We start from the raw sequence: 57,172 nt of genomic DNA on the forward strand, positions 1-57,172 counted from the left end.
CGCCAGACGGCGGGCGCCAACAAGGGCCTGCAGGTGTCGAACGGCAGCTGCTCACCCACGACGCCCCCCCCCCCCCCCCCCGGGGCCCCCCCCCCCCCCCCCCCCCCCCCCCCCCCCCCCCCCGGGGCCCCCCCCCCCCCCCCCGGCGGGCGCGTCGACGGATGCCAGGTGCGCAGCAGGTAGGCGGCGTCACCCACGCCGAAGGCGCTGAACCTCGACCGCATCAGTGCCTCGGCCGTGGTCGCGGACGCCGCCCCGCCGTGCAGCCTCCCGCAGCAGTCCGCGTACGGGACGGGCAGCCCGCACGGGCACGAGGCGGCGGGCGCGGAACGGTCTCGGGGCCGCGGATCACGTCGGGACACGTCCCCAGTATGCCGCCACCGGCACCGCGCCCTCCCCGGGGCGGCCTCGCGGGCCGTCCCGGGGAGGCGCCGCCGGTGGATCAGGACGGGACGACCTCACGGGCGCCCGGGGGAACCGCGGCGACGGACCGGAACGGGACCGTGAACGTGTGCGTCCCCGAGTCGGCCTCCGCCGGGGCCAGGCCGGGCAGGTCCACCTCGGCGACCGTGTTGGGCGGGACGACGGCCGTCACCGTGAGGGTGCCCCCGGCCAGCCGCCAGGAGACCGCGGCGCGGCCGTAGGGGGTGTCGAGCTCGGCCGAGGCCGACGTCAGGCCCCCGCCGGGGCGCGGCGCGATCCGCATCCGCCGGTAGCCGGGCTCGGCCGGCCTACCTCAATGAAATCCAGTTTGCGCTGGAACTCCAACTAGTAGCCAGGCCCTCCCATGCCACTCTCCCCTCAACGAGGGGCACAAGAACCTGTTCCACAAGGCCAGGGGCATACCAGTGACTCTACGGAAATCAGGGCAAATATCTTCATTAAGTCCGGAGCACTTGATTCCGAGCGAGGCGGTATCTTCACTAAACCCCATCCACTCTACGCCCTGTCGACGATATCGCCTCCTTGCGGCCCGCTGAGATCGTCAAAGACCGCGACTTCTTCAAGTCTCGTGTCCGTCGCAGACGCGAACTTAAGACCCTGGACAGTCCCTTCCGCTTTCGTAACTGCCTTGAAGAAATCTATGGAGTCGGCTCTTCCAGTTCTCTTGTAATAGATGGCCAGCGTACGAGCCGCATTGACAAGTTGAAGACCATGCGGCCGGAGTTCCGCAGCTTCAGCGACCTTTCCGGTAGCCCTTCCCTTCCAGTAGGTCGCCGCGTCACTCCAGTATCTTTCCCCTTCCGGATCGCTTTCCCCCATGCCGGCAGCCTCGCACATCAGCAGTACGGCCAGCTCATAGGCGGCCCAAGGATCACCGTCTTGAGCACGCTTGAGCCTCTGCCCCCCCAGATGCCCCCAACTTTCCGGTACGGGAAACACTGTCGGTGCGATTCTTTGTGTGGGCCTCTCCTCCGCAAGTGGAGCGAGGATGTCGCCCGAGACCTCTTTCTCAGCGACTTGCTTCCCAGCTTCCGAGGGAAACCCTGCCTCATGCGAGTGTGCCGTCGACAACGGAACGCCTTCGCTTTCTTTTGCAGAGCGCCAAAGTTGGTTGAACTCCGCAAACAGGTCATCCAGCGGGGCTGGATTAAGACTGGACTTAACAGCGATACGGTGACACACGATCACAAGAGTGCGAACCAGCAGCCAATCAGGTACTTTTTTGGACTTTCCACTCACAAGATCGTTGGCGGTAGTACGCGGAAGCGGCCTCAACCACTCACGCTCCTCGCCAGCTTCGGCAATAACGCTGTCCGCCACCCTTGCAAGCGTGGGATAGGGCGGCTGGCCAGCCTCAATGGAGTACAGCTTCCTCATGCGCGCTACAAGCGACGTAAGGGGGTCACCGCTTGGACCGGCTTCACTCATGATCCAACCTGCCTGGGATCGCAAATGCTCCATAAAAGGACAAATAGGGCACTGGCAGACAGGGGAGCGACCCACCCTGCTGCCTGGCCCTCAAAGGTCACCATGGTCCCACAGGTCAAGGTGGTGGAAGTTCGTCGCACCGAATACGACTTGTCTCGCTTAGCCCACCTGCCCGGCCACGTCCGGTGGTGTCCGATAACGTCCGGAGACATCCGGGAGAATAACCATCTCATCCGAAGCCGGTTGACGGAGAGTGCTCAAGGTTTACCCCCTGCTACTCCTAGTGCCATGAATCTTTGTCAATCAGCCGGTCGGAGCAAGCGCGTGGTGACCCCCGAAGGTGAGATCAGCGCGTGAGCAAGACGAATCTCGTTTGGTGGGCTATCACCGGCGTTCTTTTCTCGATCTTGGTCGGTGTCGCCGGCGCGCTCCTCTCCCTTGGAGACGGCAGTTCGGTCACCGGAGCCATCATGGTCGGCGCAGGAGCCGCAGGAGGATCCGCAGGGCTGTGGATCGCCAGTACAGCGGCAGTGCACACGGCACTCAAGCGAGACCGTGGTGACAACCCAGACCTATGACACCGCTGTAGCGGTGCTGCCCCCGAGGATTGGACTCACGCGATCCTTCCTGTCGGCAGCCGCTCAGAGCAGCCCAGACAGGCGAAGAACAGAAGCGCGTTCCGTCCCTGCAATGCATCTCATGGAGCAGGGACGGAACAGAGCCGCCCAAGAGGACCGACAGACGATCTGGTGATAACAGAACTTCCGCTGGTCAGGGGCTACTTCAGGAGCTGGCGGGCCATGACCATGCGCTGGATCTGGTTGGTGCCCTCGTAGATCTGGGTGATCTTGGCGTCGCGCATCATGCGCTCGACCGGGTAGTCGCTGGTGTAGCCGTACCCGCCCAGGAGCTGGACGGCGTCGGTGGTGATCTCCATGGCGGCGTCGGAGGCGGCGCACTTGGCGGCGCTGGAGATGAAGGTGAGGTCCTTCTGCGGCTCGCCGTGCATGGCCCGTTCGGACCTGGCCGCGGCGGCGTAGGTGAGCTGCCGGGCGGCCTCCAGCTTCATGGCCATGTCGGCGATCATGAACTGGACGCCCTGGAACTCCGCGACGGCCTTGCCGAACTGCTTGCGCTCCTTGACGTAGCCCACCGCGTAGTCGAGGGCGCCCTGGGCGATGCCGAGCGCCTGGGCGGCGATGGTGATGCGGGTGTGGTCCAGGGTGGCCAGCGCGGTCTTGAAGCCGGTACCGGGCTCGCCGATCATGCGGGAGACGGGGATCCGCACGTTCTCCAGGATGACCTGGCGGGTCGGGGAGCCCTTGATGCCCAGCTTGCGCTCCTTGGCGCCGAAGCTGACGCCCTCGTCGCTCTTCTCCACGACGAAGGCGGAGATGCCCCTGGCCCCGGCGCCCGGCTCGGTGACGGCCATCACCGTGTAGAACTCCGACACCCCGGCGTTGGTGATCCACATCTTGGCGCCGTCGAGCACGTAGTGATCGCCGTCCAGGACCGCGCGGGTCTTCATCGCGGCCGCGTCGCTGCCCGCCTCCGCCTCCGACAGGGCGTACGAGAACATGGCCTCGCCCCGCGCGACCGGCGCCAGGTAGCGCTGCTTGAGCTCTTCGGAGGCCGACAGCAGCAGGGGAACGGTGCCGAGCTTGTTGACGGCGGGGATCAGCGAGGACGAGGCGCAGGCCCGCGCCACCTCCTCGATGACGATGACGGTCGCGAGGGCGTCCGCACCGGCACCGCCGTACTCCTCGGGGACGTGCACGGCGTGCAGGTCCGCCGCGACGAGCGCCTTGTAGACGTCCCAGGGGAACTCCCCGGTCTCGTCGGCCTCGGCGGCGCGGGGGGCGATCTTCTCGTCGGCGAGGGCGCGGACCGTCTCGCGGAGCATCTGGTGCTCTTCGGGCAACGCGTAGAGAGGGTAGCTCATGGGCAAATAGTAGGACGTCCAACAAAGTATGGAGCGATCCACCCCCTGAGATCTCTGTCTCCGCGTTTGCGCAGGTGGCAAAGTGACCGTGTCGGATGCCGATACCCTGACGGCAAAGAATTGGGCAGAACCGAAAGGAGCACCAGTGGCCTACCGCCTGACGATGGTGGGAACCGGATACCTCGGTGCGACGACGTCCGCGTGCATGGCCGAGCTGGGCTTCGACGTGCTCAGCCTCGACGTGGACGCGGAGAAGATCGGCCGCCTGCAGGCCGGGGATCTGCCCATCTACGAACCCGGCCTCCAGGACGTGCTGCGGCGCAACCTGGCCAACGGCCGGCTGCGCTTCACCACCTCCTACGAGGAGGCCGCCGCCTTCGGGGACGTGCACTTCCTGTGCCTGGGCACCCCGCAGAAGCCGGGTGAGTACGCCGCCGACGTGTCCTACCTGGACGCCGCGATCGAGTCGCTCGCCCCCCACCTGGACCGCGAGTGCCTGGTCGTCGGCAAGTCCACCGTCCCGGTGGGCACCGCGCAGCGGCTGGCCGACAAGCTGGCCCGGCTGGCGCCCATCGGCGCGGGCGCCGAGCTGGCGTGGAACCCCGAGTTCCTCCGCGAGGGGTTCGCGGTGAAGGACACCCTGCACCCCGACCGGATCGTGCTCGGCGTCTCCTCGGACCGCGCCGAGAAGATCATGCGGGAGGTGTACGCCTCCATGCTGGAGGCGGGCACCCCGATGGTGATCACCGACTACCCGACGGCCGAGCTGGTGAAGGTCGCCGCGAACGCCTTCCTCGCCACGAAGATCTCCTTCATCAACGCCATGGCCGAGGTCTGCGAGGCGGCGCACGCCGACGTCAAGCAGCTCTCGCTGGCCCTGTCCTTCGACGACCGCATCGGCGGCAAGTTCCTCAACCCGGGGCTCGGTTTCGGTGGCGGCTGCCTGCCCAAGGACATCCGGGCGTTCATGGCCCGCGCCGGGGAGCTCGGCGCCGACCAGGCGCTGACCTTCCTGCGCGAGGTGGACGCGATCAACATGCGCCGCCGCGCCCGCATGGTCGACCTGGCCCGCGAGCTGACCGGGGGGTCCTTCCACGGCTGTACGGTCGCGGTGCTCGGCGCCGCCTTCAAGCCCAACTCCGACGACATCCGCGACTCCCCCGCCCTCGACGTCGCGGTGAAGATCAGCGAGCAGGGCGGCCGGGTGACCGTCTACGACCCCGTCGCCCAGGAGAACGCCCGCCGCGCCCACCCGGAGCTGTCCTACGGGCAGTCCGCGCTGGAGGCGGCCAGGGACGCGCACGTCGTGCTGCTGCTGACCGAGTGGGAGGAGTTCATCACCCTCGACCCCGAGGAACTGGGCACGGTGGTGGCCTCCCGGAAGATCGTCGACGGTCGCAACGCCCTCGACGCCGAGACCTGGCGGGCGGCGGGCTGGCACTACCGCGCCCTCGGCCGCCCCTGACCTCGCCCGCCGGGCCGGGGAACGGGCGTCTCGTCCGCGCTCGCCTCACCCGGAGGTCCGGTACATGCCCGCCTCATACGAGGGTCCGGTACGCACCCGCCTCGCACGGGGACGGCCGCACTGGCCGGCTCATGCGGCGGTCACCTCACCCGGGGGCCGTTTCACGCGAATGTCGTTCTCCCATGAAAGCCGTCCCACCCGGAGAACGCTTCACATAAAAATCGTTTTCCTCCGAGGCCGCCCCGGGGAAAGGGGCTTTCCGCGAGGCCTTCTCACACCGGCGACGGCGGGCTCCCGGTATCGGCCGGGAGCCCGCCGTCGTCGGAGCCGGCGCCCGGGGAGTCTTGTCGCTCCCCGATTCGCCGTGCTCGGTCTACCAGTAGTAGTAGTACCAGTTGTCCCTGTACCAGCGACGGCGACGCCGGTAGCGACGTCTCCTGGGGCCGGGACCGTGCTCGAGCCGGGAAGTCCCGGAAAAGATCGCATTGAAGTTCATGGCCACCTCTCTTCATGCCGATCTCTCGAATCTTTCAACATCCACCATATGCGCCATAAAAGACGAGTACACAAAATCGCCTTCAATTTGGCTTCACGATACTTTTAGTGGATACCACCGAGAAAAACGGATGAAGAACCGTTGACCTTGGTCATGGAAAGCCCTCGGTGCCCGGGGTCGCGGGCCCCGGCGCGATCAGTTGTCGAACTCCCCCAGCTTCACCCCGCCGACGAAGGCGTCCCACTCCGCCCGGGTGAAGAACAGCTTCGGCCCGTCGGGGTTCCTGGAGTCGCGCAGCACGTAGAGGGGGCCGGCCCCGGCCTTGTGGCCCTCGCCGACGTCGTCGACCACGGCCACCTCGACACAACTACCGTCGCCGTCGTCCTCGGGAGCCGCCCGGCGCCAGACGGCCTTGCTGAGGTCCGCGTCCATGTCGTCCATCACCTTCGCCACTCGATGCCCGTCGGGGGGCGGGGCCCCGCGCGGAGCTCTCTTCGGAACGGGTACGAATCGCGCCACGTCGCGGGACGGCCGGTGACGCGCCCCTCGATGTCGCGGTCCACGTACACGATAGACCGGGCCGTCCCCGGCGACGGTCGTTATGGGAACGACAGGTGCGGCAGGGGGGAACGAGAGGTGCGGAGGGGCGGCGGGAGTACGAGCCGGGAGGGGAGCGCGCCGCCGCTCACGGGAAACGCGTCCGTGGACCGCCGGCCGACGTCCTCGTGCCCGTCGATCGCCGTGCACGTCGATCACCATGGCCGGGGGCGACGCTCCCGGCGAGCGGGCGACGTGCCCGCACGGAACCCACGCCGGATCGACGCACCGGCACGGGGATCACACCGGATCAGTGTGCCGAGACGGAGCTCGCGTCGGCGGGGGCCGGCTGCCCGCTCTCACCGGCCCCCAGGCTGCCGAACACCGCCAGGACCGCCACGGTGAGTCCGAGGACGGCGCGGATAGCGTTCCTCATGATCCCAACCTCCCGAGTCTGTGGGATCTTTCCCCTTCCCTCCGGATTCGCGTCTATCCGCAACTCACCAAAATGATGGATAAAACGGGAATAATCAGGCGCCGAGCTGGGCGGCTTCGGCGCGGAGCCGCTCCCCCTTGGCGTGGGCCTGATCCTTGAGAGCGCGCTGGAACGCCTCCATCTTCGCCCTCAGCCCCTCGTCGGAGGCGGCGAGGATCCGTACGGCCAGCAGGCCCGCGTTGCGGGCGCCCCCGACGGCGACGGTCGCGACCGGGACCCCGGCGGGCATCTGGACGATCGACAACAGGGAGTCCAGCCCGTCCAGGTACTTCAGCGGAACGGGCACGCCGATCACCGGCAGAGTTGTCACCGAGGCGAGCATGCCCGGCAGGTGGGCGGCTCCCCCGGCACCCGCGACGATCACCTTCAGCCCGCGGCCGGCCGCCCCGGCGCCGTACGCGATCATCTCCTCGGGCATGCGGTGCGCGGAGACCACGTCGGCCTCGAAGGCCACCCCGAACTCGGCGAGCGCCTCGGCGGCGAGTCTCATCACCGGCCAGTCGGAGTCGCTGCCCATGACGATGCCGACGGTGGTCATGCTCTCTCCCTGCCTGCCGCGGGCCGCGAGGGCCGCGTTCTCGACGTTCTCGACGTTCTCGACGTTCTCGACGTTCTCGACGTTCTCGACGTTCTCGACGATGTCGTGCTCGGGTGTGACCGCGCCACGGCGCGGCCCGCCCTCAGGTGTATCTTCCCTCGGTGAGGTAGACCGCGGCGTGACGGGCGCGCGCGCGGACCTCCTCCAGGTCGGTGCCGAGCGCGGTGACGTGGCCGATCTTGCGCCCGGGCCGCACCTCCTTGCCGTAGAAGTGGACCTTGATCCCGGGGTCGTGGGCCATCACGTGCTCGTACCGGGCGAAGACGTCCGGATCGTCGCCGCCCAGCAGGTTGGCCATCACCACCACGGGCGCGGTCGGCGCGGGAGACCCGAGCGGCAGGTCGAGAACGGCGCGCAGGTGCTGCTCGTACTGGGAGGTGCGGGCACCCTCGATCGTCCAGTGCCCGCTGTTGTGCGGGCGCATGGCGAGCTCGTTCACGATCAGCCCCGAGGGGACGGCGAACATCTCCACGGCCAGCAGCCCGGTCACGCCCAGTTCCTTGGCGATGTTCAGGGCGATCCGCTGGGCCGCCGCGGCCTGTTCCGGGTCGAGGCCCGGCGCGGGGGCGAGCACCTCGACGCAGATGCCGTCGCGCTGGACGGTCTCCACCACCGGGTAGCTGACCCCCTGCCCGTGCGGCGACCTGGCGACCAGCACGGCCAGCTCCCGTTCGAACGTCACGAACCCCTCGGCCAGCAGCGGCACGCCGGAGGCCAGCACCTCGGCCGCGTCGTCGGCGGAGCGGCAGACCCACACGCCCCGCCCGTCGTATCCGCCGCGGACCGCCTTGAGCACGACGGGCCAGCCGTGCTCCGCGGCGAACCCCTCGACGTCGGCTGCCGTCCCGACCCGCCGCCAGGGCGGGCACGGAGCGCCGATCTCGGTCAGCCGCTCGCGCATCACGGCCTTGTCCTGGGCGTGTACGAGCGCGTCGGCGCCGGGGTGCACGGCGACGCCGTCCTCGCTCAGGGCGCGGACGTGCTCGGTGGGCACGTGCTCGTGGTCGAAGGTGACCGCGTCGCACCCCTTGGCGAGATCACGCAGGTCCTCCAGGGACCGGTGGTCGCCCAGACGCACGTCGGCGATCACGCGGGCCGCGCTCTCGTCGGGCGAGCCCGCCAGGACCCGCAGTTCGACGCCGAGGGCGATGGCCGCCTGCTGGGTCATCCGGGCCAGCTGACCGGCTCCGATCATGCCGACGACGGGTCCGGAGGGATGGGCCGGAGAATGGCTGCTCACGGCGGTCGAGTGTACCGTCCCCCGGTACGGGGCCGGTCGGCCGGTCGGGGCCTGCGGGCCGGAACGAGAGACGGGCAGCCGTTCAGGGACCTGCGGGCCGGAGCGGGGGAACGGGCGGCCGGTCGGGGGCTGCGGGCCGAGGCCGGGCGGCCGTTCCGGGTGGCCTCGCGGGCCACGACCGCCCGGCGTCCTCTCCGCCCGGGTGGCGGCCCTCTCCACCCCGGAGGGATCAGGAGGATTTCCAACGACCCACCGGGTCAGCGTAGCGTCGCGGCACCCTCACAAACCGCTATATACGACATTTCTAGAAAAGCTCCCGATGGGGGTTATGAGAAAATCGCGGTGATGTCACGCGGCCTCGCACACCGCACCGGTACCCTGATCCGAGAGTGCTCGGGGTCCTCCGGCGTGGTGGATCACCGGTCGACCCTGAAAGGACCGTGCACGGACGTGGAGTTTCTCCGGAACGCCTACGGGCGGCTCGCCGAGCTGGCACGGGAACTGGCGAAGTTCGGCGCGATCGGCGCGGTCGCCTTCGTGATCGACGCCGGCGGCACCAACCTGCTCCGGTTCGGGTTCGGCTGGGGACCGCTCACCTCCAAGGTCATCGCCACCGTCGTCGCGGCCACCTTCGCCTACCTCGGCAACCGCCACTGGACGTTCAGGCACCGCGAGCAGAGCGGCCTGGCCCGCGAGTACTTCCTCTTCTTCGTGCTCAACGGCGTCGGCCTGCTGATCTCCCTGCTGGTGATCGGTTTCGTGACCTACACGCTCGGCCTGCAGGACGCGCTGAGCTACAACATCGCGCTGCTCATCGGGACCGGGCTCGGCACCCTGTTCAGGTTCTGGTCCTACAAGAAGTGGGTCTTCCTGGCTCCGGTGGCCCCCGTGGCCCCCGTGGCTGTTGTGGAGAAGCCCGCCGCCCCGGCTCCGGCCAGCCCGGTGAACGGGCACGTGTACCTGCTGAACAAGACGCCCGAGGAGAACGTGCCACCGCCCCGGCAGCACTGAACCCGGGAAACCCCGCCGGACCACCCGATCCCCGAGAAATCAGGCGGGGCCGCGGACGACGCGCTTCCTGCCCGTGTCGCCCACCTGGCGCAGGAAGAACGCGAACGCCGCGGGGCGGGGACGTACCAGCTCGAGGCGTCCGCCGTCGGCGGCGGCCAGCGCCCTGGCCAGGGGAAGCCCCAGACCCGTGCTGCCGCCCCCGCTGACGTTCCGCTCGAAGACCCGGGGGCCCAGCTCGTCGGGGATGCCCCTGCCCTGGTCCGCCACCTCGATCACGACGGACCTGTCCTTGACGCTGGTCGTCACGGTCACCGTGCCGTCCCCGTGCTCCAGCGAGTTCTCCAGCAGGGTGGAGACGACCTGGCTGATGCCGCCGCCGGTGCCCAGGGCCTGGAGCTCACGCGTGCCGGCCAGCTTCAGCCTCCGCCCGGCCCGCCGGAACGCCGGCCCCCACTCGATGAACTGCTGGTCGAGCAGCGTGTCGAGTTCCACGATCTCGGACTGGGCCTGACGCTGCCTCCTGGCGGTGGCCAGCAGCTCGTCGATCACGGCGGTGAGCCGCTCGGCCTGCACGATCGCGGCCTCGCCCTCCTCCTTGACGATGCCGGGCTCGTCGGCCGCGGCGACGATCTCCTCAAGTCTCATGGTCAGGCCGGTGAGCGGGGTGCGGAGCTGGTGGGAGGCGTCGGTGGCGAACTCCCGCTCCCTGGCCAGCAGGTCCGAGATGCGGGTGGCGCTGCGGTCCAGCACCTCGGCCACCCGGTCGAGCTCCTGGATGCCGTAGCGATGCTTGCTCGGCCTGGCGTCGCCGGAACCGAGACGCTCAGCGATCATCGCCAGGTCGCTGAGCGGGAGCGTCAGGCGCCGCGACTGCACGATGGCGAGCCCGACCGCGACCGCCAGGGCAGCCGCGGCGAGTCCCAGGATGAGGAAGAGCCACGCGCGGACCTCGCGCTCCACCTCCGTCTTGTCCCGGCTGACCGCGACGTACACGCCGTTCTCCGACTGGGCGTCCTCGGTCATCTTCTGGCTCTCGGGGGGCTCGGTGCCCACCGTTATCACCTGGGGAGGCGTCCCCTTGGCGTAGATCTGGATGTAGAGGTCGGAGTACTTGCGTTCCAGTTGCTGCTCGTCGACGGGCTGGTCCTGGATCCGGGCGTACTCCACCTCCCCCAGCAGGCTCTTGGCGTACGAGGAGAGCGCCTGGGTCGCCTCCTCCTCGATGAGCCGGTTGACCGCCACACCGAGGGGGATGCCGAGCAGCAGCACCCCGATGACCGCGACGAGGAGGGTTGAGGAGAGCAGGCGGCGGCGCATCTCCTACTCGCGCTCGAACCTGAAGCCGACCCCTCGAACCGTCGTGATGTACCGGGGCTTGGCGGCGTCGTCCCCGAGTTTCCGGCGTAGCCACGAGATGTGCATGTCCAGGGTCTTGGTCGAGCCCCACCAGTTGGTGTCCCACACCTCGCGCATGATCTGCTCGCGGGTGACCACCTTCCCGGCGTCCCGGACCAGCACCCTCAGCAGGTCGAACTCCTTGGTGGTCAGATGCAGTTCCTTGTCGCCCATCCACGCGCGGCGGGAGTCGGCGTCGATGCGCACGCCCTGCACCACCGGCGTCTCGGACGTGCCGCGCCGCAGCAGGGCACGGACGCGCGCCAGCAACTCGGCGAGACGGAAAGGCTTGGTCACGTAGTCGTCGGCCCCGGCGTCGAGGCCCACCACGGTGTCCACCTCGTCGACGCGGGCGGTGAGTATCAGCACGGGAGTCCCGTGGCCCTCGGCGCGGATGCGCCGGGCCACCTCCAGGCCGTCCATCTCGGGCAGGCCCAGGTCGAGAACGATCAAGTCGATGCCGCCCGACAGCGCTCTTTCCAGAGCCTGCGGGCCGTCAGGGCTCACCTCTACTTGATAACCCTCGCGGCGCAGCGCGCGCGCCAATGGTTCGGAAATCGAGGTGTCATCCTCGGCGAGTAGTACACAGGTCATGTTGCGATCGTAGGACCTTAGGGGATCGTTTCCCGGGTACAGCGCGCGGTTTGACTCGTCGTTGACCTATCCATTGACCTGGGCAAACACTGATAAATCCCGGATAGTCATCCCGCAACGACCTGAGGCCGCGCGGTAGGTCTCCCGCCTTGTTAGCCCCTCGAAAGCACAGGGGCCCAAAAGGATTGACCGGCAAAGCAGAACACGCCCTACCAGAAAGGATCTGGCGGGCGTGTTCCACTCGATTCAGCTTATTCAGCCGACGGCGGCTCCGCGTAGCGAGCGAGGTAGAGCTGCTCACCGAGACTGCCGATCAGACCGAGTTCGGTCTCCAGGTAGTCGATGTGGCGCTCCTCGTCCTCCAGGATCTCCTCGAAGAGGCGGGCCGAGGTGGCGTCACCCTTCTCGCGCATCAGGACGATGGCGGGACGGAGGCGGGTGACCACCTCCAGCTCGACGTTCAGGTCCGCGCGGAGCTGCTCCGCCACGGTCTGGCCGATGTGCAGGGTGCCCAGCTTCTGGTAGTTGGGCAGCCCCTCCAGGAAGAGGATGCGGTCGGTGAGCTTCTCCGCGTGGCGCATCTCGTCGATGGACTCTTCGCGGGTGTACTTGGCCAACCGGGTGTAGCCCCAGTTCTCCTGCATCTTGGCGTGGAGGAAGTACTGGTTGATCGCGGTCAGCTCAGCGGTCAACTGCTCGTTGAGCAGCTCGATGATCTTCTTGTCGCCCTGCATGATCGGGCTCCTCGTGCTATGCGGTCGGCATCAAATCTTCAGACCGCTTCAGGATCGCACAGATTTTGCGCACGCAAACAGCGCAGTCGCCGCCGGCACCCGTGGCGTCGCGGATCTGACGCGCGCTCTTCGCACCTGCCGAGATGCAGTCGTGCACCTCGTTCTCGGTGACCGCCCGGCAGACGCATACGTACACGAGGATGTGACCTCTCATGAGGGTACCATAGGTAAGGCACACCTAAGGTACCTCATTTGGTTAGCCTTGCCTATGTGAAGCAGGACACATAGGGCTGACTCACACTCATCCCTCGAAAGCGGAGAGGACCCCGCACTCCATCCGTTCGGCTCCGTTCACGCGCACGGCGTCCGAGGTTCGGAGCCCGCCGAGCCCCACGAGACCGCAGACCCCCCGCACACGACAAAGGACCCTCGAAGAAGTCCGAAAGGCCCCACAGATGCCTTTCAGGACCTTCTCGGGCCCTCTGTGCCGTTCGGACCGCCGACGTCCCGCCCGGTCTCCCGGGTCGGCGACCCGTCCCCGATCAGTGCCCCCTGGCCAGCCATTCGTCCAGGTGGGAGGCCTCCTCGCCGATGACGGTCGAGGCACCGTGGCCGGTGTGCACGACCGTTCCCGGCGGCAGCGTCAGCAGCCGCCCCTTGATCGACTCGATGATGGTGCCGAACGAGGAGAAGGACCGCCCCGTCGCCCCGGGGCCGCCCTGGAACAGGGTGTCGCCGCTGAAGACCGTGCAGATGTCCGCGCCGTACAGGCAGACCGCGCCCGGGGAGTGGCCCGGCGTGTGCAGCACGGTCAGCTCGACCCCTCCGGCCGAGAGCACCTGGCCGTCCTCCAGCGGGGTGTACGGCAGGTCGGCGTAGACCATCTCCCAGAGCACCTGGTCGGCCGGGTGGAGCAGGACCGGCGCGCCCGTCTTCGCGGCGAGCTCGGCGGCGGCGTCGATGTGGTCGTCGTGCGCGTGGGTGCACACGATGGCCCTGACCTCCCGGTCGCCCACCCGCCGGGCGATCGCGGCGGCGTCGTGCGCGGCGTCGACGACGATGACCTCGCTCGCCGAGCCGACGATCCAGACGTTGTTGTCGACGTCCCAGGTCCCGCCGTCCAGCGAGAAGGTGCCCGAGGTGACGATCTTGTCGATCACAGGATCACCACCGAGCGCAGGACCTCGCCCCGGTGCATCTTGGCGAAGGCGTCCTCGACGTCGCCCAGGCCGATCGTCTCGGAGACGAAGCGGTCCAGGTCCAGCCGTCCCTGCAGGTAGAGGTCGATCAGCATGGGGAAGTCGCGGCTGGGCAGGCAGTCGCCGTACCAGGAGGACCTCAGCGCGCCGCCGCGGCCGAAGACGTCGATCAGCGGCAGCTCCAGCGTCATCTCCGGGGTGGGCACCCCCACCAGGACCACGGTCCCGGCCAGGTCGCGGGCGTAGAAGGCCTGCTTGTAGGTCTCGGGACGGCCGACCGCCTCGATCACCACGTCCGCGCCGTTGCCCCCGGTGAGCTCCTTGACCGTCTCGACCACGTCCTGGGTACGGGAGTTGACCGTGTGGGTGGCGCCGAAGTCGACCGCCCAGCCGAGCTTGCGGTCGTCCACGTCCACCGCGATGATCTTCGAGGCTCCCGCCAGCCGCGCTCCCAGGATGGCCGCGTCACCGACGCCGCCGCACCCGATGACCGCCACGCTGTCGCCGCGCCCCACCCCGCCGGTGTTGATCGCGGCCCCCAGGCCGGCCATCACGCCGCACCCCAGCAGCCCGGCCACCTTCGCCGGCGCCGACGGGTCGACCTTGGTGCACTGCCCGGCCGCCACCAGCGTCTTCTCGATGAACGCGCCGATGCCCAGCGCCGGGCTCAGCGGCGTGCCGTCCTCCAGGGTCATCTTCTGGGAGGCGTTGTGGGTGTCGAAGCAGTACCAGGGGCGGCCCCGCAGGCACGCCCGGCAGTTCCCGCACACCGCACGCCAGTTCAGGATCACGAAGTCGCCCTGGGCGACCTCGGTGACGCCCTCACCGACCGCCTCGACCACGCCTGCCGCCTCGTGGCCGAGCAGGAACGGGAACTCGTCGTTGATGCCCCCCTCGCGGTAGTGCAGGTCGGTGTGGCAGACGCCACAGGCCTGGACCGTCACCACGACCTCCCCCGGTCCGGGATCGGGCACGATGACGGTCTCCAGCGAGACCGGCTCGCCCTTGCCACGCGCGACCACGCCTTGCACGGTGTACGGCATTCCTGCACCTCATCTGTTCTGGAACTCTCCGAGCCCCGCGAGCCCGCTTCCCGGGGGGACGGTCCCCGGTGCCCGCTCGGATCTCGGTGGTCGGTCAATGCTTACCAGGACTGCGGCGCAGAACATAAGGCTGCACCACCCCGAGTCCCCGGGCGGGCCGCCGCCGGATGCGGGCCGTCTCGACGCCGGGGGCGTCCTCCAGCGCGTCGGCCAGCCCGGCGTCGACGACGATCGTGCCGGGACGGGCGATCGCCGTGAGCCGCGCCGCCAGGTTGACCGTGGTGCCGAAGACGTCCCCCATGATCGGCACCACCGGGCCGTACGCCAGGCCGATCCGCACGTCCGACCCGTAGCGGCGGATCACCTCGACCAGGTCCAGGGCGATCACCGCCGCCCTGCGCGGATCGGAGGCCGAGAAGAGCACCTCGTCGCCGAGGGTCTTGACCAGCCGTCCGCCGTGCTCGGCGACGACGTCGGAGGCCCGCGCCTCGAAGCCCTCGACCAGCTCGGCCAGGCCGCGCTCGTCCAGCTCGCGGGCGACCCTGGTGAAGGAGACCAGGTCGGCGAAGCCCACCGCCAGGGTGAGCCTGGCCGGCACGGCGGCAGCGGTGCCGTCGGCGCCGTCGGTGCCGTCGGCGTTACCGGCGTCACCGGTGCCGTCGGCGATGTCGGCGACGGTCAGCAGGCGGGTCCCGGCGGCGGCGAGCTGGGCGCGCCACACGTGCACCAGCACCTTCTCGAAGTCGGGCAGCAACCGGCGCGAGGTCTCCATGACCGCGGCCAGCTCCTCGTCGGAGGGCCGGCCGCCGGGGTCGAGCATGGCCCCGATCATGATCTCGGCCTGCCACTGGGCGAGCCTGGCCGTGGTCTGCCCGAGCGCCCTGGACATCCGGATGACGGTCGTGTCGTCCATCAGGCCGTTCTCCAGCATCGTCCGCACCCGCAGCAGCACGGCGACGTCGGCGTCGGTGAAGGCCACGGCGTCGTCGGGCAGCGTGGCGAACCCCAGGGCCCGCCAGATCCGCTCGGTGAGCCGCTGCGGCACCCCGGCGAGCGCCGCCACCTCGATCCGGGTGTAGCGGGGAGGCGTGCCCACGAAGAGGTGTTCGATCTGCTCCGCCGTCGGGCGTCCCGCGGTCGCCTCACCCACCGGGCCGCTCTCCCCGCTCTCCCCGGGCTCCCCGCTCTCCCCCGGATCACCGCCGAGGTCCTCACCCGGGCCCTCCCTCGGGCCCTCGTCCCCGCCCGGGAGATCACGCCGCATCGGTCACCGCCCGCCGGGTTCGGAGGGCTCCCCGTCGGCCGCCTCGTCGATCGCGCGGAACAGCTCGGTCCGTACCTGGTGGATCCGCGGGATGTCCCGGAGCGTGATCCGGCCGTGGTCGCCCGCCGACTCCACGACGAGCGTGCCGCAGCCGAAGATCCTCTCCACGAGGCTCTGGTCCGCGCTGACCGCGACGACCTTGGTCATCGGGATGTCGTCGACGGACGTGCTCAGCACGCCCGTGCCGATGGTGAACCGGTGCGAGGTGAGCACGTACGAGGTGTTCCTCCAGCGCAGGTACGGCACGAACGACCAGACCGTCAGCAGGCCGACGCTGACCACGGCCACCGCGACGAGCGCGTAGAAGTAGTACTCGAAGTCCGGCATGAAGAAGACGGCGGCTCCGGACGCCAGGATGATCAGGATCAGCGCGAGGAACGGCACGATGAGGCGTTTCCAGTGAGGGCGGAACGACCTGATCCGTCGCTCCCCCTCCGTCATCTGATGATCGGGTAGACCCATGGGGCAAATCGTGGCACGTTCGCGTGCCCCGCGTCTTGACCCGCGCGAGCGAACACGCGCGACGTCGTCCGGACCCGCGCGGCCGGACACGTACGACGTCGTCCCGACCCGCGCGAGCGGACACGCGCGACGTCACCGGGCGGTACGGCGTACGGACGGCGGCGGGCGCGAGGTCAGGCGCCCTGCGGGCGGACGTGCACGACGTCCCCCACGCTGAGCGTGTGCTCCTCGCCCTTGGCGTCGACGAGCAGGTGGCCCGCGTGGTCGACGCCGGTGGCCGTGCCGGTGAGCACCCGCTCCCCCGGCAGCTCCACCCGGACCCGCCGCCCGACCGTGGCACTGGCCGCCAGGTAGGCGGCCCGCAGCCCGCACGCCTCGGGGTCGCCGTCGGCCTCCGACCACTCCCGGTAGTGGCTCTCGATCTCCCGCAGCACCGCGCGCAGGAGCGTGTCCCGGTCGGCGCAGGCGGCCTTCTCCAGGGCCAGCGAGGTGGCGGTCTCCACCGGCAGCTCCTCGGCGCGCACGCTCACGTTCAACCCGACGCCCACGATCACCGCGCTGTCGATCCGCTCGGCGAGCACCCCGGCGAGCTTGCGCTCGCCGACCAGCAGGTCGTTGGGCCACTTGAGCCTGACGTCGACCTCGGCGACCTTGCGCACCGCGGACGCGACCGCCAGGCCGACGAGCAGGGGGAGCCAGCCCTGCCTGGCCGGGGGCGGGTCGGGACGCAGGAGCATCGAGAACGTCAGGCCCGAGCGCGGTGGAGCGCTCCAGGTCCTGCCGAGCCTGCCCCGTCCGGCGAACTGGGTCTCGGCGACGACGACGGCCCCCTGCCGGACACCGTCGCGGGCGGCCTGCGCGAGGTCCGCGTTGGTCGATCCGGTCCTGGCGACCACGGTGATGTCGGACCAGAGGCCGCCGGGGCGGACCAGGGCACGAGTGAGCGCCGCCTGGGAGAGCGGCGGGCGGTCGAGATCGGTGAACGGCGAGTCGAGCACCTCACCATCCTGCCTTCCCGGGGAAGCGGCCGGTACCGAATCCCCGTATGTCGTCGCAGGGCCCCGCGCCCCGGCCCGGTGGCGGCGGCGTGAGGGCGGCGGCGTGAGGTCGTCGGCGTGGGGGCGATGTGGGGGCGTAGGGTGGCCTGGCCGCCACCGTCGCCGGACACGCCGCCGGGGACGCGCGACGCGCCCGGCCCACCCGGCCCTGAGCGCCGTGCACGCCGCGTGCGACGGGCACCGGCCCGGGGCGGTCCCGAGGTCCCACGCTGGAGGATGCGCATGAGCGGACGTCCCGACCCGCGTGCGGACGCCACGCGCAGGCCCGGGCCCACCACGCGGGCACGGGTCGGGCAGATGCGCTCGGGCACGCTCCACGAGCGCCGCGACGACCTGGCCACCGAGGAGCCGCTGGAGATCCGGATCCGGTCGGGCGCGGAACACCGCACGGTCGCGATCACCATGCGCACCCCCGGGCACGACTTCGAGCTCGCCGCCGGGTTCCTGCACGGCGAGGGCGTCGCGGCCCCGGCCGACGTGGTGTCCATCGCCTACTGCACCGACGAGGACGTGTCCCCGCAGGCGCGCTACAACACCGTCACCGTGCGGCTCCGCGGCCCGCTGCCCGTCCTGCCCTCGCTGGACCGGCACTTCATGACGTCGAGCGCGTGCGGCGTCTGCGGCACCGCGAGCCTGGACGCCCTGCGCGACCGGTGCAGGCCGCTGCCCGCCGACCGGGAGCTGCGCGTCTCCCCGGAGATCCTGTACGAGCTGCCCGACCGCCTCAGGCGGGCCCAGGGGATCTTCGGCAAGACCGGGGGGCTGCACGCCGCCGGGCTGTTCACCCCCGGCGGGGAGCCGCTCGCGGTCCGCGAGGACGTGGGACGGCACAACGCGCTGGACAAGCTCGTCGGCTGGGCCATGATGACCGGCAGGCTGCCGCTGGACGGGCACCTGCTCATGGTCAGCGGGCGGACCAGCTACGAGATCATGCAGAAGGCCCTCGCCGCGGGCCTGCCGGTCGTCTGCGCGGTCTCCGCGCCCTCCTCCCTGGCCGTCGAGCTGGCCAGGGAGTTCGGCATGACGCTGGTCGGCTTCCTGCGCGAGGAGCGCTTCAACGTGTACGCCGGGGCACACCGCCTGACGCCCTGAGCACCCCGTCCCCCGCCGTCCCCCGCCGTCCCCCGCCGCCCCGGGACGGTCGTCCCGGGGCGGCGCGGCGGGTCAGCCGGTGTTCTGCAGGCCCGCGGCGACGCCGTTGACCGACAGCAGCAGCAGCGTCGACAGGCTCTCCCGCTCGCTCTCCGGGAGCCCCTCGTCCGCCCGGAGCGTGGACAGCGCGCGCAGCTGCAGGTGGGACAGGGCGTCCACGTACGGGTCGCGGAGCTGCACCGCGCGGGAGAGGACCTTGCGGTCCTCCAGCAGGCGGGTGTGGCCGGTGGTCTCCAGGACCAGGCGGCGGGTCAGGTCATACTCGGCCAGCACCTGCTCGACGAAGTCGTCCCTGGCGCCGAGCGCCAGGTAGCGGGAGGCGATGGCGCGGTCGGTCTTGGCCAGCGACATCTCCACGTTGTCCAGCAGCGACGCGAAGAGCGGCCACTCCCGGTAGGCGGCGCGCAGCTCGTCCAGCCCCGCCTCGGAGACCACCGCCTCCAGGCCGCTGCCCAGGCCGTACCAGCCGGGCAGGTTGACGCGGGTCTGGGCCCAGGCGAACACCCACGGGATGGCCCGCAGGTCGTCCAGGGAGCGGGGGGCGCCGAGGCCGCGGCGGGCCGGGCGCGACCCCAGCCGCAGCGAGCCGATCTCCTCCAGCGGGCTGACCAGGGAGAACCACTCGGGGAAGCCCGGCGCCTCGGTGAGCCGCCGGTAGGCCTTCTCCGAGGCGGAGGCGACCCGCTCGGCCACGCCGCGGAACCGGCCGGCGGCCTCGGCGGTGCGCGCCTCGATGGACGGGGTGGAGGCCAGCAGCACCGCGGAGGTGACCTGCTCCATGTGCCTGCGGGCGATGGCGTCGTGCCCGTAGCGGGCGAAGATGACCTCACCCTGCTCGGTGACCTTGAACCTGCCGCCCACCGAGCCGGGGGCCTGCGCGAGCACGGCCCGGTTGGCCGGCCCGCCGCCCCGGCCCAGGGCGCCGCCCCGGCCGTGGAAGAGCGTCAGCGGGACGTCGTGCTCGGCCGACCAGGCGGCGAGCGCCTCCTGGGCCTCGTACAGCTTGAGGGTGGCGGCGGCCGGGCCGAGCTCCTTGGCGGAGTCGGAGTAGCCGAGCATCACCTCCAGGCGCCGCTCCTCGGCCAGCCCCGCCTGCACGGCCGGGATCCTCAGCATCCCCGACAGCACGGCCGGGGCGGCGGCCAGGTCGGCGCCCGACTCGAAGAGCGGGACCACGTCCAGGCGCGGGGCGCGCTCGCCCAGGGCGTGCGCGGCCAGCTCGTGGACGGCGGCGATGTCGTCGGCCGAGCGGGTGAAGGAGACGACGTAGCGGCGGCAGGCGGTCAGCCCGAACCGCTCCTGGATCCAGGCGATGGTGCGGATCGTGGCCAGCACCTCCTCGGTCCGCTCGGAGGTGCGCCCGGCGGCGATCTCCTCCAGCGCGGCGGCGTGGACCTGGGAGTGCTGGCGCACCTCCAGCTCCGCCAGGTGGAACCCGAACGTCTCCACCTGCCAGACGAGGTGCTGCAGCTCGCCGTAGGCCTGCCGCTTCGCCCCGGCCGCGACCAGCGACTCCTGGGCGACGCGCAGGTCGGCCAGGAGCTGCTCGGGCGAGCGGTAGGCGAGGTCGAGGCCGCGCTGGCGGGTGGCGGCGATGCGGGCCGCGACGAACATCAGCCACTGCCGGTGCGGCTCGCCAGGGGAGCGGGTGGCCATCTCCGAGACCACCTCGGGGTGGTCGTTCTCGGCGGCGGCGAGCGCGGCGCGCAGCTCGGGCGAGGCCGGGGTGTGGTCCGAACCGAGGGTCAGCGAGCGGCCGATGCGCGAGGTGGCGTTCTCCAGGGCGATGAGCACGTGCTCGGCCTGGATGAGCACGGCGTCGCGGGTGACCTTGGCGGTGACGTTGGGGTTGCCGTCACGGTCGCCGCCGATCCAGCTCCCGTACCGGATGAAGGCGCGGGCCCGGGGGCGCTCGGTGCCGTTGCCGGTGCCGTCACCGGTGCCGAGCGCGGCGTCCAGCGCGCGGTAGACCTGCGGGACCACCCGGAAGAGGGTCTCGTCGAAGGCCGCCATGGCGGTGCGGACCTCGTCCAGCGGGTCCAGCTTGGTGGACCTGAGCTGGGCGGTGCGCCAGAGCAGGTCGATCTCCTCCAGCAGCCGCCGCCGCGTCTCGGCCCGCTCCGCGGCCCCCCGGTCGGAGCTGTTGTACGCGGCGAGCTGGTGGCTGATGCGCTGGATGGCGGTGACCACCGCGCGCCTGCGGGCCTCGGTGGGGTGCGCGGTCAGCACCGGGTGCAGGCGCAATCCCTCGACCAGGTCGGCGACCTTGCCCCCGCCGAGCTCCTGCACGGCCTGGGCCAGCGACTCCGGCAGCGGTTCCTCGCCGGTGTCGCGGACCCTGAGGGTACGGATCCGGAAGTGCTCCTCGGCCAGGTTGGCCAGGTGGAAATAGCAGGTGAAGGCACGGGCGATCTGCACGGCGCGGTCGACGGGCCACTCGGCCACCATCGCGGTGATCTCGTCGACCGAGACCTGGCGGCGGCGCGCCCCGATGACGGCCTTGCGCAGTCGTTCGACATCGGCGAGCAGGTCGTCGCCGCCATGTTCGGCGACGACCTGCCCAAGAAGTTCGCCGAGCAGCCGCACGTCCGCGCGCAGCTCGTCGGGCATCTCGGTGACAGCGGAGGAACGCTCTGCCTGCTGGGACACGGTGGTGGCCATGCTCGTCAGCGTACCGACCGGGTTTCCTCCGGCGGAGACCGGTCTCACCCATTGGACTAGACCATTCAGGTGGCCGCGGAGGTCGCCTCCAGCAGGGCCGGATACCGGGCGAAGGCCAGCTTCCCGGCGACCCTGCGGGCACCCCAGGAGAGCAGCACCCCGTAGGGGATCGCCAGCGCGCAGACCCAGATGTGGCCCAGTCCCATCGGCACGAGGATCGGCAGCGAGAGCAGGCCGGTGCCGATCAGCGCGCCGAACGAGGCCAGGAAGGCGATGCCGCCCTGGCCGGGAGCCGCGCCGGTGAAGGCGTTCAGCCGCTCGGGCACGGTGTAGGGCAGCAGCACGCTGGTCAGGGCGCCCACGCCGAGCCCGACGCCCAGGACGCCCCAGGCGGTGATCACCGACGGGATCGCCCAGAGGACGTCCCCGGCCAGCAGCGCGGCGACCACGGAGAGCAGGACCAGCAGCGGGACGGCGATCACGGTCACGGCCAGGTGCCGCCCGGCGATGTCGGTGCGCCAGTCGCGGTCGCTGCCGTACACGACGGTGTTCATCCACAGGGAGCGGCCGTCGATGCCGAAGGCGTTGCACCCCTGGACGGCGATCATCGCCGCGCCGAGGCAGGCGGGCGCCAGCGCCATGCCGATGCCTCCGGCGCCGTCGCCGTTGTTGTTGATCGAGAAGGCCATGATCCCGGCGACCGCGACGGCGGCGAACCAGCCGACCCTGCCGCGGGGGTCGCGGCGGGCGTACTTGAGCTCCTTGCCCACGACCGCCGCGAGCGGGCCGTAGGGCAGGAACCTGGCCGACAGACCGCCGGAGTCGCGCACCGCCGCGCCCTCGGTGGAGCCGTCCGGCGTGACCAGGGCGCGGCGCAGAGCCACGATCCACAGCCACCCGGCCACCGCGACGAGGGCGGCGAGCACGACGATCCCGGTGACCGCGACGAGGCCGCCGCCGGCGACGGCGTGCGCCGCCAGGCCGGACGGGGTCCAGCGCAGCGTCGAGGCCATGGCGCCCAGCAGGGCCACGGGGTCGGCGGACACGCCGCCGTTGAGCAGCAGGTTGGGGACCTGGGCCGCCAGCACCACGAAGATCGCGGAGATGGCCAGCACGTCGCGTCCCCTGCGGCTGCGCAGCACGCCCGACAGGGCCGTGGTCGCCAGCCGGGACAGGACGACGCAGAGCGCGAAGTGGAGCAGCACCGCGACCGCGCCGAGCAGCACCTCGCCGATCCCGTCGGCCAGCCCGGCCACGGCCCCGCTCGTGATGATCAGCGTGGCGGCCGGCCAGACCCCGGTGACCGAGGCGGCGAACATGCCGGTGGCGAGCCGCCCCGTGCGCAGCGGGAACAGCGACAGCCGCGACGGGTCGAGGGTGTCGTCCAGCCCGAATGCCATCAGCGGCACGACCACCCAGCCCACCAGCAGGAAGGTGAACAGCACGACCGTCGCGTCCAGGGCGGTCTCGGGGGGGACGAACCGCAGCCCGGCCATCGTCATGAAGCCGAAGGCGGCCACCACGATCGCGGCGAGCACCGTGAAGACGAACCCCAGCCTGCGCTGGGTGCTGCCGCGCAGGTTGCCCGCGACGAGCCGCAGCTTGAGCCGTACGAAGACCATGGTCCCCACCCGCGCGGCGGCCGGGGCGGGGGTGGCCGGGGAGTCCGGGGCGGGGCCCGGGACGACCGGGGTGATCCGGGAGTCCGGGGTGACCGGGGTGGGACGAGGAGCGGGGGTCACCTCGGGGTCGCGCCCAGCCATGACAGGCCCTCCTGTCCGCTCGTGCCCTCACCGTCACGGGCGCCGACCAGGGCGAGGAACGCCTCGTTGAGGCCGCGGCCCGCCCGGACCTCGTCCAGCGGCCCCTGGGCGACGATCCGCCCGCGGTTCATCACCGAGACCCAGTCGCACAGGCGCTCCACCAGCTCCATGACGTGGCTGGAGAAGACGACGGTCGAACCGGAGGCGGTGTAGCGCCGGAGCACCTCCACGAGCGTGTTGGCGCTGACCGGGTCCACCCCCTCGAACGGCTCGTCGAGGAAGAGCACCGCGGGGTTGTGCAGCAGCGCGGCGGCCAGGCCGATCTTCTTGCGCATGCCGGTGGAGTAGTCCACGACGAGCTTGTCGGCCGCCTCGGTCAGGCCCATGACCTCCAGCAGCTCGCCCGAGCGGCGCCGCACCTCCTGCTGGGGGATGCCGCGGAGCTGGCCGTTGTAGGAGAGCAGCTCCCGCCCCGACAGCCGCTCGAACAGGCGCAGTCCCTCGGGGAGCACGCCGATGCGGCTCTTGACCGCGACCTGGTCGCGCCAGACGTCGATCCCGTCGATGTGGATCGTGCCCTGGTCGGGGCGGAGCAGGCCGGTGACCATGCCGAGCGTGGTCGTCTTCCCCGCGCCGTTGGGCCCGACCAGCCCGGCGAAGCCGCCGCGCGGCACCACCAGGTCGACGTCCCCGACCGCCACCTGTTGCCCGAATCTCTTGACCAGCCCGCTGGTCCGTACCGCTTCCGTGATGTCCGGCATCGTGCCCCCTTCCGGGATCGGTCGATCCTGCAGGGGGAACGAACGATCCGTCGCGATAGTTCGCGACCGCCCACCATGGCCCCGGCGGCTTGGTTCTCGCCGCGGAACAGGCGAAACTGGACCGGCACCGCGCGGTACCGTGCCGTGTCCCTCCCCGGGCAGAGCCCGGGGGCGTGCGCACTGGAGGTTTTCGATGAGCGCCGAACCGGTGGATCCCGGACCCGACATCCACACGACCGCCGGGAAGCTGGCCGACCTGGAGCGCCGGCTGCACGAGGCCGCCAACGCGGGTTCGGCGCGCGCCGTCGAGAGACACCACGCCAAGGGCAAGATGACCGCCCGCGAGCGGGTCCTGGCCTTTCTCGACGAGGGCAGCTTCGTGGAGTTCGACGAGCTCGCCAGGCACCGGTCCACCAGTTTCGGCATGGAACGCGAGCGGCCCTACGGCGACGGGGTGGTGACCGGGCACGGCACGGTCGACGACCGGCCGGTGGCGATCTTCGCCCAGGACTTCACGGTCTTCGGCGGCTCCCTGGGCGAGGTCTTCGGAGAGAAGATCGTCAAGGTGATGGACCACGCGCTGAAGACCGGCTGCCCGGTGATCGGCATCAACGACTCCGGCGGCGCGCGCATCCAGGAGGGCGTGGTCTCGCTCGGCCTGTACGCCGAGATCTTCAAGCGGAACGTGCACGCCTCCGGGGTGATCCCGCAGATCTCGCTGATCATGGGCCCGTGCGCGGGCGGCGCCGTCTACTCCCCGGCCCTCACCGACTTCGTGCTGATGGTCGCGGAGAAGTCGCACATGTTCATCACCGGTCCCGACGTGATCAGGACCGTCACCGGCGAGGAGGTGACGTTCGAGGAGCTCGGCGGGGCACGCACGCACAACTCCCGCTCGGGCGTCGCGCACTACGAGGCCGCCGACGAGGCCGACTGCCTGGAGTACGCGCGGGCGCTGCTGTCCTACCTGCCCTCCAACAACATGGACGAGGCGCCGGCCTTCGCCGCCGACCCCGTCATGGAGACCACCGACGCCGACCGCGAGCTCGACACGCTGATCCCCGACTCGGCGAACCAGCCCTACGACATGCACGCGGTCGTCGGGCACGTCCTGGACGAGGGCGAGTTCCTGGAGGTCCACGCCGGGTTCGCGCCCAACATCGTGGTGGGCTTCGGCCGGGTCGAGGGACGCTCGGTGGGGGTCGTCGCCAACCAGCCGATGAGCTCCGCCGGGACGCTGGACATCGCCGCCTCGGAGAAGGCCGCCCGGTTCGTCCGTACCTGCGACGCCTTCAACATCCCGGTGCTGACCTTCGTGGACGTCCCGGGGTTCCTGCCCGGCACCGACCAGGAGTGGAACGGGATCATCCGCCGGGGCGCCAAGCTGCTCTACGCCTACGCGGAGGCGACCGTGCCGCTGGTCACGGTGATCACGCGCAAGGCCTACGGCGGCGCGTACGACGTCATGGGGTCCAAGCACCTGGGCGCGGACGTCAACCTGGCCTGGCCGACGGCGCAGATCGCGGTGATGGGCGCGCAGGGCGCGGTCAACATCCTCTACCGGCGCGAGCTCCTCGCGGCCGAGGACCCGGACGCCCACCGGGCCCGGCTGGTCACCGAGTACGAGGACACGCTGGCCAACCCGTACCTCGCGGCCGAACGCGGGTATGTGGACGCGGTGATCCGTCCCTCCGACACCCGCGTCCGGATCGTCAGGGCATTGCGGGCACTGCGCAACAAGCGCGCCACCCTGCCGCCCAAGAAGCATGGGAACATCCCGCTGTGAAGCATTTGAAGATCATTAAAGGGGACGCCACGCCGGAGGAGATCGCCGCGGTGACGGTCGCCCTCGCGGCGCAGGCCGGACGGTCGATGTCGACGTCAGAAAGCGCGCAGGCGCCGAAATCCTGGAGCAATCCCGCTCATCGCATGCGAAAACAACTCCCTGGTGGACAAGGCGCATGGAGATCGAGCGCGCTGCCGAGATAGATCCCGGGAACGGGGTGTCAACTTGCACGAGAGTTGGGACCATCTAAGAAATGGGCGCATATAGTCAGCCGATCAGCTAGTTCCGAGGCCTGGAGGACGCCATGACCATCCTGGACCTCACATCACGCCCTATTCCCGGCAAGTACGCCGTCCTGGTCGACGTCGGCTACCTCTATGCCGCCGCCGGGGAGGTGCTGCTGGCCGCCAAGGAGCGCAAGGAGTACCGGGTGGCGGCCGACGAGCTGATCCAGGCGCTGCAGAAGCACGCGGAGGAGCGCATCCATGGCGAGCTCCTCCGGATCTACTGGTACGACGCCGCCCGCGACCGGGTGCCGACCGTCGACCAGCGGGTCATCGCCCAGCTCCCCTGGGTCAAGGTGCGCCTGGGCAACCTCAACGCGCGCGGGCAGCAGAAGGGCGTGGACGCGCAGATCAGGAGCGACCTGGAGGCACTGGCCCGGCACCACGCGGTGAGCGACACGATACTGCTGGCCGGGGACGAGGACATGGTGCCCGCCGTCGAGGCCGCCCAGACCTACGGGGTGCGGATCCACCTGTGGGGCGTCGAGCCCCCCTACGGCACCAACCAGGCCGAGCGCCTGGTCTGGGAGTCCGACACCGTCGAGATCATCAGCGCCGACTTCCTGCGCTCCTACTTCAGCCGCGCCCCCGCGCCGGTCCCGGTCCCGGTCGCTCCCGTCGCCCCCTCCCCCGCCCAGGTCTTCGCCGGGCGTACGGCCGCGAAACCCAAGATCCCGGTGGCCCAGGTCACCAAGCTGGGCCCCAGCAGGCCGCGCGTCGAGGAGGTGGGCGAGCACGTCGCCCAGAAGTGGATCCTCACCCGTGGCCGCGACAACATCCGCGACCTGCTGCCCGGCCCGATCCTGCCCACGGTGATCGACACCGAGCTGCTCATCGAGGCCGAGAAGGAGCTCGGGCACTCGCTGCGCCCGTACCCCGAGGCCCGTGTCTGGCTGCGCGACGGGTTCTGGGCCCGCGTCTACCGCGAGTTCGAGATCGGGGTCGGCGTCTCCTCCAAGTGAGGGACGGTCTCCTTCACGTGGGGCCGGAGAGGCTCGCCGTCATGTCCGATTCCCGCCAGTCACGTCGGGTCCGCCGAGGGTAGCGTCGTTGTCGTGTCCGTCAAGGAGCTCGACTTCGACGCCTGTTACCGCGCGGTCGCCGCGAGGGACGCCCGGTTCGACGGGCGTTTCTACACGGCGGTCACCTCCACCCGCATCTACTGCCGGCCGATCTGCCCGGCCCGCACCCCCGCCACCCGCAACGTGCGCTTCTACCGGTACGCGGCCACGGCCGAGGCGGCCGGGTTCCGGCCCTGCAAGCGGTGCCGGCCCGAGCTGAGCCCCGGCGATCCCGGCTGGGACCACCGGGGCGACCTGGTCGGCCGGGCGCTCCGGCTGATCGACGAGGGCGTGGCCGACGACGGCGGGGTGACCCGGCTCGCCGGGCGGCTGCACATCACCGGCCGGCACCTGCACCGGCTGTTCACCGAGGAGATCGGCGTGGGGCCGCTGGCCGTGGCCAGGACCAAGCGCCTGCTGCTGGCCAAGCAGCTGCTGACCGAGACCGCGCTGCCGATCGTCGACGTGGCGTTCGCCGCGGGCTTCGGCAGCGTCCGGCAGTTCAACGCGGCCATGAAGGGCACCTACGGCTTCACCCCCGGCGAGCTGCGCGCGACCACGGGCAGGGCGGCGGGTGGGACCGGTCCCGGGAATCCCGGGACCGGGATCCGCACCGGCACCGGTACGGGCCAGGCCGGTGGGGCGGGGGCCTCCGTGAGCGTGCTGACCCTGCGGCTGCACCGCAGGGAGCCCTACGACGCCGCGACCCTGATGCGGTTCCTGTCGGCGCGGGCGATCCCCGGCCTGGAGTGGGCGGACGCGACGTCCTACGGCCGGGCCGTGCCCGGCGGCACCGTCACCCTGACCCCCGAGCCCGGCCGCGTCCGGCTGGACGTGAGCGTCGAGGACACCCGCAACCTGGCCCGCATCGTGGCCCGCTGCCGGCGCCTCCTCGATCTCGACGCGGACCCGGAGGCCATCTCCGCCGCCCTCGGCGCCACCTCGCTGGCACCGCTCGTCGCCGCCCGCCCGGGACTGCGGGTGCCCGGCGCGTGGGACGGTTTCGAGATGGCCGTCCGCGCCGTGGTCGGCCAGCAGATCTCCGTCGCGGGCGCCCGTACCCTGCTGGGCCGCGTCACGGCCCGCGCCGGGAGCCCGGCGTCGGCCGTGACGCGGCCGGAGCCGGGCCTGCTGTTCCCCGACGCGGCGCGGCTCGCCGAGGCCGACCTCGACGGGCTCGGCCTGACCGGGCGGCGGACCGCCACGCTCAGGGCGCTCGCCGCGAAGGTCGCGGCGGGCGAGATCGACCTGGACGGCGGGCAGGAGCCCGCGGAGGCGGTGGCCGGCCTGCTGGAGGTCCCCGGGATCGGCCCGTGGACCGCCGGGTACGTCGCGCTTCGGGCGCTTCGCGACCCGGACGCCTGGCCCGGCGGAGACCTCGGCCTGCGGCGGGCCATGGCCTGCCTGGGCATCCCCGACAGTCACATCGAGCGGTGGCGCCCCTGGCGGGCGTACGCCGCACTGCACCTTTGGAGTTCGGAATGATAGAGGCACAGGTTCTCGACACCCCGATCGGCCCGCTGGCCATGCTCGCCCGCCAGGACGTGCTGCTGGCGGCGGGCTTCACCACCGTCGGCCCCGAGGAGATGTTCGCGCGCCTCTCCCCCGAGCTGCGCGCCGAGGGGATGAGGCTCAGCGACGACCTGGGCCGGCCGGCGCGGGCGGCCCTCGACTACCTGGACGGCGACCTGACCGCCCTCGACGCGGTGCCGGTGGAGCAGCCGGGCACGCCCGTCCGGCAACGGCTGCTCACCGCCCTGCGCCAGGTGCCGGCGGGCGTCACGATCAGCTACGCCGAGCTCGCCGAGCGGGCGGGGCTGCCCAGGACCGCGGCCAGGGCCGCCGGCTCCGCGTGCGCGCGGAACCTGATCGCGCCCTTCGTCCCGTGTCACCGCATCCTGCCGTCCGGGGGCGGGTACGGCGGCTACTACTACGGCACCTCGATCAAGCAGTGGCTGCTCACCCACGAGGGGGCGCCGGCCGCCGAACGGCTCCGGGTCCGGGAGCACTAGGGACACCGTCCGCCGGAGCGCCTCGCCTCGCCTCACCGGCCGGCGAAGCGCTCCGGCTCCGGCTCCGGCTCCGGCTCCGGCTCCGGCTCCGCGAGGAGTGTCGCTAGCCGGTCTTCCTGACCGTGCTCTGCACCTCGCCCACCGGGACGTCGCGGGTGGCCGAGGCCTCGATCGGGTCGTAGGCGACGGGCACCGCGTCGTCCTCGACGCCGACGTCCCAGACCGAGGTGACCGTCAGCTCGTAGACACCGCGCGGCTGGTCGACCGAGGCCCGCAGGTAGTTCACGCCGCAGGTGAACGCGGCGCCCTTCGCGTACGGTGTGCCGCTCGCGCCGCACCCGCTGGTCGTGACCTTCGCCCGCTTGTCGTCGGTGGTGCCCGGATCGATCTCGATGTCCCTGAGGTTCGCCGTCACGGTGGCGCTCATGACCCCGGGCAGCGTGGCGGTCACGGAGCGGGTGGTCTCGCCGGCACCGCTCAGCCAGACCCAGGTCGGCAGGTTGACGTAGCTCTTGGCGTCCGGGCTGAGCTCGATCGCCGGCTCGGGCACGGTCAGCGCGGCGCGGGCGATGTCGGCCAGCTCGGCCATGGTGATCCCGTTGGGCGGGGTCGTGCCGGGCGGCACGAACACGTAGGGGTCCATCGCCATCTGGCAGCCCACCCCGTTGGGGTCGGACGAGTCGTGGGCGACCACCCACCAGCGCCCCTCCTCGCCGAGCTTGTCCGCGAACGGCTCCAGGGCCTTCTGCCGGGTCTGCGGCGCGTCCGGGTCCGGCCGGGGGTTCACGGACTGCTGGTACCTCAGCATGTCCTCGGGGTTCTGCGCGGGTTCGTACCAGCAGGGACGCTTGAGCCGGTAGCCGTCGCTCTTCCCGCCGCGGCCGTTCCCGCTGACGATGATCTGGGAGTTCTTCAGGGTGAGCCCCGACGTCCTCCCCTTCTGGTCGGCCTCGACCCGGACGCTGGAGCTGTCGCCACCGCCCGCGCCGCCGGGGTCCGGGGCGGCGGCGGGGACGAGCAGGAGCGATCCCGCGAGCACCATATTCATGATCATCGAAGACATCCCTTCGCGCCCTCACTGAAAGGGTCGGCGTGCTCGAGCAGCTTGATCCGCCAGACCCCGTCGTCACCCTTCCGGAGGCCGACGATCTGGAGGAAGGGACTCCTGGTCCAGTCGGGCTGCCTGCGGACCGCCTTCCCGGTCCTCGCGTCCAGCAGCCGCATCCCGGTCTCGTCCACGCACGCGCGCAACTCGGCCCCCTTGCCCTCGAAGACCGAGACGACGTTCAGCGCGTACACCCGGGAGACCCCGCGCACCGAGCGGCGCTGCCGCAGGAACTCCTTCACCCACCTGTACGCCTCCATGACCGCCTCGTCGTGGAAGACCTTGTAGTACGCGGTGTCCTCGCCCCCGGTGACGACCGACCGGAAGGACCCGGCGCGGTAGTCGCGGAAGGCGTCGATCATCTCGACGGTGTCCCGGTCGGTCACGGCCGGCCACTCCACCACCACCTGGACGTCGGGGGAGACCCGGACCGTCTCCACCCTCGGCCCCGTCCCCGCGGGGTCCGGCGAGGAGCCGTCGGCGGAACCGGGCGAGGAGGTCCCGGGGGACAGGTCGACGGGAGTGAACGGCTCGGCCTCGGACGGGGCGCAGGCCGCCGCCAGGAGCACCACGAGCGCGATCACGGTACGCACACCGATCACGGTAGGAGCGCCCGGCCGCCGGAACCACCGACATGCGCCATTCGGCATACTTCTCTCCTCGTCCTTCACGCGGCGTCCCCGGCCGGCACGGCGGGCCTGGTCCTCGGGGCCCGTCATGCGGTCGGGGCCGAGCGCATCCGCCACGAGGGCAGCAGCTCGTCGATCAGGGCCTCGGTCTCGGGCGCCATCCCGCCGCCGTAGGGATGGGAGGCGGCCCTGCGCTGCAGGGCGTCGGCCACGCCGCGCAACCGGACGGGATCGCCGGTGAGGTGGGTGGCGCGCAGCAGGTCGCGCCAGAGCCCCTCGTCGTCGGCCGCCAGCAGCAGCCCGGCCCGCACCGCCGCCACGGCCTCGCCGATCTCGCCGCGGGCCGTCCGCACCTCGCAGAGCCGGTGCGCGGCGTCCGCCACGCCCGCGGTCACGTCGTACTCCAGGTCGTCGGCGGCCAGCCAGGCGTAGCGGCCGCGCGGACGGCCGCTCAGCAGCGGGCCGCGCACCAGGTCGAGCGCCCTCTCCAGCAGGGCGTGGCGCCCGGCGGGGTCGGCGTGCGAGCGGCGGACGAGGTCGCGGAAGACCATCCAGTCGGTGCACACCTCGGGGCCGAGCCGGAGCCGCCCGGACTCGTCGGTGTAGAGGTTGGGCCTGCCCTGGCCGTCGGTGCCCAGCCAGGCCACGACCCTGGCGATCGTGGCGTCCCTGACGACGGGCTGCACGCCCCTCGGCCAGAGGATGCCGCCGAGCACCACGGGGTGGACGCCGCCGGGGTGGGTGGCCAGGTAGACGACGAGCTCGACGGCGAGCACCGCCCGCCCCTCCTCCATGGGCGGGGGGCCGACGACCTCGGCGGGCCCCAGGATCCGTACCTCGACCGAGGGCCTGGCGGGGACGGGCTCGTGCTCGTCGGGGAGCGGCTCGCCCTCGAGCCGGCCGGCCGCCAGGAACAGGTCGATCAGCGCCCGGTAGTGGCGGCGGGGCAGCAGGTGCGCCTCGACGTCGAACCCGAGCGCGTCCACCCCGGCCCGGCCCTGCTCGGTGATCTCCCAGTTCCAGGTGGCGTGCGGGACGTCGCCCGCGACGACGTACCCGGTGGCCGTCCTGACGCCTCTCCTGGCGAGCAGCGCCAGGCGCCGCCCCTCCTCCTCGGTGGGCGGGACCGCGGAGAGCAGGTAGTGCGGGGTCCAGGCCGGGTCGGCGGCGCGCCCCTGGATCCGGCCGGTGAGCACCTCGCCACCGCCACGGCCTCCTCCCGTGGCCTCGGCCTCCGCCTCCAGCTCGGGGAGAACGTCCGTCAGGCCGCCCGCGTACCTGATCCGGTCGGGAGCGATCACCGTCAGTTCCTCGCCGAAGCCGACCAGGGTGACGCGCATCCGGTCCGACCAGCGGTTGGTGGCCAGTTCCACGGCGAGCGCGGCCAGCGCCGCGGTGGTCTGCGCGCCGTGGATGCGGATCGGGCCGTGCGCGGCCTCCAGGTCGACGAGCACCCGGCCCTCGCCGTTGGAGCCGAGCGAGACCAGCCCCGGGTAGGGGGCGGGCGCGTCGGCGAGCGACCGCTCGTCGAGCATCCGTCCCTCGTGCGCGGGGAGCCGCCAGACCTGGCCGCCGTCGTGGGCCGTCCAGGGGGCCGGGGCCTCGGAGTCGGGCGGATGCACCCACAGGTCGAGGGTCTGGGGCGACAGGTGCGCGGCGTAGATCGTGGGCGGGGTCCGGTTCTGGGCGGCGAGGGACCGGCCCAGCAGCCTGAGCCCGACGTCGAGCATCCGGCTGCCCGGGGCGTCGGCACCGAGCCGGAGCGCGAGCTCGGCCTCGGCCGCGTCCTCCCTGGGGCGGACGACCCGGCGGCCGAACGCCCGGTGCCAGAGCTGCTGCCTGCGCCTGCGGCCGAGCGCCACCAGCAGTCCGGCGGCGGCCAGCGAGGAGGCGGCCAGGTAGTCGAGCATGGTCAGGTCCTGCTGCCGCCCCTGGTCCTGACCGGTGTCCTGTCCCAGGTCGGCTCCGGCGCCCTGTTCCTGTACGGGGTCCTGTACGGGGTCCTGTGCGGGGCGGTGTTCGGCCTGCCGTTCCCTGTCCTGCCCGGTCCGGGCGGGTTCGGCGGTCTCGGCCGTGTCGGCCGGGTCGCGCCGCGCGGGCCGGTCGGTGTCCGCCGCCGCGCCGGGTTCCCGCCGGTCGGCGCGGTCCTGTTCCTGCCGGTCGGCGTGACCGGTGCCGGTCTCGGACGGTGCCCGGACGTCACCGGCATCGCGGCCGTCGCGGCCGTCGCGGCCGTCACTGTCGTCGCGGCCGTCACTGTCGCGGGACGGGGAGGCGTCGGGGAGCCGCTCCCCGGGCAGGTCCGCGCCGGGGGTGAACGTCTGGGTGCGGCCGTCCAGGTCGGACGGCCTGCCGCGGTGGTCGTCGAGGATGTCCTCGCGCGACTCGGTGGCGGGGACGATGTGCACGTTGCGCGCGTCGTCCGGCATGTCCAGGACCCAGCCGGGCCTGATGAGGTCGGCCATCCGCAGGCGGCTGCCGTCCGGCTGCTCCTTGTGCTGGTTGAGCCGGTAGACCTCCGGGTAGCGCCGCCCGTCACCGAGGCACTTCTCGGCGATCTCCCAGAGGCTCTCGTGGTGGCGCCCGTGGGGCGGCTGCACCACGTACACCTTCTTGGCCTTGCGCACCGGTTCCAGCTCGGCGCGCTCGCCGGCGACGGGTCCCGCCGTCATCGGCAGGCCGGTGGAGACGATGCCGGTGAGCGCGGGCGGGGGGCCGGTGAACTTCGCGATCGGCAGCGCCACCGCGGAGACGGTGAACAGCAGCATGGCCGCGGAGACCAGCCGGTTGGCGAACATCTGGGTGCCGCCGGAGAGCGGCACCCGCGCCGGCATGCCGACCCGGCGCAGCCCGGCGTAGATCTCGACCAGCACGCAGACGGCCATCTGCAGCCACGCCAGCCAGACCAGCAGGACGAGGATCGCGACGATCGTGCTCGTGCCCACCTGGCTGGTCAGCAGGTCGAGGTCGAGCAACTCGGGCGGGAGCGGCGGCCCGGCCAGCCTGAACAGGGCGTAGGGGACGCCCGCGACGAGCGCGACCAGGGCGATCAGGGCGCCGAGACCCGCCAGCAGGTCTCCCGGTGTGCGCCTGACCTTGATGCGCATGGGCTGTCGCGTGGGCATTCGTCTCCTTCCCTGTCCGGATTCGTCGTCGGCCGATCGGTGGGCCGGTGGTTCACGGCAGCGCGTCGTCCCCGGCACCGTCCCCGGCACCGTCCCCGGCACCTTCTCCGGCGTCGTCCCCCGCGTCCGGCCCGGCCGTGGCGGAGGCCTCCATGGCCGCGCCGGGGAAGCCGAACGCGGCGAGGAAGAACGCCTTCCAGGTGACGGAGACGCCCACGGTGACCTGGTCCTGGCCACCGGACGCGCACTCGGTGATCCGTACGTCGCCGCCGCCGTGGGCCGAGACGATCTCCTCGGCGGCGGCGCAGGTCTCGTCCTCCCTCAGCAGCCTGACCTCACCGGTGGCGCGCAGGTGTTCCTCGTCGATCCGGTCGGCCGCGGCCCTGGCCGCCTGCTCGGCGACGTCGGCGGCGCGCAGCCGGGCGTTGATGGCGGCGCCGCCGTCCACGAGGAGCCCGGCCAGCAGGAACACCGCCACCGAGAAGATCGCCGTGAAGACCGACATCGACCCCCGCTCGCCGGTCCCGCCCGGCCCTCGGCGGCGTCTCCTCCCGCCCTTCCGGCGCATCGGACGCGGTGGGCGCGACGGGCGTCCCGGCTCCCGCGACGGGGTCACGGCGTGTCCCCCTCGACCCTGCGGAACCGCTCCAGCAGGGCCACCGAGTCGCCCCTCATCTCCTTGGCCGCGCCGAAGCCCAGGAAGTCCAGGTCCAGCGAGCAGGTCACCTCGGCGCGGACCAGGCCGCCCGGCTCCCACTTCGTACCGGCCAGATCGACCTGGGGTTCGCACTCGCCGGACAGGGACGCGTCGGCCGCCTCCCGGGCGGCGTCCTCGGCGTCGGCCAGCGTGCGCTCGACCGAGGCGGCCCTGGCCGCGTCCCTGGCCGCGCCGTTGACCTCGCCCTGGGCCTCGACCACCCTGCCGGCCCCCACCAGGAAGAGCAGGAACAGCAGCAGGACCGGGGCCAGCAGGACCGTCTCGGTGCTGAGCGATCCGCGGTCGTCGCCGGGCGGCGGGAGGACCCGTCGGAACAGGGGGATCACTGGTGGCTCACTGGCACCCTTCGCTCCCGTCGTCGGGCCGGAAGCACTCGATGGGACCGCCGAAGCGCGCGGTCACGGTGAACGTGGTGGACGGCAGCAGCGGGACGACCTGGACCGCCGAGGCGGTCACCTCGACGCCCCGCTGGTCGCCCTCCTCCCATGCGGTGACCGTGGCGCCGTCGAGAAGCCTGGGCCCGACGGCGCTGATCAGCTCCTGGGCACGGGACTCGGCGTCCTGCCGCCAGGACTCGGTGTCGACCCTGGCGAGCCGCGCCCCCTCCCTGGCCGCGGCGTCGGCGATCTGACGCCCGTGGAACCAGAGGGCGAACTGCACGACGAGCAGGATGACGACCAGCACCACCGGCATGATGATCGCCAGCTCGACGACCGTGGCGCCGCGCTCACCGTCCCGCCGCGCGCGACCGCGCGTGCGGGAGCGGTCCGGCCCGCGATCGCGACCGGACGCACGGCCGGACGCTTGGTCCGGCGTGCGGTCGCGATCGGTCGTGCGGTCACGGTCCGGCGTACGGTCGGGCGGGGGGCCGGGCGTTCGGTCACGGGTCTCCAAGTTCGCCGCCCCCACCGCCACCGCCACCGCCGCCACCGCCGCCCCCGCCGCCCCCGCCGCCGAAGTTGGTGGAGATCTCGGCCTGCTGGGCCTCGACGAGGCTCTTGATGAGCGTGGCGAGTCCGAGCGCCACCCCGGCGATGATGGCGGTGATGATGACCCACTCGACCGCCGAGGCGCCCCGGGTGGGGGCGTTGCGCGCCTTGTCGATCCGGACGCGAAGAACGGCGGTCGCGTAGACGACCCACGGATGGTTCAGCATGGTCAGGACCCCAATATCTTCATAGCGGCGGGGAAACTCAGGAAGATCACGAAGCCGGCGCAGAGCAGGAGCTGGGCGACGAGCATCGACTGGGAGCGCTCACCCGCCTTCCCCTCGATCTCCGCGAGCTCGCGGCGCCGCATGGTGGCGGCGCGGGCGGTGAGGGAGGAGCGGACCTTGGCCCCGTCGTCGGCGACCAGTCCCAGGGCTGCCGACAGGTCGCGCAGCTCGTCGACGTTGATCTCGTCGCCGAGCTGGCCGAGGGCCTGCCAGGGGGTGATGCCGACGATCCTGGCGTTGCCCAGCGCCTGGCGGATACGGGACATCGCCCAGTTGACCCCCTCCTCGCCGGGCCTCGGGCTGCCCACCGAGACCGCCATCATCAGCGCCTCGGGCACCCCGCGTCCCCCGGCCAGGTTCATCGCGACCAGGTCCAGGAAGGAGCCGACGACGTGCCGGAAGTCGCGGCGCATCCGCGCGGCGTCCCGTTTGATCTGCAGGTCGGGCAGGAAGAAGAAGACCGTGGCGACCGCAAGCGCCGCCCAGAGCGGGACGGTCAGGGACGGGCCAGACCCGATCAGCACCAGCCAGCCGACCAGCAGGGGGAACGCCAGCAGCCCGGAGACCGCCAGCAGCACCTTGGTGGCGAGGAAGCCCTCGAACGACCTGCCGAGCAGCGCGAGGTCCGCCCTGGCGGAGGGGACCTCCCAGCCCCTGGCCGCGTAGAAGCGGGCCATCCGCACCCCCAGGCCGCGCCGGAACGCGCTGACCTCCTCGTCGGGCATGACGAGCCGCGCGCGGGGCGCGTCACCGCCGTCCCTGGCGGCGTCGAGCGCGAGCAGCCGTGTCACCAGGCCGGGCCGGGCCGGGAACAGCGCCCGGACCAGCAGGAACAGTCCCATGCCGAGCACCGAGCCGGCGAGCAGCGCCTCAGTCATCGGCCACCTCCCCTCCGGCGGGCAGTCCCAGCAGGCGGGCGGGCTTGTCGAACCGGGCCAGGCGGCGCATCCAGGCGAACCCGGCGCCGAACAGCCCGGCGACCACGACGAGCACGGCCTGGCCGAGCACGTTGTCGTACTCCTGCACGTAGGAGGGGTTGAAGACGACCAGCGCGACGGCGAAGGCGACGGCCGTGCCGACCACGATCTGCGCGCTGCGCCGGGTGGAGCGGCGCTCGGCCTCGACCCGGCGGCGCATGTCGAGCTCCTCGCGGGCCGACACCGCGAGCGCGCCGAGCACGTCGCGCAGCCCGGGGCCGCGCAGCTTGGAGTTGAGGATGAGGGCGGCCACCACCAGGTCGGCGGAGGGGTCGTCGAGCTCGTCGGCGAAGAGCCTGAGCGCGTCGGGCAGCGCCATCCGGGTGTGCAGGCGGTCGACCATGGACCGCAGGTGCGGGCGGAGGGTGGGGGCCGCCGCCCGGATCGAGGACGGGATCGCCTGCTCCAGCCCGGCCGCCCCGGCGATGGTGTCGCGCAGCGACTCGGTCCAGGCGGCCAGCGCCTCCAGCCGCCGCATCGCGGTGCGCTCCTCGGCCGCGCCGCCGGACAGGCCGCGCCAGGCCAGGGAGAGCAGCACCGCGCCCACCGCCATGACCGGCCAGCCGGTCACCACCAGCACGAGCAGGCCGGCGAGGGCGCCCACCGCGGTCCGGGTGGACAGGCCGCGCAGGAACGCGCGCCTGCCGGCCTTCCTGCCCGGGGTGGACGGCCGGGGGCGCACCCCGTACACCGCGACGAAGAGCAGGAACAGCCCGGCGCCGACCGCGACGCCGGACAGCATCACCAGCGGGTCGAACAGGCCCGGGGGCAGGGAGGTCATCTCCAGCCTCCCGGGTCGTAGCCGAAGTGGGTGAGCTCCTCCAGGCACGACAGCGGCGCGTGCGGCACGACCCGGCCGTCGGGGGACATCGCGAACACCTCCGAGGAGAGCACCCGCCCGTCCACCCCGGCCACCTCGCGCACGCTTGACACGAACCGGCGCAGCCTGCCGCCCACCGCGTAGTCGTTGCGCTTCTCGATGAAGACCACGAAGTCGATCGCGCCCGCGATGAGCATGTGGGTCGCGTCGATCGGCAGGCGTTCGGCCGCCTGGAGCGCGTAGGTGGCGATGCGGTTGAAGACCTCCATCGAGGAGTTGGCGTGGATGGTCGACAGGGACCCGTCGTTGCCCTGGGTCATCGCGTTGAGCATGGTGACGATCTCGTCGCCCAGGACCTCACCGACGATCACCCGGGACGGGTTCATCCGCAGGGAGCGGCGGACCAGCTCCGCCATGGTGATCTCGCCCTGGCCCTCGGAGTTGGGCAGTCTCTGCTCGAAGGCGACCACGTTGGGGTGGAGCTCGGAGAACTGGTCGAGGCCGAGTTCCAGGGCGCGCTCGACGGTGATCAGCCGCTCGGACGGCGGGATCTCGTTGGCCAGGGCGCGCAGCAGGGTGGTCTTCCCCGCGTTGGTGGAGCCGGAGATCATGATGTTCTTCCTGGCCGCCACCGCGGCCGCCAGGAAACGTCCCACCTCGGGGGTGATGGTGCCGTTGCCCACCAGATCGCTGAGGAACACCTTGCCCAGCCGGGAACGGCGGATGGAGATGGAGGGGCGGACCGTCACGTCCATCACGGCCGAGAGCCGGGAACCGTCGGGCAGGCGCAGGTCGAGCTGGGGGTTGGCGGTGTCGAACGGCCTGCTGGACAGGCCGCTGTAGGCGGCGAGGATCTGGATCAGCTCGACCAGTTCCTCGTCGGACTCGGCCACCGGGTCGCTCATCAGCTCCTGGCCGTCGGCGTAGCCCACGAACACCCGGTCGCAGCCGTTGATGTCGATGTTCTCGACCTCGGGGTCGTCGAGCAGCGGCTGGAGGCGTCCGACGCCGAACAGGGCCGCGTGGATCCCCGCGGCGAGCGCCTCCTCCTCCTCGGCGGTGGGAGGGGTCCTGCCGACGCCGATCTCCCCGCGGGCGAACTCCTCCAGGATCTGGGCGATCAGCGCCCGGGCGAACTGGCGCTCGTCCTCGCCGGTCATCGGCGGCAGGCCGCCGGCCTGGTCCAGGCGGCGCTGGTGGGCCAGCCTGTCGCCCACCTCCTGCCGGAAGCGCTTCACCAGCGTGTGGTCGACGGTCACGATCGGACTCCGCTCGGTGCCGCGTCCGGGGCGCGGACCTGGGCGGCGAGACGTCCGGCCAGCTCCCGGGCGGTGCGGATCAGCAGGGAGCGGTCCAGCCGCCCGCCCCACTGGCCGCGCAGCAGCTCGGCGCCCTTGGGGTCGTGCGCGAGGCCGGTCACGAAGGTGACGCCCCTGCCGGTGCCCGCGACGATCCGGCGGACCTCGTCGATCGTCGTGCGGTACTGCCGGGGGTCGGCGATCACCACCACCCCCACCTGCGGCTCACGCGGCATCACCTGCAGGCGCTCGCGCAGGTGGGCGACGTGGTCCAGGCTCGCCCTGGTGAAGAGCACCACCAGCGAGGCCTCGGCGACGAGCTCGGTCAGGTGCGGGTGCCCGCCCAGGCGCCCGCAGTCGGCCAGGACGTCGGCGTGCGGCATCGTGGCCAGCGCCCTGCCGAGCGGGCCCCAGAGCCAGGTCAGCCCGGCCGCCTGCTCGCCGTGCGTCAGCCCGGCCAGCACGTCCAGGCCACCGATGATCTTCTGGGTGTGCTCGTGGATCTGCTCGGGACGCAGGCCCCGGCGGGCGGTGGCTCCCAGGGTGAGCAGGCCCCTGCCGGGGTTGAGCACGCCGCCGTCGGCGGCGGGCAGCCGGTAGGCGATGTCCCCGCCCGCCGGGTCGCACTCGGCGAGCAGCACCGGACGCGGCCAGATCGCGCCGAGCGCGGTGGCCGCCGTGGTCACGCCGGGCGCGCCCTTGTCGGCGGCCAGCACGATGAGCGCCACGTCAGCGCGCTCCCGGCAGTTCGGCGAGGGCGATCTCACCGGCGGAGGAGTAGGCGACGATCTCCGGGGAGACGGAGCTGTCCACGATGATGGTGACCCGGCCGTTCGCCCCGTTGCTGCCCGGGGTGCCGATCTGGTGGACCAGGGCGCTCTGCGCGAGCACCCGCCCCTGCCGGTCCCTGCTGCTCCCGCCCGGCACGTGGATGACCTGGACCCGGTCCCCGCGCTCCAGGGTGCCGGGCGTCTGGCCGGGTTTGAGGGAGAGGCCGACCTGGGCCTTGCCCGGGCCCTGTTCCCTGCTGGAGGAGACCACCATCTCGCGGGTCAGGAGCGTGCCGGGGATGATCGTGACGCGGGCGAAGTTCTCCGCGACGCGGGCCCGCTGGGACCAGGCGACGTAGCCGATGCCGGTGTCGGCGATCTGGACCTCTCTCATCGACGCCTCGGTGAACGCCTGCCCGGCACCGATCTGCTCGGAGATGGCGATCGCCGAGACGCGGTCGCCGCTGCGCAGGACGAGCAGGGTGGTGGCGAGCGCGCCGCCCAGAATGAGAAGGACGGCGAGGGCGGCGAGGGCGGGTTTACGCTCGCGCGGGGGCACCGGGAGCTTGCGCGACGCCGGGCCGGAAAGGGCACCGGCCGACGGCTGCCGTTCGGCGTTCACCGGGGCGCGGCCCGCTGGCTTCTCACTGGTCCTCATGGGTAGGGGGGCTCCCAGAGTGGTCATATACAGGTGGAACTACCTGGACGAATTTACGCCATTATGCGCACCATGCCGACGGTCTGCCGGACAAAATCCAGAACCCATGCTCGTTTGATAGGAACACGTCTGTCAACGCCACTTCAGAAGAAAGTAGCGGTTCCGCCAGCTGACATGAGTCTTATTTGGGTGATAAGGACGGTAAGCACTCCTGTAACAATCGTCACAGCATTTACCGGGAGCATTACCGTTCGCCGACCGGCCGCTTCGACGTCCCTGTTCACGGGCCCACTCCCGCGGCATCCGAAAAGGGGTCGCCGCCGTCCGGGCACGGCACGTCCGGACGCCCCCGGCTCGGGGCACGGCGCCGTCCTGACGCCGGACCCTCCGTACGCCGCCCGGCTCGGGCGCGGCACCGTCCGGGCGTGGCGTTCGTCCGGGACGGCGTTCGCCGGTCCTCGCAGGTGGGGCGCCCCTGGCGGCCGGACCGTCGTGCCGGCCGGACCGTCGTACCGGCCGGCGGCCGGGCCCCCGCGAGCCTCGGACGGCACGACTCTCCGAACAGGTTTTCCACAGCCCGGCCCTCCCCGCGAGGCGGCGCCCGGACGCCGCGACGGGGCCGAACGCCCACGTGGACCGGCATGTCGGCCGGGTGTCCGCCGATGGTTGTCCACAGGCCGGGATGTTTTCCACATACCAGGCTCCGCGAATGACATTGCCGCGAACACCCTCTGCGGGACGGTTTCCACTCTGTACGGTAGATCCAGGGCCTGACCCGAGGAGAGCGGCGATGCGGATCATGCTCACCGTGCTCGGCGAGCACGCCGACCGCGACATCGTGGTCGAGGGCGACGAGACGACCACGGTGGCACGGCTCGCCGAGTCCCTGGCGGGACAGGGCGGCGAGCGGCCGAGCAACGTGGTGCGACTGACGCGCAGCAGGGCCCCGTACGGGCTGGGCCGCGACGTGAACGGGGCCGAGCCGCCGCCGCTCTGGCTGGACGGCCGCCCCCTCGACCCCGCCGCGCCCGTGCTCGGCCTGCTCCGCGACGGCGACCTGGTCACCCTCGACCGTTCACTGGCGACGGCCACGGTCGCCGACGAGCCCGGGGGGATCGTGGAGATCCGGGTCGTCGGCGGGCCCGCCGCCGGATCCGTGCACCGCCTCAGCCTGGGCGTGCACACCATCGGCTCCGATCCCGCGTGCGCGGTGGCCGTGGCCGACCCCCGGCTGCCCGCGCGGGCGGCCGTGGTCCGGCTCACCCCGGACGCCATCACCGTGGAACCCGGTCAGGAGAACGGGCCCGCGCCCCTGCTGGACCGCGCCCCGGTCTCCGAGGCGCTGCCCTGGCCCGAGCACGGCCAGCTGAGCTGCGGGGGGACCGTGCTCACCCTCCGGGCCGTCGAGCCCGCCGACGCGCACCTGGACGCCCAGCCGGACGGCGGGCTGGCCTACAACCGGCCGCCCAGGTTCCGCCCGCCGGACGGCACGCGCCGCTTCGAGGTCCCGGCCGAGCCGAAGCGGGCCGAGACCATGCGGTTGCAGCTGCTGACCGCGTTCCTGCCGGCCGTGCTGGGCGTGGGCATGGCCATCGCCCTGAGGACCTGGTACTTCCTGCTGTTCGCGCTGATGACACCGGTGATCATGATCGGTCAGTGGTGGAGCGACCGCAGGCACGGCCGCAAGCAGTACCGCCAGCAGCTCAAGCTGTACAGGGAGCGCATGAAGGGGTTCGAGGCGGCCGTGGAGCGCGCCCGGGCCGGCGACGAGGCCGCCCGCCGCGCCGCCGCGCCCGATCCCGCCGAGGTGCTGCTCACCGTCACCGGCCCGCGCCGGCGCCTGTGGGAGCGGCGCGACCACGACCCCGACGCGCTGCGCCTGCGGATCGGCCTCGCCGACCTCCCCGCCGCCCTGGAGTTCGCCCCCGAGCGCTCCGCGGTGATCGACGCGCCGCTCCCGGAGCCGCCGACCTGCCACGAGGTGCCGGTGGCGCTGGCCATGCGCCGCCTGGGCGTCGCGGGCCTGACCGGGCCCCGGCAGATCACGGCGGGGGTGGCGCGCTGGCTGGTCGGCCAGGCCGCCGCCCTGCACAGCCCGCGCGACCTGGCGATCGTCGTGCTGTCGGCGCACGGCGACGGGCAGGAGCGCTGGGACTGGGTCCGCTGGCTGCCGCACTGCGCCCCGCGCGGCGGCCAGGACTGCGTGGCCCTGGTCGGCGCCGACCCCGAGGCCGCCGCCCGCCGGGTGAGCGAGCTGGCCGCGCTGATCGAGGAGCGCCTCGGCGACGACGGCGCGGCCGGTCCCGCGGCCAGGCCGGGACGCGTCCCGGCCGGCTGGGGGGACCTGGGCGGGGCGGGCGACGACGGTGCCGGGCAGCCGTACGCGGCGCCCGTCTACGACGAGCGTCCCTACGACGTGCTGGTCGTGCTGGACGGCGCGCAGATGCTGCGCGTCCTGCCGGGCATGCCCCAGGTGCTGCGCCAGGGCCCGAGGGCGGGCGTGTACACGCTGGCGATCGACGGCGACCAGCGGCTGCTGCCCGAGGAGTGCGCCACCGTCGCCGCCGTGGAGGCCGACGGCACGGTACGGCTGCGCGGGGGCGGCCTGGACCACATCGGCGAGATCCTGGCCGACCAGGTGGGCGCCGGCTGGTGCGACCGGCTGGCCCGCTCGCTCTCGCCCATCCGGGACGTGAGCCGGGACGACGCGGGCCTGGCGCTGCCCGAGTCCGCACGGCTGCTCGACCTGCTCGGCCTCCCCTCGCTCTCCGGCGCCGCCCTGGCCGCGCGCTGGGGCCGGGCGACCGAGGCCCTGATCGGGGTGGGCCCCGAGGGGCCCTTCTCCGTCGACCTGAGCCGGGACGGGCCGCACGCCCTCATCGCGGGCACCACCGGCGCGGGCAAGTCGGAGCTGCTGCAGACCCTGATCTGCTCGCTGGCGACTGCCAACCGGCCGGACGAGATGACGTTCGTGCTGATCGACTACAAGGGCGGCGCCGCGTTCAAGGAGTGCGTGCGCCTGCCGCACACGGTGGGCATGGTCAGCGACCTGGACGGCCACCTGACCCAGCGGGCCCTGGCGTCCCTGGCCGCGGAGATCCGCCGGCGCGAGCGCCTGCTGCTGGCCGCCGGGGCCAAGGACATCGAGGACTACCACGAGCTGCGCGACGCCCGTACGGCCCGCGCCTCACGGGACCTGCTCGTCGCCGGGGGATCGGCCTCGGCCAGGCCGGCCCGCGAGCGCGCGGGGGCGTCGGCGACCTCGGCCCCCCCTGCGCCGCTGCCCAGGCTGGTGCTGGTCATCGACGAGTTCGCCGCGATGGTCAGCGAGCTGCCGGACTTCATGACCGGGCTCGTCGACATCGCCAGGCGGGGGCGCTCGCTCGGCATCCACCTCATCCTCGCCACCCAGCGGCCCGGCGGCGTGGTGACCGCCGACATCCAGGCCAACACCTCCCTGCGGATCGCGCTGCGCGTCACCGAGTCCGCCGAGTCCGCCGACGTCATCGGCCGTCCCGACGCCTCGTACATCCCCAAGTCCGCCCCGGGACGGTGTTACGTGAAGTCGGGGGCGGGCGCGGCGGCGGCCGTGCAGACCGCGCGGATCGGCGGCCGGAGCCCGGGCGCCGCGGGCGGCGAGAGCAGGGTGCGGATCAGCGAGATCGGCTGGCGGGATCTGGGGCGGCCCAGGCCGGTCCAGGCCGGAGCCGAGAGCGGCCACGTCACCGACCTGTCGCTGCTCGTCGACGCGCTGGTCGAGGCGGCCGGGGTGGCCGGGGTGGCGGAGCAGCCCAGTCCCTGGCTCGACCCGCTTCCCGACCTGCTGACCGTTCCCGGCCTGGTCCCGCCCGTCGGCGACCGGTCCGGCGGCCTCCCGGGCGGCGGCCTGCCGTACCGGCCGGGGGTCGCGGAGGTGCCGCCGCTGGCCTTCGGCGTCACCGACCTGCCCTGGGCACAGGACCGGCGGGCACTGGCGCTCGACCTCGCCCACGGGGGGCACCTGCTCGTCGCCGGCGCCCCGCGCAGCGGGCGGTCCACGGCGCTGCGCACGCTGGCCGGGGCGATCGCGGGCGGGGCCTCCCCCGACGACGTCCACCTGCACGCGATCGACTGCGGCTCGGGCGCGCTGCTGCCCCTGGTGGCGATGCCGCACTGCGGGGCGGTGGTCACCCGCGACCAGCTCGACCGGGTGGAACGGCTCCTGGCCAGGCTCCGCGCGGAGGTGGGGCGGCGCCAGCAGCTCCTCGCCGAGGCCGGATACGCCTCGCTGGCCGAGCTGCGCGCCACCGGCGGTCCTCGCCTGCCGTGGCTGGTCCTGATGCTCGACCGGTGGGAGGGGTTCGTCGCCGCGTTCGAGGGCTACGACTACGGGCGGCTGATCGACGCGCTGATGCAACTGCTGCGGGAGGGCCCGGCGGTCGGCCTGCGGGCGGTGGTGACCGGTGACCGGTCCGCGCTGCTCGGGCAGATCTCCACGATCTTCGACGACCGGCTGATCCTGCGGCTGGCCGACCCCACCGACTACGGGCTGGCCGGGATGTCCGTCAAGGACCTGCCCGCGACCCTCGCGCCGGGCCGCGCGCTGTCCACGGGGGAACACGGCATCACCGAGAACCAGATCGCGCTGCTCTGCGACGATCCCTCGGGACCGGCGCAGGTCGCCGCGCTCCAGGCGCTGGCCCGCTCGGCGCCGAAGATCACCGGTGAACCGCCGATGCGGGTGGACGCGCTGCCGATGCGCGTCACCGCGGCGCAGGCCATGGATCTGGCGCCCTCCTTCCGCCCGCCGTCCCCGCTCTGGGCGCTGCTCGGGGTCGGGGGCGACGCGCTGGCCCCGCTCGGGGTCGACCTGCTCGCCCAGGGCCCGGCAGCGGTCGTCGCGGGCCCGCCCCGGTCGGGCAGGTCCACGACGTTGCTGACCGCCACCCACTCGCTGCTCTCCCAGGGCACACCGGCGGTCCTGGTCACGCCCAGGCGCAGCCCGCTGTGCACCCTGGTCGACACGCCGGGCGTGCTGGCCGTGCTGGACGCCGGAGGGGATCTGCACGCGGCCGTCGCCGGGCAGGACCGCTACGTCGTGGTCGTCGACGACGCCGAGCTGATCTCCGCCGACTCGCCCCTGGGCACCGCGCTGGAGGAGGTGCTGCGCAGCGGCAGGGACGGCGAGCACGGCATGATCATCGGTGGGAGCACCGGTGACCTGACCACCGCCTACCGGGGGTTCGCGGCCGAGGCCCGCAAGGGCCGCACCGGGCTGCTGCTCTCGGTGCAGAGTCCCGCCGACGGCGACCTGTTCACCGTCCGCCTGCCGCGCGGCGCGGTCGGCGGCCCGCCGGGGCGCGGCCTGCTGGTGACCATGGGCACGGTGATCCCGATCCAGGCCGCCGTCACCTGACCATGGGTCGCCGCCTCCAGACGGTGAACGCAGAAACGCCCTGTTTCCTCGAAGAATGTTCTTCGAGGAAACAGGGCGTTTCGGTCGGCCGTTTTCCTAGCGGGTGGCGGACTCGATGTTGCCGCGGTACGTGTTGATGACCCGGGCGGCCTCGGCGAGCTCCTCGGACATGCGCTGGAAGGCGGCCCGGTAGTTCTGCCAGGCCTCACCGAAACGCTGGGCGCCGGGCCCCGTCCAAGCGGTGTTGACCTTCCCGGCCTCCCGGTCGAGCGCGGCCACCGTGGCTCTGACCTGCTCGGCCTGTTGGGTGAACTGGGTGGCCATCTGCTGCATTTCCGCGGGATTGCCGCCGAGCAAGTTCTGGCTCATGCCAGTCTCCTTCGGGTCGGTGTCGGAGGTGGTGACCAAACGAAATCACGATAGGCGCAAGGATCGTAGAAGATCCAGCTTATAGCGAGCGGATATGGACGTTCCCGCCATCACCGAGAGGCTAACGTTCTTCATTATCCCGATTTTTCGTGATGCAGGGAGTTACCGGCGGTGCGTGAGATTGTGGTGACGGGCGGGGGGACCGGTATCGGCTACGCCATCGCGGAGGCGTTCGCCGCCCAGGGCGACCGGGTGACCATCACCGGCCGGCGCGAGCAGGTGCTCGAGGAGGCGGCGGGACGGCTGGGCGTCTCGTACGCGGCGTTCAACGCGGCCAACCCGGTGGCGGTGGGCGAGGCCCTGGGCCTGCTGCCCGGGCGGGTGGACGTCCTGGTCAACAACGCTGGCGGGAACACCAACCTGGATCGGCCTCCCTCGGGCGAGGACCTGATGGAGGTGGCGGAGAGCTGGTGGGCCAACCTCAACGCCAACCTGCTCTCGGCCGTGCTGGTCACGAGCGCGCTCGTCCCGCGCCTGGCCGACGACGGCAGGATCGTGACGATCGGCTCGATCGCGGCCAGGGGCACCGGCTCGGGGTCGTACGGCGCGGCCAAGGCCGCGGTGGAGGCGTGGACGGCCGACCTCGCGGCCGAGCTGGGGCCACGCGGGATCACCGCGAACGTGGTCTCCCCGGGCCTGGTCGTGGAGACCGGGTTCTTCCGCGGCAGGCTCACCGGCGAGGGCGTGCGCCGCCGGGTCGAGAGCACCAGGAACGGGCGGGCGGGGACCCCGCGGGACGTCGCCGAGACCGTGAGGTTCGTCGCCTCCCCCGAGGCCGGCCACCTGACCGGACAGGTCCTGCACGTCAACGGTGGCGCCTACCTGGGCAGGTGAGGGCCCCATTGCCGGGCGGTGATCAGGGTGCGCCTACACTCCGTTGAAGGCCCGCCAGCCTCACGTCCGTACGTACTGAAGGGAAGACCTCGGTGCACAAGGTCCTGATCGCCAACCGTGGCGAGATCGCGGTGCGGATCGCCCGCGCGTGCAAGGACGCCGGACTGGCCGGCGTCGCCGTCTACGCCGATCAGGACCTGGACGCGCTCCATGTCCGGGTCGCGGACGAGGCCCACGCGCTCGGCGGGCGGACGCCCGCGGAGACCTACCTCGACATCGGCAAGCTCCTGCGGATCGCGGCCGAGACCGGGGCGGACGCCGTCCATCCCGGGTACGGCTTCCTCGCCGAGAACGCGGACTTCGCCCAGGCGGTGATCGACGCGGGTCTGACCTGGATCGGCCCGCCCCCGTCGGCGATCGTCGCGCTCGGCGACAAGGTGCAGGCCCGCCACATCGCCCAGAAGGTCGGCGCGCCGCTGGTGCCCGGCACCTCGGACCCGGTCTCCGGCAGCGAGGAGGTCGTCGCCTTCGCCGCCGAGCACGGCCTGCCGATCGCCATCAAGGCCGCCTACGGCGGCGGCGGGCGCGGCCTCAAGGTGGCCCGCACGATGGAGGAGATCCCCGAGCTGTACGAGTCGGCGGTGCGCGAGGCCGTCACCGCCTTCGGCAGGGGCGAGTGCTTCGTCGAGCGCTACCTGGACCGCCCCCGGCACGTGGAGACCCAGTGCCTGGCCGACGCCCACGGCGCCGTGGTCGTGGTCTCCACCCGGGACTGCTCGCTCCAGCGCCGCCACCAGAAGCTGGTGGAGGAGGCCCCGGCGCCGTTCCTGACGCCCGGGCAGATCGACCTGCTGCACGCCAGCTCCAAGGCGATCCTGCGCGAGGCGGGCTACGTGGGCGCCGGCACCTGCGAGTTCCTGGTGGGCCAGGACGGCACGATCTCCTTCCTGGAGGTCAACACCCGCCTGCAGGTCGAGCACCCGGTGACCGAGGAGGTCTCCGGCATCGACCTGGTACGGGAGATGTTCCGCATCGCCGACGGCGAGGAGCTGGGCTACGACGACCCCGCGCCGCGCGGGCACTCGATCGAGTTCCGGATCAACGCCGAGGACGCCGGGCGGGGCTTCCTGCCGGCTCCGGGCACGATCACCCGCCTGAGCGTCCCGTCGGGCCCCGGCGTGCGCCTGGACTCCGGGTACGAGGCCGGCATGACCGTCCCGCAGTCCTTCGACTCCCTGATCTCCAAGCTGATCGTGACCGGCGCGACCCGGGCGCAGGCCCTGGAGCGCTCGCGCAGGGCGCTGGCCGAGTTCGAGATCGGCGGCATGCCGACCGTGCTGCCCTTCCACCGGGCCGTGGTCGAGGATCCCGCGTTCACCGGCGAGCCGTTCTCGGTGCACACCCGCTGGATCGAGACCGAGTTCACGGGCGTGATCCCACCGCACGAGGCGGAGACCGGCCAGGACGGGGAGCCGGCCGAACGGGAGCGGATCGTCGTCGAGGTGGGCGGCAAGCGGCTGGAGGTGGTGCTCCCCGCGGGGCTCGCCGCCCCGGGCGCGGGTGCGGGCCGGGCGGTGCCGAGGGCCCCGCGCCGGAGCGGGGGCGGGGCGGCGAGGAAGGCCGCCGGCGGTGACGCGCTGGTCAGCCCGATGCAGGGCACGATCGTCAAGGTCGTGGTCACCGACGGCGACACCGTGGCGGCCGGCGACACCGTCGTCGTGCTGGAGGCGATGAAGATGGAACAGCCGCTGGCCGCGCACAAGGCGGGCACCGTCACCGGGCTGGCGGCCCAGGTCGGCCAGACGGTCACCTCGGGCGCCACGATCTGCGAGATCAAGGACGCCTGAAAAGGTCCCGGGGCGAACCTCCCGCCCGGGCTCCCGTGAGGCCCGGGAGGTACCGGCGCGTTCCCGGGGCGTGAGAACCCGAGTGCGGGGCAGGGGGTGTGGGCGGGATCACGCCGCCGACGGCACGATCATGCACCGTGGCGCCCACCTCGGCCGTGAAGGGGATACGGTCAAAGGCGTAGGAAACTGCGAGGCCACGACCCAACTACGAGGGCACGACTAGGGAACTACGTGGGAACTCTGACGTCCACTCATTCGTCTTCAGGACGAAGGAGGCTTTCTGCCGTGACCATCACAAAAGCCGCGCTAGGTCGTTTCGGTGCCATGATCGTGGCACTGTTCGCCGGGCTTCTGGCCATGTCCATGATCGCCCCGGCGGCTCACGCCGCGGCGCCAGATCCCAGTGTGATCGCCTCGGGCCTCAAGGACGGGGATCACTTCTACGTAGACCCGGCGGCGGGCATACCCGCGAACGCCGCGGACGCCATGCGCGGTGCGGCCGAGCAGACGTCCTCCGTCTACGTCGCCATGCTTCCCGAGGGTGCGCTCACCAGCCAGTCCCAGGCGAGGACCCTGCTGAGCTCGACCCTCAAGAGCGTCGGCCCCAAGTCCACCGTCCTGGTGATGAACGGCAAGACCCCGTTCGGTGTCACCAACATCAGGGGTGTCGACGTCGACGAGCTGCTCGGCCGGGCCAAGACCACCGGCAGCCCCACCGACAACGTGATCAACTTCGTCAAGCTGGCGGACGACGCGGCCACCTCCGGCGGCGTTCCCGCCTCCTCCGGCTCCCGCTCCTCGGGCGGTGGCGGCGCCGGCGTCCTGGTCGGCATCCTGGTGCTGGCCCTGGCCGGTGGTGGCGGTCTGTTCTTCTACTCCCGCAAGAAGAAGAAGGAGCGCGAGGCCCGCGAGGCAGCCGAGCTGGCCGCGGTCAAGCAGACCGTGGACGAGGACGTCACCAAGTTCGGCGAGGAGATCACCGATCTCGACACCGACGTCAAGCTCCTCAACGACGGCGCCGACCACCAGCAGGACTGGCAGCGCGCCCTCGACTCCTACGACCGGGCCAAGACGGAGCTGGTGGCGGTCAAGCGCCCCGACGAGCTCCGCGGCGTGACCACCGCGCTGGAGGAGGGCCGCTACGCCCTCGCCTGCGTGAAGGCCCGCGTCAACCACCTGCCGCTGCCCGAGCGGCGCTCGCCGTGCTTCTTCAACCCCCAGCACGGCCCCTCGATCCGTGACGTGCGCTGGGCCCCGCCCGGTGGCGCGCTGCGTGATGTGCCCGCCTGCGCGGCCGACGCCGAGGCCGTCGAGCGCGGCTTCGAGCCGCAGACGCGCGAGGTCATGGTCAACGGCCAGCGCCGCCCGTACTACGACGCGGGACCGGCCTACCAGCCCTACGCCTACGGCTACTACGGCGGCTTCGGCGACGTCATGACCGGCATGATGGTCGGCACCATGATGGGCAGCATGATGAGCGGTGGCTTCGGCTACGGCGGCGGTTACGGCGGTGGCGACCAGGCCGCCGGCACCGACTTCGGCGGCGGGGGCGACTTCGGCGGTGGCGGCTGGGGTGACTTCGGCGGTGGAGGCGACTTCGGCGGCGGGGACTTCGGCGGCGGCGACTGGTAGGACCCGCTGACCGGTGAAGGCCGGTGACCGCTCACGGCGGACCCACCGGCCTCCCCGGATCACCGGCCTTCCGGCGCATCGCGGCTCCGCGGGTCACGAACAGGATCGTAAAGAAGACGGCGGGCGCGCCTCCCTTCCCGGGGGGCGCGCCCGCCGTCTTCGTCAGGTGCTGGCGCGTACGGTGAGCCGGGGCTGGAGCAGGGTGCCGTCCGGGACGGCCCGGCCCTCCAGTTTCTCCATCAGCAGCCGGACCGCCTGGCGGCCCACCTCCTCGGCCGGGATGAGCACCGAGGTCAGCGGCGGGCTGGAGCGTTCCGCTATGTCGTCGGGGCAGATCGCCACCACCGCGATGTCGTCCGGCACCCTGCGGCCGCTCTGGCGCAGCGCCCCGAGCACGTGGTTGACCGCGGCCTCGTTGTGCACGACCAGCCCGGACAGGCCCGGCCGGGCCTCCAGCAGGTCGCCGATCGCGGCGCAGACCCGGTCGAAGTCCTCCTCGCACGGCAGGGCCACGCCGGTCAGCCCGGTCTCGGCCACGGCCACGGCGAACCCCTCGCGGGTCCGGCGGGCGAAGCCGGTGCCCCGCTCGTAGACGACCGAGGGGGCGCCGAGCAGCGCGATCTCCCGGTGCCCGCGCTCGGCCAGGTGCTCCACGCAGAGCGTCCCGGCCCGCGCGAAGTCGAGGTCCACGCAGGTCAGCCCCGCCGAGTCGGCGGGGAAGCCGATCAGCACGCTGGGCTCGGACAGGTCCTTCAGCAGCGGCACCCGGCTGTCGTGAAGTTCCACGTCCATCAGGACCAGCCCGTCCACCAGGGCGCTCGCCGCGGCCCTGCGCAGTCCGTCCGAGCCCTCGTCGGCGGTCAGCAGCAGCACGTCGTGGTCGTAGCGGCGGGCCTCGGTGACCACCGAGGTGGCGAACTGCATGAGCACCGGGACGTGCATCCCCACCCGCAGCGGCAGTACCAGGGCGATGACGTTGGAGCGCCTGCTGGCCAGCGCCCGTGCCCCGGCGTTGGGGTGGTAGCCCAGCACCCGGATGCTGTCGAGCACCCGGCGCCGGGTGTCGGCCGAGATGGCACGCTTCCCGCTGAGCACGTACGAGACCGTGCTCACCGCCACCCCCGCGTGCCGGGCGACCTCGCTGATGGTCACCGCCCGCTCGCTCACGCGGCCCCGCAGAGGCTCAGGCCGGCCAGGGTGATCCCCGCGTTCTCGAACACCACATAAAGATCGTGGACTCCCCGGGCCTCCGCAAGCCCGCCGCGCACCTCGGTGAGGTCGTAGCGGCCCGCGCGGGGGACGGGGAGGTCGCCGAGGACGGGCCCGTAGAGGGGGTCGTCCAGGCGCAGGGTGATCACGCCGCCCTCGGCGCTGGTGGCCCGGACCGAGCAGGAGGCGGCCCCGGCGCCCAGGTCGACCGAGCGGAACACGATCCACGCCCCCTCGGCGGTGGAGCGCACCGCGTCGCCGGAGACGCGGGAGGCGTCCACGAACGAGACCGAGTCGTACTCGTCGTGGTCCGCCGCCGGGATCGGACCGGCGAAGGCGTCGCGCGGGCCGATGGTCTCGCCGTCGACGTGGAAGGACGCGCAGAGCCTGATGTCGCGCGCGGAACGGCCGATCATGATCTTGTGGGGGGCGTCCTCGACGACGAACCGGTTCCCGACGACGTCCCAGAAGGCCAGTTCCCGCACGTCGAGGTCCCACTCGACGCGGGTGCTCTCGCCGGGTTCGAGCCGCACCTTGACGAAGCCGCGCAGCCGCCGCAGCGCCTGCTTGACCCGGGAGCGCCGCTGGCGGGTGTAGATCTGGACGACCTCCACGCCGGGACGGGAGCCGGTGTTGGCGACGGTGGCCGAGGCGACGAGCCGCCCGCCGGCGACCTCGGCCTCCAGGTCGGAGTAGTCGAAGGTGGTGTAGCTCAGGCCGTGACCGAAGGGGTAGAGCGGGGTGCCGCGGAAGTACTGGTAGGTCGCGTCCGAGGCGATGATGTCGTAGTCGAGCAGGTCGGGCAGCTCGCACGCCGAGCGGTACCAGGTCTGGGTGAGCCGCCCCTCGGGGTCGGCGTCGCCGAACAGCACCTCGGCCAGCGCGTGGCCGTACTCCTGGCCGCCGTGCGAGGACCAGAGCACCGCGGGCGGGTCGACGTCCTCCCAGGTCACCGGGTAGCCGCTGCTGATCACCATCACGGTCCTGGGGTTGGCCTCGGTGACGGCCCTGACCACGGCCTGCTGCGCGGCGGGCAGCTCCAGGTCGAGGCGGTCCTCGGTCTCCCTGCCGTTGACCAGCGGGTGGTCGCCGACGACCACCACGGCCACGTCCGCGGTCGCGGCGAGCGCGGCGGCGGCCTCGGCCCCGCTGACCACGGTCTCCAGGGTGAGCCAGACGGCGGCGTCGGCGTCGTCGGCCAGGCGGAACCGGGTACCGGCCGGCCCGCCGCGCGGGTGACCGTCCAGGCGCGCGTCCGGACCACCGTCCGGGCCACCGTCCGGACCGCCCGGAACGCCGTCCAGGGCGAGGTAGCGGCCGGTGGAGATGTGCCGGAACGCCACGGTGCCGCGCGGGCGGTCCTCGGTACGGAAGGTCTGGCGCACCTCCCACCCGTTGGGTCCCGGCTGGTCGTTGACCAGCACGCCGTCGTCGTCGATCGACAGGTGGCGGCCGGTCGTGACCGACCGCAGGGCGTAGCTGCCGCCGCCCCAGTCGAAGAGGTCGAACAGGTCGGGCTCGGCGGCGACGCCGAGCGGCCCGCCGTCGGGGTCGGCCACGACGTGGCCGCCGTCCACCGAGATCGTGATCCTGTCCACGGCCTCGCAGAAGACGGTCTCGCACCGCCCGGCCAGCCCGGCGCGGGCGGTGACCGCGTACGGGAGCGTCCCGGAGTACCAGTCCTCCATGAGCGTGTCGCCGAGCTGGCCGATGACGGCGATCCTGCGCGTCCCTGCCGCCAGCGGCAGCAGGCCGTCGTTGCGCAGCAGCACGATGGAGCGCCGGGCGGCCTCGCGGGCCAGCGCCTGGTGCCCGGGGCAGTTGACGACCTCCTCGGTGATGTCGTCGTACGGCGTGGACGGGTCGAACTCGCCCAGCCGGAAGCGGATCGAGAGCGCGTGCCCCACGGCGGCGTCCACGTCGGCCTCGGTGAGCAGGCCGCGTTCCAGGGCGGCGCGCAGGTGGCCCAGGGTGGCCTCGGTCCGGTCGTCGTCCTGGGTGAAGCTGTCCAGCCCGGCCCTGACCGCGTGGGCGTACGCCTCGGGCAGGTCGTCGTGGTAGGCCTGCAGGCCGGTGAGGTTGGCGGGCGCGTAGGCGTCGCTGACCACCAGGATGTCCTCGGGCGCCCAGGCGCGCAGCACCTGGGCGATCAGCGGGCTGAGATGGGCCGGGCGGCCGTTGACCAGGTTGTAGGAGGGCATCACGGCGACCGCGGCACCGGAGGCCAGGGCCGGGCGGTAGGCAGGGAGCTCGTACTCGTGCAGCACGCGGGGCGGCAGGTCGCTGGAGGTGACGCAGCGGTCGGTCTCGTTGTTGTAGCCCAGGAAGTGCTTGAGGGTGGGCGCGGTCTTCAGAACAGTGGGAGCGCTCCCACGAAGGCCGGAGGCGTACGCCTCCCCCATGACACCGGTCAGCCAGGGGTCCTCGGAGTAGCCCTCCTCGTTCCGCCCCCAGCGCGGGTCGCGCAGCGGGTTGACCACCGGCGCCCAGACGTTGAGGCCGGCCCCGGCCGGGTCCTTGCGGTGGAAGGCCACGACCTCGTCGCCGGTGGCCTCGCCGACCCTCCTGACCAGGTCCGGGTCCCAGGTGCTGGCCAGCCCGACCGCCTGGGGGAACACCGTCGCCGGTCCGAGCCAGGCCAGGCCGTGCAGCGCCTCGGTGCCGGTACGGAAGGGGGCCATCCCGAGCCGTTCCACCGGCGGCTGGTACTGGTGCAGCAGCGCGACCTTCTCCGCCAGGGTCAGCCGGTCCCGCAGGTCGGCGACGCGCGCGGCGAGGGGGAGCTCGGGGTCACGGAACGGTTCGGTCATGGGGGACCATCCCTCTGAGAGTGTCGAAGCGCTTCGACGATCCTGCGTGGAGGACCGCATCTGTCGAAGCGCTTCGATGAACGGCCCAGGAGAACTCCGGCCGTCACCGCGCGTTTCCCTGACCGTTACGCGCGTGTTTCGAACGGAGCTTCCCTGAAGGGTGCCCTTCGGTGAAGCCCCGGGTCAAGAGATGCGGGGCAAACGACCCGAATCCACCGAATCGAGGACCCGGGCGGCGCCTCCCAGCGCGGCGGCGCCGTAGCCGAGCGTGGAGGCCACGACCCGGCAGCCCCCGGACTCGGGCGCGATCGTGCGGCCACGTATCTCGTCCTCGACCGCGGGCAGCAGCCACGGGGCGAGCGGCACGTAGTAGCCGCCCAGGATGACCACCTCGGGGTTGATCAGGTTGGCCAGCACGGCCACGCCCTTGCCGAGGTTGTGGCCGACCGAGGCGAGCACGGCGAGCGTGCGGGGATCGCCCGCGCCGGCCAGCCGTACGACCTCGTCGAGCTCCACCTCGACCTCGGCGGGCGAGAGCGCGGCGTGCTCCAGCACGGCGCCGATCCCGGCGACGGCCTCCAGGCAGCCCAGCCGCCCGCACCGGCACTCGGCGCCGAACGGGTCGAGCTGGATGTGGCCGATCTCCCCGCCGTAACCCTGAGCGCCGCGGCGAAGACGCCCGTCGAGGATGATCCCGGCGCCGACCCCGATCTCGCCGGTGAGGTAGACGAGGTCGGCCGTCCCGGCGTGCGGGCCGAAGCGGTGCTCGGCCAGCGCGGCGAGGTTGGCGTCGTTGTCGACCTGGACGGGGAAGCCCGGGTCGCGCAGGGCCTTGGTGAGGTCGCCGCACAGGTCGGCGTCGCGCCAGCCGAGGTTGGGCGCGATGCGCACGCTGCCGTCGACGCCGACCAGGCCGGGCACGCCGACGGTCAGCCCGAGGACCTGGCGCTCCTCCCTGGCCATGCGGCTCACCACCCGGCGGACGATCCCGGCCACGGTGGCCATGGCCTGCCCGGCCGTACCGGCCGCGCCGGGGAAGGACCGGCGCCACGACAGCAGCCGCTCCCCCGACAGGTCGACCGCGACCGCGGTGACGTAGTCGACGTTGACCTCGATGCCGATCGCCGCGTACGGCGAGCCGTCGAGCACCAGCATCGTGGCCGGGCGGCCGACCCGGTTCTCGGTCAGGCCGGTCTCCCGGACCAGGCGGCGGTCGATCAGGTCGGCGACCAGGCTGGAGACGGTGGCCTTGTTCAGGCCGGTGGAGGCCGCGATGTCGGCCCGCGAGCACGGCGCGTTACCGCGGACGAACCTCAGCACCACGGCGAGGTTGGTGGCCCGCACGTCGGCGAAGTCGGCGGGGCGCGGGTCGGTGGTCGATGTGATCAAGGTGAATCCCGCTCCCGCTCGGCCAGGCTGGCCCCATCATGCCCCATCGTTCACCAATCTGTGATCGCCTCCCACCGGCCCGCGATCGGCGGTCCCTTGTGGCGACGGCCACCCTCGACTAATTTGTTTGGTCAACAGACGAACTAATTCTACCCCGGACCCATCCCGTACGACACCCCCGGATCTCCCCCGGCCCGGTCCGTACGACACCCTGATCCACCCCCCGAACAACGAAGGGATCGCCCCGTGAAGGATCTTCCCAAGGGCGCCGTGACCAGCCGCCGCGGGTTCCTCGGACTGGTGGGCCTCACCGCCGCGATGACCGCGGGCGGCGGCCTGCTCGGCGCGTGCTCGGCACCGGCAGGACCTCGGCCCGGCGCCGGAGGCGGGGCGAAGGCCGCGGCGGCGGACAAACTGACGTCCCTCACGCCCACCTACACCGCCTTCCCCGGCGTCAAGCCCGACCTGCCCGGCACGGTCTCCACGCTGCCGGGCGTCCCCGACGTCAGCGGCGGCTTCACCTCCTACCCGGCCCAGCCCACCGCCGCGCTCACCCAGAAGGCGGGCAAGGGCGGCACGTACAAGGCCATGACCCCGCTGTGGGGCCCGCCGCCGCCCGGCCTGGCCGACAACTCCTACTTCCAGGCGGTCAACGCCGACATCGGCTCCACGGTGGAGTTCCAGATCACCGACGGCACCGTCTACGCCGACAAGGCGATCGCCCGCCTCGCCTCCGGCGACATCCCCGACATCATGGTCATCCCGAGCTGGGAGATCGACAAGATGGCGGACTTCAACACCGCCGTCGACCGGGCGTTCGAGGACCTGACCCCCTACCTGCAGGGCGACAAGGTCAAGCCGTACCCGCTGCTGGCCAACCTGCCGACGGCCGCCTGGCAGTGGTCGGTGTGGAACGACAAGCTGATGGCGGTGCCGTTCCCGACCGAGCCGTACCCGTTCGCGCTGCTCTACCGCAAGGACATCTTCGACGACAAGGGCTGGAACACCAACCCGAAGTCCGCCGACGAGCTGTTCGAGCTGGGCAAGGAGATCACCGACGCCAAGGCCAAGCGCTGGGCGTTCGGCAGCATCCACGAGATGATGTGGCCGACCTTCCGCGTCCCCACCGAATGGCGCTACGAGGGCGGCAAGCTCGTGCACAAGTACGAGTCGCCCGAGTACGTGCTGTTGCTGGAGTTCATGCAGAAGGTCTTCAAGGCCGGGCTGGTCCACCCCAGCGTCGTCGGCAGCAAGGGCGCCAACGAGAAGGACCTGATCGGGGCCGGGCAGATCCTCGTCTACCGCGACGGCCTGGGCGGCTGGAAGGAGCTGCTGCAGCAGCACCGCGCCAAGAACCCCGCCTTC

47 protein-coding genes and 2 pseudogenes (1 of these 49 cut by a window edge) are annotated in these 57,172 nt (G+C 72.1%); 13 read left to right on the plus strand and 36 right to left on the minus strand.

What is annotated here, in order from left to right:
* Positions 1-146 precede the first annotated feature (146 nt).
* From ACLQ2R_RS22850 to ACLQ2R_RS22865, 4 genes and pseudogenes are all read right to left on the minus strand, one after another.
* Positions 147-362 (minus strand): annotated as a pseudogene (locus tag ACLQ2R_RS22850) (YchJ family protein); the annotation flags it as partial.
* Between the two features lie 80 nt (positions 363-442).
* Positions 443-721: pseudogene (locus ACLQ2R_RS22855) on the minus strand (alpha-L-rhamnosidase C-terminal domain-containing protein); the annotation flags it as partial.
* Between the two features lie 218 nt (positions 722-939).
* Entirely contained in the window at positions 940-1,821 is an 882-nt protein-coding gene (locus ACLQ2R_RS22860; RefSeq protein ID WP_425962439.1) for a hypothetical protein, read from the minus strand.
* 829 nt (positions 1,822-2,650) lie between these two features.
* The gene (locus ACLQ2R_RS22865; RefSeq protein ID WP_425962440.1) at positions 2,651-3,814 is read right to left on the minus strand and encodes an acyl-CoA dehydrogenase family protein; all 1,164 of its coding nucleotides are present in this window, start codon (positions 3,812-3,814) and stop codon (positions 2,651-2,653) included.
* A gap of 163 nt (positions 3,815-3,977) precedes the next feature.
* Between ACLQ2R_RS22865 and ACLQ2R_RS22870 the strand changes: the two genes are divergently transcribed.
* Positions 3,978-5,279 carry a UDP-glucose dehydrogenase family protein gene (locus tag ACLQ2R_RS22870; protein WP_425962768.1) on the plus strand — a complete coding sequence of 434 codons (1,302 nt, stop codon included), beginning with the start codon at positions 3,978-3,980 and terminating at the stop codon, positions 5,277-5,279.
* Between the two features lie 691 nt (positions 5,280-5,970).
* Here the strand turns inward: ACLQ2R_RS22870 and ACLQ2R_RS22875 are convergent.
* From ACLQ2R_RS22875 to ACLQ2R_RS22890, 4 genes are all read right to left on the minus strand, one after another.
* A complete protein-coding gene (locus ACLQ2R_RS22875; protein WP_425962441.1) occupies positions 5,971-6,207 on the minus strand; it encodes a DUF397 domain-containing protein in 237 nt (78 codons plus the stop codon).
* Positions 6,208-6,622: 415 nt separating this feature from the next.
* Positions 6,623-6,748 (minus strand): hypothetical protein, encoded by a 126-nt coding sequence (locus ACLQ2R_RS22880; protein WP_425962443.1) that lies wholly within the window; start codon positions 6,746-6,748, stop codon positions 6,623-6,625.
* Between the two features lie 94 nt (positions 6,749-6,842).
* The gene (gene purE / locus ACLQ2R_RS22885) at positions 6,843-7,346 is read right to left on the minus strand and encodes a 5-(carboxyamino)imidazole ribonucleotide mutase (protein ID WP_425962444.1); all 504 of its coding nucleotides are present in this window, start codon (positions 7,344-7,346) and stop codon (positions 6,843-6,845) included.
* Between the two features lie 142 nt (positions 7,347-7,488).
* Positions 7,489-8,601: a 5-(carboxyamino)imidazole ribonucleotide synthase gene (locus ACLQ2R_RS22890; RefSeq protein ID WP_425962769.1), complete on the minus strand. Its 1,113-nt coding sequence runs from the start codon at positions 8,599-8,601 to the stop codon at positions 7,489-7,491.
* Positions 8,602-9,096: 495 nt separating this feature from the next.
* Here ACLQ2R_RS22890 and ACLQ2R_RS22895 point away from each other — a divergent pair, with 495 nt between their 5' ends.
* On the plus strand, positions 9,097-9,657 hold the full coding sequence (locus ACLQ2R_RS22895; RefSeq protein WP_425962445.1) for a GtrA family protein: 561 nt from the start codon (positions 9,097-9,099) through the stop codon (positions 9,655-9,657).
* 39 nt (positions 9,658-9,696) lie between these two features.
* Here the strand turns inward: ACLQ2R_RS22895 and ACLQ2R_RS22900 are convergent, their stop codons facing one another.
* The 9 genes from ACLQ2R_RS22900 to ACLQ2R_RS22940 form a co-directional block, all read right to left on the minus strand.
* Complete coding sequence (locus tag ACLQ2R_RS22900) at positions 9,697-10,974, minus strand: ATP-binding protein (protein ID WP_425962446.1); 1,278 nt, start codon at positions 10,972-10,974, stop codon at positions 9,697-9,699.
* Positions 10,975-10,977: 3 nt separating this feature from the next.
* Positions 10,978-11,646 (minus strand): response regulator transcription factor, encoded by a 669-nt coding sequence (locus tag ACLQ2R_RS22905; protein ID WP_012888073.1) that lies wholly within the window; start codon positions 11,644-11,646, stop codon positions 10,978-10,980.
* A gap of 251 nt (positions 11,647-11,897) precedes the next feature.
* Positions 11,898-12,380 carry a bacterioferritin gene (gene bfr, locus ACLQ2R_RS22910; RefSeq protein ID WP_386236129.1) on the minus strand — a complete coding sequence of 161 codons (483 nt, stop codon included), beginning with the start codon at positions 12,378-12,380 and terminating at the stop codon, positions 11,898-11,900.
* Between the two features lie 16 nt (positions 12,381-12,396).
* Positions 12,397-12,594 (minus strand): (2Fe-2S)-binding protein, encoded by a 198-nt coding sequence (locus ACLQ2R_RS22915; protein ID WP_425962448.1) that lies wholly within the window; start codon positions 12,592-12,594, stop codon positions 12,397-12,399.
* Positions 12,595-12,922: 328 nt separating this feature from the next.
* The gene (locus ACLQ2R_RS22920; protein ID WP_425962449.1) at positions 12,923-13,540 is read right to left on the minus strand and encodes an MBL fold metallo-hydrolase; all 618 of its coding nucleotides are present in this window, start codon (positions 13,538-13,540) and stop codon (positions 12,923-12,925) included.
* A complete protein-coding gene (locus tag ACLQ2R_RS22925) occupies positions 13,537-14,622 on the minus strand; it encodes an S-(hydroxymethyl)mycothiol dehydrogenase (RefSeq protein WP_425962450.1) in 1,086 nt (361 codons plus the stop codon). Before ACLQ2R_RS22925 ends, ACLQ2R_RS22920 begins: the two co-directional genes overlap by 4 nt.
* Positions 14,623-14,716: 94 nt before the next feature.
* Complete coding sequence (locus tag ACLQ2R_RS22930; protein ID WP_425962451.1) at positions 14,717-15,886, minus strand: adenylate/guanylate cyclase domain-containing protein; 1,170 nt, start codon at positions 15,884-15,886, stop codon at positions 14,717-14,719.
* A 3-nt stretch (positions 15,887-15,889) separates the two neighbouring features.
* Positions 15,890-16,408 carry a PH domain-containing protein gene (locus tag ACLQ2R_RS22935; protein WP_425962452.1) on the minus strand — a complete coding sequence of 173 codons (519 nt, stop codon included), beginning with the start codon at positions 16,406-16,408 and terminating at the stop codon, positions 15,890-15,892.
* Between the two features lie 173 nt (positions 16,409-16,581).
* Positions 16,582-17,406 (minus strand): biotin--[acetyl-CoA-carboxylase] ligase, encoded by an 825-nt coding sequence (locus tag ACLQ2R_RS22940; RefSeq protein WP_425962453.1) that lies wholly within the window; start codon positions 17,404-17,406, stop codon positions 16,582-16,584.
* Positions 17,407-17,688: 282 nt separating this feature from the next.
* Between ACLQ2R_RS22940 and fdhD the strand changes: the two genes are divergently transcribed.
* Positions 17,689-18,558: a formate dehydrogenase accessory sulfurtransferase FdhD gene (gene fdhD, locus ACLQ2R_RS22945; RefSeq protein WP_425962454.1), complete on the plus strand. Its 870-nt coding sequence runs from the start codon at positions 17,689-17,691 to the stop codon at positions 18,556-18,558.
* 72 nt (positions 18,559-18,630) lie between these two features.
* On the opposite strand, the gene ACLQ2R_RS22950 is transcribed toward fdhD, so the two are convergent.
* The 3 genes from ACLQ2R_RS22950 to ACLQ2R_RS22960 form a co-directional block, all read right to left on the minus strand.
* Positions 18,631-21,279 (minus strand): phosphoenolpyruvate carboxylase, encoded by a 2,649-nt coding sequence (locus tag ACLQ2R_RS22950; RefSeq protein WP_425962455.1) that lies wholly within the window; start codon positions 21,277-21,279, stop codon positions 18,631-18,633.
* A gap of 65 nt (positions 21,280-21,344) precedes the next feature.
* Positions 21,345-23,042: a hypothetical protein gene (locus tag ACLQ2R_RS22955; protein ID WP_425962456.1), complete on the minus strand. Its 1,698-nt coding sequence runs from the start codon at positions 23,040-23,042 to the stop codon at positions 21,345-21,347.
* Positions 23,018-23,803: an ABC transporter ATP-binding protein gene (locus ACLQ2R_RS22960; RefSeq protein WP_425962457.1), complete on the minus strand. Its 786-nt coding sequence runs from the start codon at positions 23,801-23,803 to the stop codon at positions 23,018-23,020. The genes ACLQ2R_RS22955 and ACLQ2R_RS22960 overlap by 25 nt, the downstream gene beginning before the upstream one ends.
* 193 nt (positions 23,804-23,996) lie before the next feature.
* On the opposite strand from ACLQ2R_RS22960, the gene ACLQ2R_RS22965 reads away from it, so the two are divergent.
* From ACLQ2R_RS22965 to ACLQ2R_RS22985, 5 genes are all read left to right on the plus strand, one after another.
* A complete protein-coding gene (locus ACLQ2R_RS22965; protein WP_425962458.1) occupies positions 23,997-25,589 on the plus strand; it encodes an acyl-CoA carboxylase subunit beta in 1,593 nt (530 codons plus the stop codon).
* Entirely contained in the window at positions 25,586-25,792 is a 207-nt protein-coding gene (locus ACLQ2R_RS22970; RefSeq protein ID WP_425962460.1) for an acyl-CoA carboxylase subunit epsilon, read from the plus strand. Before ACLQ2R_RS22965 ends, ACLQ2R_RS22970 begins: the two co-directional genes overlap by 4 nt.
* A 101-nt stretch (positions 25,793-25,893) precedes the next feature.
* Complete coding sequence (locus ACLQ2R_RS22975) at positions 25,894-26,835, plus strand: NYN domain-containing protein (protein ID WP_425962462.1); 942 nt, start codon at positions 25,894-25,896, stop codon at positions 26,833-26,835.
* 93 nt (positions 26,836-26,928) lie between these two features.
* Positions 26,929-28,419: an AlkA N-terminal domain-containing protein gene (locus ACLQ2R_RS22980; RefSeq protein ID WP_425962463.1), complete on the plus strand. Its 1,491-nt coding sequence runs from the start codon at positions 26,929-26,931 to the stop codon at positions 28,417-28,419.
* A complete protein-coding gene (locus tag ACLQ2R_RS22985) occupies positions 28,416-28,946 on the plus strand; it encodes a methylated-DNA--[protein]-cysteine S-methyltransferase (RefSeq protein WP_425962465.1) in 531 nt (176 codons plus the stop codon). Before ACLQ2R_RS22980 ends, ACLQ2R_RS22985 begins: the two co-directional genes overlap by 4 nt.
* Before the next feature lie 103 nt (positions 28,947-29,049).
* Here the strand turns inward: ACLQ2R_RS22985 and ACLQ2R_RS22990 are convergent, their stop codons facing one another.
* From ACLQ2R_RS22990 to ACLQ2R_RS23045, 12 genes are all read right to left on the minus strand, one after another.
* A complete protein-coding gene (locus ACLQ2R_RS22990) occupies positions 29,050-30,000 on the minus strand; it encodes a hypothetical protein (protein WP_425962466.1) in 951 nt (316 codons plus the stop codon).
* The gene (locus ACLQ2R_RS22995; RefSeq protein WP_425962468.1) at positions 29,997-30,644 is read right to left on the minus strand and encodes a hypothetical protein; all 648 of its coding nucleotides are present in this window, start codon (positions 30,642-30,644) and stop codon (positions 29,997-29,999) included. Before ACLQ2R_RS22995 ends, ACLQ2R_RS22990 begins: the two co-directional genes overlap by 4 nt.
* 122 nt (positions 30,645-30,766) lie before the next feature.
* Positions 30,767-33,805 carry a BTAD domain-containing putative transcriptional regulator gene (locus ACLQ2R_RS23000; RefSeq protein ID WP_425962469.1) on the minus strand — a complete coding sequence of 1,013 codons (3,039 nt, stop codon included), beginning with the start codon at positions 33,803-33,805 and terminating at the stop codon, positions 30,767-30,769.
* A 52-nt stretch (positions 33,806-33,857) separates the two neighbouring features.
* The gene (locus ACLQ2R_RS23005) at positions 33,858-34,310 is read right to left on the minus strand and encodes a pilus assembly protein TadG-related protein (protein WP_425962470.1); all 453 of its coding nucleotides are present in this window, start codon (positions 34,308-34,310) and stop codon (positions 33,858-33,860) included.
* Between the two features lie 107 nt (positions 34,311-34,417).
* Positions 34,418-34,849: a TadE/TadG family type IV pilus assembly protein gene (locus ACLQ2R_RS23010; protein ID WP_425962472.1), complete on the minus strand. Its 432-nt coding sequence runs from the start codon at positions 34,847-34,849 to the stop codon at positions 34,418-34,420.
* Positions 34,850-34,856: 7 nt separating this feature from the next.
* Positions 34,857-35,453 carry a TadE/TadG family type IV pilus assembly protein gene (locus ACLQ2R_RS23015; RefSeq protein ID WP_425962473.1) on the minus strand — a complete coding sequence of 199 codons (597 nt, stop codon included), beginning with the start codon at positions 35,451-35,453 and terminating at the stop codon, positions 34,857-34,859.
* Positions 35,404-35,679 carry a hypothetical protein gene (locus ACLQ2R_RS23020; protein ID WP_425962474.1) on the minus strand — a complete coding sequence of 92 codons (276 nt, stop codon included), beginning with the start codon at positions 35,677-35,679 and terminating at the stop codon, positions 35,404-35,406. Before ACLQ2R_RS23020 ends, ACLQ2R_RS23015 begins: the two co-directional genes overlap by 50 nt.
* Positions 35,680-35,681: 2 nt before the next feature.
* Entirely contained in the window at positions 35,682-36,617 is a 936-nt protein-coding gene (locus tag ACLQ2R_RS23025) for a type II secretion system F family protein (RefSeq protein ID WP_425962475.1), read from the minus strand.
* Complete coding sequence (locus ACLQ2R_RS23030; protein ID WP_425962477.1) at positions 36,610-37,497, minus strand: type II secretion system F family protein; 888 nt, start codon at positions 37,495-37,497, stop codon at positions 36,610-36,612. The genes ACLQ2R_RS23025 and ACLQ2R_RS23030 overlap by 8 nt, the downstream gene beginning before the upstream one ends.
* Positions 37,494-38,795 carry a CpaF family protein gene (locus ACLQ2R_RS23035; RefSeq protein WP_425962478.1) on the minus strand — a complete coding sequence of 434 codons (1,302 nt, stop codon included), beginning with the start codon at positions 38,793-38,795 and terminating at the stop codon, positions 37,494-37,496. Before ACLQ2R_RS23035 ends, ACLQ2R_RS23030 begins: the two co-directional genes overlap by 4 nt.
* A complete protein-coding gene (locus tag ACLQ2R_RS23040; protein WP_425962479.1) occupies positions 38,792-39,562 on the minus strand; it encodes a hypothetical protein in 771 nt (256 codons plus the stop codon). The genes ACLQ2R_RS23035 and ACLQ2R_RS23040 overlap by 4 nt, the downstream gene beginning before the upstream one ends.
* Before the next feature lies 1 nt (position 39,563).
* On the minus strand, positions 39,564-40,262 hold the full coding sequence (locus tag ACLQ2R_RS23045) for a hypothetical protein (protein ID WP_425962481.1): 699 nt from the start codon (positions 40,260-40,262) through the stop codon (positions 39,564-39,566).
* A gap of 790 nt (positions 40,263-41,052) precedes the next feature.
* Here ACLQ2R_RS23045 and ACLQ2R_RS23050 point away from each other — a divergent pair.
* Positions 41,053-45,657 (plus strand): FtsK/SpoIIIE domain-containing protein, encoded by a 4,605-nt coding sequence (locus ACLQ2R_RS23050; RefSeq protein ID WP_425962482.1) that lies wholly within the window; start codon positions 41,053-41,055, stop codon positions 45,655-45,657.
* 96 nt (positions 45,658-45,753) lie between these two features.
* Here ACLQ2R_RS23050 and ACLQ2R_RS23055 read toward each other — a convergent pair whose 3' ends face one another.
* Positions 45,754-46,026: a WXG100 family type VII secretion target gene (locus tag ACLQ2R_RS23055; RefSeq protein WP_425962484.1), complete on the minus strand. Its 273-nt coding sequence runs from the start codon at positions 46,024-46,026 to the stop codon at positions 45,754-45,756.
* Between the two features lie 171 nt (positions 46,027-46,197).
* Here ACLQ2R_RS23055 and ACLQ2R_RS23060 point away from each other — a divergent pair, with 171 nt between their 5' ends.
* The 3 genes from ACLQ2R_RS23060 to ACLQ2R_RS23070 all read left to right on the plus strand — a co-directional run bounded on the left by ACLQ2R_RS23060 (position 46,198) and on the right by ACLQ2R_RS23070 (position 50,399).
* Positions 46,198-46,920: an SDR family NAD(P)-dependent oxidoreductase gene (locus ACLQ2R_RS23060; RefSeq protein WP_425962485.1), complete on the plus strand. Its 723-nt coding sequence runs from the start codon at positions 46,198-46,200 to the stop codon at positions 46,918-46,920.
* A 92-nt stretch (positions 46,921-47,012) separates the two neighbouring features.
* Positions 47,013-48,767 carry an acetyl/propionyl/methylcrotonyl-CoA carboxylase subunit alpha gene (locus tag ACLQ2R_RS23065; RefSeq protein ID WP_425962487.1) on the plus strand — a complete coding sequence of 585 codons (1,755 nt, stop codon included), beginning with the start codon at positions 47,013-47,015 and terminating at the stop codon, positions 48,765-48,767.
* A 285-nt stretch (positions 48,768-49,052) separates the two neighbouring features.
* Complete coding sequence (locus tag ACLQ2R_RS23070) at positions 49,053-50,399, plus strand: hypothetical protein (RefSeq protein WP_425962488.1); 1,347 nt, start codon at positions 49,053-49,055, stop codon at positions 50,397-50,399.
* Positions 50,400-50,561: 162 nt separating this feature from the next.
* Here ACLQ2R_RS23070 and ACLQ2R_RS23075 read toward each other — a convergent pair whose 3' ends face one another.
* From ACLQ2R_RS23075 to ACLQ2R_RS23085, 3 genes are all read right to left on the minus strand, one after another.
* Entirely contained in the window at positions 50,562-51,551 is a 990-nt protein-coding gene (locus ACLQ2R_RS23075; protein ID WP_425962489.1) for a LacI family DNA-binding transcriptional regulator, read from the minus strand.
* Between the two features lie 11 nt (positions 51,552-51,562).
* On the minus strand, positions 51,563-54,418 hold the full coding sequence (locus tag ACLQ2R_RS23080; RefSeq protein ID WP_425962490.1) for a glycoside hydrolase family 3 C-terminal domain-containing protein: 2,856 nt from the start codon (positions 54,416-54,418) through the stop codon (positions 51,563-51,565).
* Between the two features lie 183 nt (positions 54,419-54,601).
* A complete protein-coding gene (locus tag ACLQ2R_RS23085) occupies positions 54,602-55,807 on the minus strand; it encodes an ROK family protein (protein WP_425962491.1) in 1,206 nt (401 codons plus the stop codon).
* Positions 55,808-56,053: 246 nt separating this feature from the next.
* On the opposite strand from ACLQ2R_RS23085, the gene ACLQ2R_RS23090 reads away from it, so the two are divergent.
* Positions 56,054-57,172: the 5' portion of an extracellular solute-binding protein gene (locus ACLQ2R_RS23090; RefSeq protein ID WP_425962492.1), read on the plus strand. It continues 579 nt past the right edge of the window; only the first 1,119 of its 1,698 coding nucleotides appear in the window; it begins with the start codon at positions 56,054-56,056; its stop codon lies off the right edge, out of view.

The sequence above is a fragment of the Streptosporangium sp. DT93 genome (assembly GCF_049844535.1).
Taxonomy (GTDB): Bacteria; Actinomycetota; Actinomycetes; order Streptosporangiales; family Streptosporangiaceae; genus Streptosporangium.

Bases quoted from the DNA above. Each gene is read 5' to 3' on its own strand.
- ACLQ2R_RS22960 (WP_425962457.1), bottom strand. From the start codon at position 23,803: ATGCCGGACATCACGGAAGCGGTACGGACCAGCGGGCTGGTCAAGAGA.
- ACLQ2R_RS22905 (WP_012888073.1), bottom strand. From the start codon at position 11,646: ATGACCTGTGTACTACTCGCCGAGGATGACACCTCGATTTCCGAACCA.
- purE (WP_425962444.1), bottom strand. From the start codon at position 7,346: ATGACCACCGTCGGCATCGTCATGGGCAGCGACTCCGACTGGCCGGTG.
- ACLQ2R_RS23025 (WP_425962475.1), bottom strand. From the start codon at position 36,617: ATGACTGAGGCGCTGCTCGCCGGCTCGGTGCTCGGCATGGGACTGTTC.
- ACLQ2R_RS23045 (WP_425962481.1), bottom strand. From the start codon at position 40,262: ATGAGGACCAGTGAGAAGCCAGCGGGCCGCGCCCCGGTGAACGCCGAA.
- ACLQ2R_RS23080 (WP_425962490.1), bottom strand. From the start codon at position 54,418: ATGACCGAACCGTTCCGTGACCCCGAGCTCCCCCTCGCCGCGCGCGTC.
- bfr (WP_386236129.1), bottom strand. From the start codon at position 12,380: ATGCAGGGCGACAAGAAGATCATCGAGCTGCTCAACGAGCAGTTGACC.
- ACLQ2R_RS23005 (WP_425962470.1), bottom strand. From the start codon at position 34,310: ATGTCGGTCTTCACGGCGATCTTCTCGGTGGCGGTGTTCCTGCTGGCC.
- ACLQ2R_RS22890 (WP_425962769.1), bottom strand. From the start codon at position 8,601: ATGATCGGAGCCGGTCAGCTGGCCCGGATGACCCAGCAGGCGGCCATC.
- ACLQ2R_RS23050 (WP_425962482.1), top strand. From the start codon at position 41,053: ATGCGGATCATGCTCACCGTGCTCGGCGAGCACGCCGACCGCGACATC.
- ACLQ2R_RS22860 (WP_425962439.1), bottom strand. From the start codon at position 1,821: ATGAGGAAGCTGTACTCCATTGAGGCTGGCCAGCCGCCCTATCCCACG.
- ACLQ2R_RS22925 (WP_425962450.1), bottom strand. From the start codon at position 14,622: ATGCCGTACACCGTGCAAGGCGTGGTCGCGCGTGGCAAGGGCGAGCCG.
- fdhD (WP_425962454.1), top strand. From the start codon at position 17,689: ATGAGCGGACGTCCCGACCCGCGTGCGGACGCCACGCGCAGGCCCGGG.
- ACLQ2R_RS22930 (WP_425962451.1), bottom strand. From the start codon at position 15,886: ATGCGGCGTGATCTCCCGGGCGGGGACGAGGGCCCGAGGGAGGGCCCG.
- ACLQ2R_RS22880 (WP_425962443.1), bottom strand. From the start codon at position 6,748: ATGAGGAACGCTATCCGCGCCGTCCTCGGACTCACCGTGGCGGTCCTG.
- ACLQ2R_RS22950 (WP_425962455.1), bottom strand. From the start codon at position 21,279: ATGGCCACCACCGTGTCCCAGCAGGCAGAGCGTTCCTCCGCTGTCACC.
- ACLQ2R_RS22965 (WP_425962458.1), top strand. From the start codon at position 23,997: ATGAGCGCCGAACCGGTGGATCCCGGACCCGACATCCACACGACCGCC.
- ACLQ2R_RS22865 (WP_425962440.1), bottom strand. From the start codon at position 3,814: ATGAGCTACCCTCTCTACGCGTTGCCCGAAGAGCACCAGATGCTCCGC.
- ACLQ2R_RS23055 (WP_425962484.1), bottom strand. From the start codon at position 46,026: ATGAGCCAGAACTTGCTCGGCGGCAATCCCGCGGAAATGCAGCAGATG.
- ACLQ2R_RS22990 (WP_425962466.1), bottom strand. From the start codon at position 30,000: ATGATCATGAATATGGTGCTCGCGGGATCGCTCCTGCTCGTCCCCGCC.
- ACLQ2R_RS22870 (WP_425962768.1), top strand. From the start codon at position 3,978: ATGGTGGGAACCGGATACCTCGGTGCGACGACGTCCGCGTGCATGGCC.
- ACLQ2R_RS22875 (WP_425962441.1), bottom strand. From the start codon at position 6,207: ATGGACGCGGACCTCAGCAAGGCCGTCTGGCGCCGGGCGGCTCCCGAG.
- ACLQ2R_RS23020 (WP_425962474.1), bottom strand. From the start codon at position 35,679: ATGCTGAACCATCCGTGGGTCGTCTACGCGACCGCCGTTCTTCGCGTC.
- ACLQ2R_RS22935 (WP_425962452.1), bottom strand. From the start codon at position 16,408: ATGGGTCTACCCGATCATCAGATGACGGAGGGGGAGCGACGGATCAGG.
- ACLQ2R_RS23000 (WP_425962469.1), bottom strand. From the start codon at position 33,805: ATGCCCACGCGACAGCCCATGCGCATCAAGGTCAGGCGCACACCGGGA.
- ACLQ2R_RS22915 (WP_425962448.1), bottom strand. From the start codon at position 12,594: ATGAGAGGTCACATCCTCGTGTACGTATGCGTCTGCCGGGCGGTCACC.
- ACLQ2R_RS22975 (WP_425962462.1), top strand. From the start codon at position 25,894: ATGACCATCCTGGACCTCACATCACGCCCTATTCCCGGCAAGTACGCC.
- ACLQ2R_RS22900 (WP_425962446.1), bottom strand. From the start codon at position 10,974: ATGCGCCGCCGCCTGCTCTCCTCAACCCTCCTCGTCGCGGTCATCGGG.
- ACLQ2R_RS22985 (WP_425962465.1), top strand. From the start codon at position 28,416: ATGATAGAGGCACAGGTTCTCGACACCCCGATCGGCCCGCTGGCCATG.
- ACLQ2R_RS22955 (WP_425962456.1), bottom strand. From the start codon at position 23,042: ATGGCTGGGCGCGACCCCGAGGTGACCCCCGCTCCTCGTCCCACCCCG.
- ACLQ2R_RS23030 (WP_425962477.1), bottom strand. From the start codon at position 37,497: ATGACCTCCCTGCCCCCGGGCCTGTTCGACCCGCTGGTGATGCTGTCC.